52 protein-coding genes (1 of these 52 only partly in view) are annotated in these 56944 nt (G+C 57.4%); 29 read left to right on the top strand and 23 right to left on the bottom strand.

The window, feature by feature from the left end; all coding sequences use genetic code 11:
* Positions 1-98 precede the first annotated feature (98 nt).
* The 4 genes from AC0V6M_RS06570 to AC0V6M_RS06555 all read left to right on the top strand — a co-directional run bounded on the left by AC0V6M_RS06570 (position 99) and on the right by AC0V6M_RS06555 (position 4265).
* Entirely contained in the window at positions 99-1739 is a 1641-nt protein-coding gene (locus AC0V6M_RS06570; RefSeq protein WP_486138034.1) for a pentapeptide repeat-containing protein, read from the top strand.
* A 121-nt stretch (positions 1740-1860) separates the two neighbouring features.
* A complete protein-coding gene (locus AC0V6M_RS06565; RefSeq protein ID WP_486138033.1) occupies positions 1861-2826 on the top strand; it encodes a Tle-like phospholipase domain-containing protein in 966 nt (321 codons plus the stop codon).
* A gap of 171 nt (positions 2827-2997) precedes the next feature.
* Positions 2998-3675: an ankyrin repeat domain-containing protein gene (locus tag AC0V6M_RS06560; RefSeq protein WP_486138032.1), complete on the top strand. Its 678-nt coding sequence runs from the start codon at positions 2998-3000 to the stop codon at positions 3673-3675.
* 128 nt (positions 3676-3803) lie between these two features.
* Positions 3804-4265: a hypothetical protein gene (locus AC0V6M_RS06555; protein WP_486138031.1), complete on the top strand. Its 462-nt coding sequence runs from the start codon at positions 3804-3806 to the stop codon at positions 4263-4265.
* On the opposite strand, the gene AC0V6M_RS06550 is transcribed toward AC0V6M_RS06555, so the two are convergent.
* Genes AC0V6M_RS06550 through AC0V6M_RS06495 form a run of 12 tightly spaced genes read right to left on the bottom strand, consistent with a single transcriptional unit; the run spans position 4226 to position 14899 of the window.
* Positions 4226-4909, bottom strand: a complete 684-nt coding sequence (locus AC0V6M_RS06550; RefSeq protein ID WP_486138030.1) for a hypothetical protein — start codon at positions 4907-4909, stop codon at positions 4226-4228. The two genes, AC0V6M_RS06555 and AC0V6M_RS06550, sit on opposite strands and share 40 nt — an antisense overlap.
* On the bottom strand, positions 4906-5340 hold the full coding sequence (locus AC0V6M_RS06545; RefSeq protein ID WP_486138029.1) for a hypothetical protein: 435 nt from the start codon (positions 5338-5340) through the stop codon (positions 4906-4908). The genes AC0V6M_RS06550 and AC0V6M_RS06545 overlap by 4 nt, the downstream gene beginning before the upstream one ends.
* A complete protein-coding gene (locus tag AC0V6M_RS06540; RefSeq protein WP_486138028.1) occupies positions 5337-6653 on the bottom strand; it encodes a FliI/YscN family ATPase in 1317 nt (438 codons plus the stop codon). Before AC0V6M_RS06540 ends, AC0V6M_RS06545 begins: the two co-directional genes overlap by 4 nt.
* Positions 6646-7242: a FliH/SctL family protein gene (locus AC0V6M_RS06535; protein WP_486138027.1), complete on the bottom strand. Its 597-nt coding sequence runs from the start codon at positions 7240-7242 to the stop codon at positions 6646-6648. The genes AC0V6M_RS06540 and AC0V6M_RS06535 overlap by 8 nt, the downstream gene beginning before the upstream one ends.
* The gene (locus tag AC0V6M_RS06530) at positions 7239-7688 is read right to left on the bottom strand and encodes a hypothetical protein (protein WP_486138026.1); all 450 of its coding nucleotides are present in this window, start codon (positions 7686-7688) and stop codon (positions 7239-7241) included. Before AC0V6M_RS06530 ends, AC0V6M_RS06535 begins: the two co-directional genes overlap by 4 nt.
* A complete protein-coding gene (gene sctJ, locus AC0V6M_RS06525) occupies positions 7678-8472 on the bottom strand; it encodes a type III secretion system inner membrane ring lipoprotein SctJ (RefSeq protein WP_486138025.1) in 795 nt (264 codons plus the stop codon). The genes AC0V6M_RS06530 and sctJ overlap by 11 nt, the downstream gene beginning before the upstream one ends.
* A gap of 7 nt (positions 8473-8479) precedes the next feature.
* The gene (locus AC0V6M_RS06520) at positions 8480-8899 is read right to left on the bottom strand and encodes a hypothetical protein (protein WP_486138024.1); all 420 of its coding nucleotides are present in this window, start codon (positions 8897-8899) and stop codon (positions 8480-8482) included.
* Positions 8900-8902: 3 nt separating this feature from the next.
* A complete protein-coding gene (locus AC0V6M_RS06515) occupies positions 8903-9205 on the bottom strand; it encodes a hypothetical protein (protein WP_486138023.1) in 303 nt (100 codons plus the stop codon).
* Positions 9206-9241: 36 nt separating this feature from the next.
* The gene (locus tag AC0V6M_RS06510) at positions 9242-10414 is read right to left on the bottom strand and encodes a SctD/MshK family protein (protein WP_486138022.1); all 1173 of its coding nucleotides are present in this window, start codon (positions 10412-10414) and stop codon (positions 9242-9244) included.
* Positions 10411-12162 carry a secretin N-terminal domain-containing protein gene (locus AC0V6M_RS06505; protein ID WP_486138021.1) on the bottom strand — a complete coding sequence of 584 codons (1752 nt, stop codon included), beginning with the start codon at positions 12160-12162 and terminating at the stop codon, positions 10411-10413. The genes AC0V6M_RS06510 and AC0V6M_RS06505 overlap by 4 nt, the downstream gene beginning before the upstream one ends.
* Before the next feature lie 56 nt (positions 12163-12218).
* Positions 12219-14198 carry an FHIPEP family type III secretion protein gene (locus AC0V6M_RS06500; protein ID WP_486138020.1) on the bottom strand — a complete coding sequence of 660 codons (1980 nt, stop codon included), beginning with the start codon at positions 14196-14198 and terminating at the stop codon, positions 12219-12221.
* Complete coding sequence (locus AC0V6M_RS06495) at positions 14198-14899, bottom strand: lytic transglycosylase domain-containing protein (protein ID WP_486138019.1); 702 nt, start codon at positions 14897-14899, stop codon at positions 14198-14200. Before AC0V6M_RS06495 ends, AC0V6M_RS06500 begins: the two co-directional genes overlap by 1 nt.
* Positions 14900-15688: 789 nt before the next feature.
* On the opposite strand from AC0V6M_RS06495, the gene AC0V6M_RS06490 reads away from it, so the two are divergent.
* From AC0V6M_RS06490 to groL, 12 genes are all read left to right on the top strand, one after another.
* Positions 15689-16876 carry an EscU/YscU/HrcU family type III secretion system export apparatus switch protein gene (locus AC0V6M_RS06490; RefSeq protein ID WP_486138018.1) on the top strand — a complete coding sequence of 396 codons (1188 nt, stop codon included), beginning with the start codon at positions 15689-15691 and terminating at the stop codon, positions 16874-16876.
* A complete protein-coding gene (gene fliO, locus AC0V6M_RS06485) occupies positions 16873-17268 on the top strand; it encodes a flagellar biosynthetic protein FliO (protein ID WP_486138017.1) in 396 nt (131 codons plus the stop codon). Before AC0V6M_RS06490 ends, fliO begins: the two co-directional genes overlap by 4 nt.
* Positions 17265-18248: a FliM/FliN family flagellar motor switch protein gene (locus tag AC0V6M_RS06480; protein WP_486138016.1), complete on the top strand. Its 984-nt coding sequence runs from the start codon at positions 17265-17267 to the stop codon at positions 18246-18248. Before fliO ends, AC0V6M_RS06480 begins: the two co-directional genes overlap by 4 nt.
* On the top strand, positions 18245-18946 hold the full coding sequence (sctR, locus tag AC0V6M_RS06475) for a type III secretion system export apparatus subunit SctR (RefSeq protein WP_486138015.1): 702 nt from the start codon (positions 18245-18247) through the stop codon (positions 18944-18946). Before AC0V6M_RS06480 ends, sctR begins: the two co-directional genes overlap by 4 nt.
* An 18-nt stretch (positions 18947-18964) precedes the next feature.
* A complete protein-coding gene (sctS, locus tag AC0V6M_RS06470; protein WP_472640431.1) occupies positions 18965-19225 on the top strand; it encodes a type III secretion system export apparatus subunit SctS in 261 nt (86 codons plus the stop codon).
* A complete protein-coding gene (gene sctT, locus AC0V6M_RS06465; protein ID WP_486138014.1) occupies positions 19222-20043 on the top strand; it encodes a type III secretion system export apparatus subunit SctT in 822 nt (273 codons plus the stop codon). The genes sctS and sctT overlap by 4 nt, the downstream gene beginning before the upstream one ends.
* Positions 20040-20459, top strand: coding sequence for a helix-turn-helix transcriptional regulator (locus AC0V6M_RS06460; protein WP_486138013.1), 420 nt, complete (start codon positions 20040-20042; stop codon positions 20457-20459). The genes sctT and AC0V6M_RS06460 overlap by 4 nt, the downstream gene beginning before the upstream one ends.
* A 108-nt stretch (positions 20460-20567) precedes the next feature.
* Positions 20568-22154, top strand: a complete 1587-nt coding sequence (locus AC0V6M_RS06455; RefSeq protein ID WP_486138012.1) for a DNA/RNA non-specific endonuclease — start codon at positions 20568-20570, stop codon at positions 22152-22154.
* On the top strand, positions 22093-22569 hold the full coding sequence (locus AC0V6M_RS06450; protein WP_486138011.1) for a hypothetical protein: 477 nt from the start codon (positions 22093-22095) through the stop codon (positions 22567-22569). The genes AC0V6M_RS06455 and AC0V6M_RS06450 overlap by 62 nt, the downstream gene beginning before the upstream one ends.
* A gap of 108 nt (positions 22570-22677) precedes the next feature.
* Positions 22678-24069, top strand: coding sequence for an MATE family efflux transporter (locus AC0V6M_RS06445; RefSeq protein ID WP_486138010.1), 1392 nt, complete (start codon positions 22678-22680; stop codon positions 24067-24069).
* Positions 24070-24206: 137 nt separating this feature from the next.
* Positions 24207-24494 (top strand): co-chaperone GroES, encoded by a 288-nt coding sequence (gene groES, locus AC0V6M_RS06440; protein ID WP_472643550.1) that lies wholly within the window; start codon positions 24207-24209, stop codon positions 24492-24494.
* Between the two features lie 54 nt (positions 24495-24548).
* A complete protein-coding gene (gene groL, locus AC0V6M_RS06435) occupies positions 24549-26204 on the top strand; it encodes a chaperonin GroEL (protein ID WP_486138009.1) in 1656 nt (551 codons plus the stop codon).
* An 84-nt stretch (positions 26205-26288) separates the two neighbouring features.
* Here the strand turns inward: groL and AC0V6M_RS06430 are convergent, their stop codons facing one another.
* Positions 26289-28643 (bottom strand): putative bifunctional diguanylate cyclase/phosphodiesterase, encoded by a 2355-nt coding sequence (locus tag AC0V6M_RS06430; protein ID WP_486138008.1) that lies wholly within the window; start codon positions 28641-28643, stop codon positions 26289-26291.
* Positions 28644-28842: 199 nt separating this feature from the next.
* Positions 28843-31116 carry a DUF305 domain-containing protein gene (locus AC0V6M_RS06425; RefSeq protein WP_486138007.1) on the bottom strand — a complete coding sequence of 758 codons (2274 nt, stop codon included), beginning with the start codon at positions 31114-31116 and terminating at the stop codon, positions 28843-28845.
* A gap of 269 nt (positions 31117-31385) precedes the next feature.
* On the opposite strand from AC0V6M_RS06425, the gene AC0V6M_RS06420 reads away from it, so the two are divergent.
* Positions 31386-32405, top strand: coding sequence for a serine hydrolase (locus AC0V6M_RS06420; protein WP_486138006.1), 1020 nt, complete (start codon positions 31386-31388; stop codon positions 32403-32405).
* A gap of 107 nt (positions 32406-32512) precedes the next feature.
* Here the strand turns inward: AC0V6M_RS06420 and AC0V6M_RS06415 are convergent, their stop codons facing one another.
* The gene (locus tag AC0V6M_RS06415) at positions 32513-32812 is read right to left on the bottom strand and encodes a hypothetical protein (RefSeq protein WP_486138005.1); all 300 of its coding nucleotides are present in this window, start codon (positions 32810-32812) and stop codon (positions 32513-32515) included.
* Between the two features lie 259 nt (positions 32813-33071).
* Between AC0V6M_RS06415 and polA the strand changes: the two genes are divergently transcribed.
* Positions 33072-35906: a DNA polymerase I gene (polA, locus tag AC0V6M_RS06410; RefSeq protein WP_486138004.1), complete on the top strand. Its 2835-nt coding sequence runs from the start codon at positions 33072-33074 to the stop codon at positions 35904-35906.
* Positions 35907-35990: 84 nt separating this feature from the next.
* A complete protein-coding gene (locus AC0V6M_RS06405) occupies positions 35991-37070 on the top strand; it encodes a mechanosensitive ion channel family protein (protein WP_486138003.1) in 1080 nt (359 codons plus the stop codon).
* Between the two features lie 21 nt (positions 37071-37091).
* Here AC0V6M_RS06405 and AC0V6M_RS06400 read toward each other — a convergent pair whose 3' ends face one another.
* Positions 37092-39398: a CDC48 family AAA ATPase gene (locus AC0V6M_RS06400; protein WP_486138002.1), complete on the bottom strand. Its 2307-nt coding sequence runs from the start codon at positions 39396-39398 to the stop codon at positions 37092-37094.
* Positions 39399-39995: 597 nt separating this feature from the next.
* Between AC0V6M_RS06400 and AC0V6M_RS06395 the strand changes: the two genes are divergently transcribed.
* Genes AC0V6M_RS06395 through AC0V6M_RS06380 form a run of 4 tightly spaced genes read left to right on the top strand, consistent with a single transcriptional unit; the run spans position 39996 to position 43444 of the window.
* A complete protein-coding gene (locus tag AC0V6M_RS06395; protein WP_486138001.1) occupies positions 39996-40703 on the top strand; it encodes a CoA transferase subunit A in 708 nt (235 codons plus the stop codon).
* A 30-nt stretch (positions 40704-40733) separates the two neighbouring features.
* Positions 40734-41582: a hypothetical protein gene (locus AC0V6M_RS06390; RefSeq protein ID WP_486138000.1), complete on the top strand. Its 849-nt coding sequence runs from the start codon at positions 40734-40736 to the stop codon at positions 41580-41582.
* An 11-nt stretch (positions 41583-41593) separates the two neighbouring features.
* The gene (locus tag AC0V6M_RS06385) at positions 41594-42253 is read left to right on the top strand and encodes a CoA transferase subunit B (protein WP_486137999.1); all 660 of its coding nucleotides are present in this window, start codon (positions 41594-41596) and stop codon (positions 42251-42253) included.
* Between the two features lie 12 nt (positions 42254-42265).
* The gene (locus AC0V6M_RS06380; RefSeq protein ID WP_486137998.1) at positions 42266-43444 is read left to right on the top strand and encodes a CaiB/BaiF CoA transferase family protein; all 1179 of its coding nucleotides are present in this window, start codon (positions 42266-42268) and stop codon (positions 43442-43444) included.
* Here the strand turns inward: AC0V6M_RS06380 and metK are convergent.
* From metK to hisS, 6 genes are all read right to left on the bottom strand, one after another.
* Positions 43441-44658: a methionine adenosyltransferase gene (metK, locus tag AC0V6M_RS06375; protein ID WP_486137997.1), complete on the bottom strand. Its 1218-nt coding sequence runs from the start codon at positions 44656-44658 to the stop codon at positions 43441-43443. The genes AC0V6M_RS06380 and metK overlap by 4 nt on opposite strands.
* Positions 44659-44713: 55 nt before the next feature.
* On the bottom strand, positions 44714-46324 hold the full coding sequence (gene lnt / locus AC0V6M_RS06370) for an apolipoprotein N-acyltransferase (protein ID WP_486137996.1): 1611 nt from the start codon (positions 46322-46324) through the stop codon (positions 44714-44716).
* Positions 46325-46366: 42 nt separating this feature from the next.
* A complete protein-coding gene (locus tag AC0V6M_RS06365; protein WP_486137995.1) occupies positions 46367-47005 on the bottom strand; it encodes a DUF4167 domain-containing protein in 639 nt (212 codons plus the stop codon).
* Between the two features lie 261 nt (positions 47006-47266).
* Complete coding sequence (prmC, locus tag AC0V6M_RS06360) at positions 47267-48085, bottom strand: peptide chain release factor N(5)-glutamine methyltransferase (RefSeq protein ID WP_486137994.1); 819 nt, start codon at positions 48083-48085, stop codon at positions 47267-47269.
* A complete protein-coding gene (gene prfA / locus AC0V6M_RS06355; protein WP_486137993.1) occupies positions 48082-49149 on the bottom strand; it encodes a peptide chain release factor 1 in 1068 nt (355 codons plus the stop codon). Before prfA ends, prmC begins: the two co-directional genes overlap by 4 nt.
* 102 nt (positions 49150-49251) lie before the next feature.
* Positions 49252-50616: a histidine--tRNA ligase gene (gene hisS, locus AC0V6M_RS06350; protein WP_486137992.1), complete on the bottom strand. Its 1365-nt coding sequence runs from the start codon at positions 50614-50616 to the stop codon at positions 49252-49254.
* A 105-nt stretch (positions 50617-50721) separates the two neighbouring features.
* Between hisS and ppa the strand changes: the two genes are divergently transcribed.
* A complete protein-coding gene (gene ppa / locus AC0V6M_RS06345) occupies positions 50722-51249 on the top strand; it encodes an inorganic diphosphatase (RefSeq protein ID WP_486137991.1) in 528 nt (175 codons plus the stop codon).
* Positions 51250-51256: 7 nt separating this feature from the next.
* On the opposite strand, the gene AC0V6M_RS06340 is transcribed toward ppa, so the two are convergent.
* Positions 51257-51652, bottom strand: a complete 396-nt coding sequence (locus AC0V6M_RS06340; protein WP_486137990.1) for a hypothetical protein — start codon at positions 51650-51652, stop codon at positions 51257-51259.
* 177 nt (positions 51653-51829) lie between these two features.
* Between AC0V6M_RS06340 and lptB the strand changes: the two genes are divergently transcribed.
* The 5 genes from lptB to AC0V6M_RS06315 form a co-directional block, all read left to right on the top strand.
* Positions 51830-52621 carry an LPS export ABC transporter ATP-binding protein gene (lptB, locus tag AC0V6M_RS06335; RefSeq protein ID WP_486137989.1) on the top strand — a complete coding sequence of 264 codons (792 nt, stop codon included), beginning with the start codon at positions 51830-51832 and terminating at the stop codon, positions 52619-52621.
* A gap of 20 nt (positions 52622-52641) precedes the next feature.
* Positions 52642-54144: an RNA polymerase factor sigma-54 gene (gene rpoN / locus AC0V6M_RS06330; RefSeq protein ID WP_486137988.1), complete on the top strand. Its 1503-nt coding sequence runs from the start codon at positions 52642-52644 to the stop codon at positions 54142-54144.
* Positions 54145-54370: 226 nt separating this feature from the next.
* Positions 54371-55066, top strand: a complete 696-nt coding sequence (gene ctrA, locus AC0V6M_RS06325; RefSeq protein ID WP_472640405.1) for a response regulator transcription factor CtrA — start codon at positions 54371-54373, stop codon at positions 55064-55066.
* A 179-nt stretch (positions 55067-55245) separates the two neighbouring features.
* A complete protein-coding gene (locus AC0V6M_RS06320; protein WP_486137987.1) occupies positions 55246-56631 on the top strand; it encodes a LysM peptidoglycan-binding domain-containing protein in 1386 nt (461 codons plus the stop codon).
* A 9-nt stretch (positions 56632-56640) separates the two neighbouring features.
* Positions 56641-56944 carry the 5' portion of a hypothetical protein gene (locus AC0V6M_RS06315; RefSeq protein WP_486137986.1) on the top strand. 245 nt of this gene lie beyond the right edge of the window, so 304 of the gene's 549 nt are visible here — the first part of the coding sequence; the start codon lies at positions 56641-56643; its stop codon lies beyond the right edge, outside the window.

The following is a 56944-nucleotide window of genomic DNA, read 5'->3' as shown; positions in this document are numbered from 1 at the left end:
TGGTCGCCATGTGCTTGTCATTCATCGTCAGATATCGGCCAATCACGTTTGACTAGTCGAATGATAATTCAGGCAAAATCGTCAAATCGGGGGTAAATATGGGCAAGCTGCTGAGCGCGATCACTGGACTGACCTTTGCAATCAGCCTCTCGGGGCCATTTGGTATGAGCGCCGCGCTGGCCCAATCTTCCGAAACCGAGGTGGAGGAGAGCATTCTTGGCGATGATTTTGCGCGCGACACCGGCGCGATCATCGTCACTGGGAAGCGGCTTGGCGACAATCTGTTTGAACAAGTCGATGTGCCGGAGGATTCCTGCCTGGCCAATGCGCCGCCAATTGGCACCAACGAGCCAGGCTTCGCGATTGACGCAACCGGTATGAAGCGGGTCAGGGACCTCACCAGAATTCGCAAGAAAACGCGCGCAGGCACAATTTACATCAAAGGCGGCTCGTTCGTCGGCGCCAAGATGCGAAAGGCGCGGCTCTATAATATGTGCTTTTTCGGCACGGATTTCAGTCAGACCGATTGGACTGGCTTTTCCGGGTCAGGTCTCGGCTTTGTGAATGTAGACCTTTCAGGTGCGATGATGGCCGGGGCAAAGTTGCCCTATGTCTTGATGCGCGATGCCAAACTGGCTCAAGTCGACGCACGGCAGGCCGATTGGAAAAATGGCCGTCTTGATGGCGGCTGGACCGGGTCGATGCGTAATCTCGACCTATCAGGTGCAAACCTCACCAATTTCCGTATCGCTTGCGGCAGCGGCGCGGCAGATGGCTGTCCAACTGAGCGAGAGGGCATATCACTCAAGAACGCTAATCTACGCCGAGCCAGTTTCTACGGCTTCTTTTGGCCGGACATCGATCTTAGCGGCGCACAAATCGATCAGACTGAGCTAGCACTGGATCACCTTCCAAGCTTGAAGGGCGCGCGTCTGGTTGGCCCAGTGGTCCTGCGCTCGCCGCGCCGGGCAATCATGCTATTTCCTGGTGAAGTCGATCAATTGGTCAAAGGCTCCAGCGAAGAGGCCAGCCAGACTGATCCATGCGGCAATGCTCGGCTTGTTCCCGCCCTGCAATTGGCATGCGACGTTCCGGGCAGCAGCACGCGTGCATTGCTCAGCTCTGTGATGCGGCTGGAGCGCCAAAGCACCTCCCAGAAGGGTTATGCATCGCGCCGAGCGGCCTGGGCGTCGGGCCGAGACGGCTGCATCAATCTCGAAACAGAGGATCAAAAAATCGGCTGTGTCATCGCCGCTTACGAGGCGCGGCAGGCTGATCTGCGCTCCAGCACTGGTGCACCCTCTTGGGTGTCTGGCTCCGGCTATCGGTTGTTTGTTTCGCGCGAGGCGGCCTATCCAACGGCTGAGGGTCAGCCAGGCCTTTATGGCCGGATCTTGCCGATCCTGCTCGACTCAGCGGTCGCGGCTGTGATTGTAAAAACGGACGGGTCTGGTTGGGCTAGCGCGAAGGGCGTGGCCGTTGGCGGTTGCTATTTCGAAGTCGATGGACTGGCCTATGACGATGCGGACGGCACCTTAAACTTCGCCCGCAAATCGCGCCGCCGCAGGGCCGCACCGATTATGCAGGAACCGCTGCTTAGCTTCGCCGGACAAAGCACCGAAGTACGCGAAGAAGGCGCAGCCAGGATTGAGGGTTGCTCAGCCAGCGGCGACTTCCCGCGACTCGAGGCGCTCGATTTGAACGACAATCTGCTCGAGTCCATGTGGGAGCGGTTCTAGACTAGAGCCACGCACGCCGCCCCCAGCGCCGTCTATACGAAACGTATAGTGACGCTCGCCGCCATATTTGGCATTAGATCTGAAATATGCAGGAGCGCCATAAGGCGAGACGGAGCGGGCAATGGAAACCAATCGCGTAAATGATTTTGCTGCGGACAGACGCAGTGAGATCGGCGTTGGTGTCCAAACCTCCCCGCTAGCAGCCGCCAGCGACGCGCGGATTGAAGCGGCTCGCAATACAATAACAGTCGGCGGGCCAAGCAATGCGGTGCAGTTTAACCGCACACAGTCCGTACCGGATCAGATTGCGGTGGGTCAGGCCGGACCAGCGGACACCGTCGCAACCGGCGCTCCGCCGCCGCCAATCACCCGTGAACTCGCCGCGATGGCAACCGACGTCTACACTTCAGGGGCAGCGCCGCCCGCTGGCTGGGATTTAGCTTCCGGCGCGCAGCTTGCTGAGATCGGGCTAAGCGAGTCGATGCTCTCCTCACCCACGACCGACTTCCAGGCGGAGGTTTACACCCGTGAAATCGCCGGACAGACGAGCTATGTCGTCGCCTTTAGAGGTACCCAGAGCGCAGCTGACTGGCGCGGTAACTTTGGCCAAGGACTGGGCCTGCGGACCGATTACTACAACCGCGCCTTGGAAATCGGTGAGCGGCTGACCGTGCCAGAGGGAGCAAGAGTGACCCTCACCGGCCATTCGCTCGGCGGCGGACTCGCCTCAGCAGCAGCAACCGCGGCGGAACTCGATGCGACCACGTTCAACGCCGCTGGCCTTTCGGAACCCACTCTGACCCAGGCGCGCAGCATAGCGGCAGCCGACGGACGCTTGGATGTCCCAGACATCAGCGCCTTCTACGTGCGCGGTGAGATCCTATCGACCTTGCAGGATGGCGGTGACCGCATGATTGGGGCAATCCTGGGCGGCGCGCTGGGCGCTGACGTTGTCGACATGCCAGAGGCGATCGGCACGCGCATTGAACTCGATCCGGTCCGCCCTGAAGGCATGAAGTGGTATCAAGACCACGCGGTGAACCGCCACTTCATGAGCTATGTGAATGCCAGTCTGCCGGGAGGCTGACTTGGCGCGCGACCTTAGCTTGCCTATAGTCTGGTATCTACGATGCGCTATGCGCTAGCCTTATTACCTGTTATTCTGGCACTCGCTGGTCTTTCTGGGAGCTGCTCTGCATTGAGCGAAACCTCATCCTGTTACACACGGTCGCAGCCTAAGCTTCCTGATCGTCAAAAAGTGCGCGCCCACCTCAGCAATGGGGAAGAGGGCCGACAGCTGTTCGACGCGGTGATGGACAGTGATATTGGCCGCGTGGAAGAAATGGTGCGCGCCAATCCGCGGCTGCTTTCCACCCACCGGGTGCTGCGCGAAAATGAACGCGCGGCCAGCGGCAATAGCGGCGGCCTGCTCAGCTTTGCGATTGCCAATTGCGATCCCCGTATGCTTGGCGCTTTGCTAGAGCTTGGGGCCGATCCAGATGGCGTTCCGGCGGGCCTGGCGCTCACTTATGCGCTGCTTGCTGATGATCCATTGATGGCGACAATGCTGCTGCAAGCTGGCGCATCGCCCGATGCTCAGACGCCGGGCCGATCGACACCGCTGAAGGAAATCCTTTATTTTGAGCGGCCCGATGCGGTTGATCTGCTGCTACGCGCCGGAGCAGACGCAAACCGTCCCGACGAGCTGGGTGCGAGCCCGCTTGAGCTGGCCTTGATGTTTCAGGATTTTCGATCAGCGGAAGTTCTACTGAAAGCGGGCGCCAATCCGTGGCAGGTTGGCAATAAGGGCGCTCTACCAGCGGCCATGCTGACCAAGTCAGCCGAACAAAGCAGCCACGAGCCGCACCGGCTAAAGCTGCTCGAAATGGTGCAAGCTCGCAGCCCGATTTGGCCGCCCCCGCCCCGGCAGAAGTGATCAAGGGGTTCCTCCACGGTGGTTGGCCCAATGCGACTATGAAAGAGGCCGGATTTGTCGCAACCGAGCAGGCGATGGCATCCATGCGACTGGCCGACCGCGCGCGGAAATAGGGAGGGCGAGAGATAGTGAATTCAATCCGCCCAACCGGCGTAAGCGCGGTGTCAGCCGTATCTGCGGGCTCTGGCAAAAACGGCGGGCGTACTGGCGGCGCGTTGCGGAAATTGGCCAAGCAAATTGCAGGCCGCGTCGTCCGAGAATTTCGGATGTCTGAGGATGAACGCGATTATCAAGAAGAAGCGCCGCTGCGCGATGGCGAAGACCTTTACGAAATCCGCGCCGTTGCCCGCGAACTTGCCAGTGACTTGCAGGCCAGACCCACTGACGAAGGGCGATTGGCCCGCAGCCTCGGAGCATTTGCGGCGGAAAGCGCGTCTCTGCTCGCGGCGCGGCCAGAAGCGGCTTCACTCGACACGATAGCGCGCGTGATTGCCGCGCATGAACAGCCTGCTGATGGTGAAACGATTGAGCGCGCGTTCAATCAGATTGATCAGACAGCCCTTGGCATATCAGAGAGCCGTCCCGGCTGAGCGTCACCGGCACTCTTGCTGGCGCGCTCAAACTGCAAAGACGCAATATTCAAGCGCCGCCTGCCTAGGCCATGCAGCAAAGCCAATTGTGCATATCCCGCCCGCAGCGCATTCAATTTGGGATCAAGTCCTGCAATGCGAATGGCGATGCCGCCATCTGCCTGCATTTGCAAATGCGCGCCTTGCGCCAAAAAGCCGGGCGGAAACTCAATCTCCGCAGATGGCTGAGCCGCGCTTGGCCAGCTTTCAGCGATCTGCGCCGCCATCCGTTCGAAAACGGCCTTATCAGCAGGCGATAGCGCAGACTGAGCGGCAATCGCCTGCGGGTCTTTGCCAGCAAGAATGCGGGTCATATCCGCGCGCGCAAATTCGCCTTCGCTCTGATGCCCGCTCTCGCCTGACATGCTGTCGAAGTCGCCTGAGCGCGAGCGCGCGGACGAGTTCTGCCCTGCTCGCTCTGCACTCTGCTCGGATGAGCGGCCTGTGTCATCACCCGCTCTTTCGACTTTGGCTGAGAACCGCTCGCTCAGCGTTTTGACCTCTGCTTGTCGGCGCGGGGGTTCATTGGTCTTGGATACCTCCGGCGCATGTCCCGGCGCGCGCGAGGCACTGGGATCATTTGCTGCTCGGGGCGCCTGCGTCATTGGCGACATTCCTCGGCTGCTTCATCGGCAATGGTCTCGCGCCGCAGAGCTTCCGCCTTTCGCTCTGCCATAGCTTTTTCAGTGATCAGGTCCGCCCGTTCTGCCGCCCGTTCATGCTGCGTGCGGGCGGCCAGCAAATGCTCGCGTGCTTCGCGCAGCGCATCATAAGCATCGGCGCGCTGCATGCTCGCGCTTTCGCATTTTTGATCGGTGACTTGGCGCCACAGCAAGGCCTGAGGATCAGCGGGATTTGAGCGCAACATAAACTCCGCGTTTTCGCGCTGCTCGCGCTCCAGTTTATAGACATCATGCGCATGCTGCGCGGCGGCGGCGCTTTTGAGCTCAGCGGCCTTGGCCTCGCGCCGAACGCGCTGAGCGCGCCGTTCTCTCAGCTGAGCAATCCGGTTTGCCTGCTGCAATTGCTGGGTCATAGGATCGCCTCTCCAATGGCCCGAAGCCGGGCAAGCGTGGTTGCTTGATCGCAGGCATCTTCGGAGCGCTGGCATAAGAACGCCTCAATCGCATCACGCTGTTCCAGGGCCACATCGGCAAGCGGATCCTGCCCAGATTGATACTCGCCCATTTGCAGCAGCAGTTCGATCTCGGACAATTTAGCAAGCATTGCTCTCACCGCTTCTGCCGAGGCAATTTGGCCCGGACCAGACAGCTTGCGGAACAGCCGAGACTGGCTGGTGGCGATATCGATTGCGGGGAAATGACCACGCGCTGCAAGCTTGCGCGACAAATGAATATGACCATCGAGCAAGGAACGGACTTCTTCGCCCACCGGATCTTCCTCCTCACCCTCAGTAAGCACGGTATAAAGCGCGGTGATCGCGCCCTCGCCATCCGTCCCCGCGCGCTCAAACAGTCGCGGCAGCTCAGCAAACACCGAGGGCGGCAGGCCGCGCCGGACAGCCGGTTCACCAGCAGCAAGGCCAATTTCCCTTAGCGCTCGGGCATAGCGGGTAACGCTATCCATCAGCAGCAAGACATGCTTACCCTGCGCTCGGAAGCCCTCCGCAATGGCAGTTGCCGCGCGCGCAGCCCGAACGCGCTCCATTGCCGGACGATCCGAGGTCGCAACCACAACGACGGAGCGCGCAAGTCCTTCCTCGCCAAGCGTATCGGCGATAAACTCGCGCACTTCGCGGCCGCGTTCCCCGATTAGACCGATTACAATCGCATCGGCTTTCGCCCGGCGAGCGAGCATTGCGAGCAGGGTCGATTTCCCGCCGCCGGCTGCCGCAAAAATTCCCATGCGCTGCCCGATGCCGAGCGTGAGCAAGCCGTCTACAGCGCGAACTCCGCTCTCCAGCGGCATATCGATCGGAGGGCGCTCCATCGGCGCTGGCGGAGACGCGACCAGAGGCCGGTCAGGTGTGGGAGCGATTGGACCAGCGCCATCGATTGGCGCGCCTTGCGCGTCCAGAACCCTACCCAGCAGGCTGTCATTGGCCGGTACCCGGTCGGCCATTTCGCGCAAAATGACCTCAGCATCAGCGTATAACCCGCGCAACTCGCCAAGCGGCGTTAGCAGCATGATATCGCCATCAAATCCCACGATCTCGGCGCGCAAAGCCTCCTCGCCCTCAGTGGTGGCGATCTCCATGACATCGCCGATGCGACCGCGCGCACCTCTCACTCGAAGTGTGGTTCCCACCGCTCCGACCAGCCGCCCGCGCTGCTCGTAGAGCGGCGAGCGCAGGCTATCGAGCAGAGAGGAGACGTCAGAATTAGCCATTAAGGTCGGCTGAGCCAACGTCCCAGCGCGCGCGCAGGGCTTCCATCTGCGTCTCAAGATCAGCGATAATCCGCCCGCCCCCGGCTTCTATCCGGCATCCCATATCGTGCAATTCGGGATCCCCTTCGACCAAACGCGCACTGCTCTCTGGCAGCCCGCTCCGGACTGCCTCCACCCATTGCTCAGCGACAATAATGCGCGATGCCTTTGCGCCGGAGCGATTGAGAGTTTGCTCGACCAACCCCGTAACGACGGATGCATCATCGCGCGCTCCAATCAAATGCTCAACTGCTTCCATCGCCGCAATCGCCGCAGCGCGTTCACGCCGCGTATCTTCGCGAGCCATGTCTTCTTGCAATTTCGTCGTGCACTCAGCGAGCGCATCTCGCATTTCTGCGAGCGCTTCTTCGCGGCCCGCAGCATAACCTTCCGCGCGCGCAGCGGCAGCGTCTGCCTGCGCTTGATCCGCTATGGCTTTCGCCTCGGCAAGCAGAGCGGCACTCTCCCGGAAATCACCCACATGCTCGCTCGCAATCCGAGAGGATGACGGACGCACCAAGACATCGCCGCACATCACGAATTCACTCATTCAGCCGGCTCCATTTCAGGTGTTTGTGTGTGCGCCAAAATTTCCGCTGCCAGCTCGGCCAATGGTGCGAATTCGCGGTGCCGCTGTGCCTTTTCGACCAGCTCCTCGCCCTGCTCCACCAGCTCAACCGGAGACGGCAAATCGTTTGTAAAAAAGGCGGCGCTGAGCTGGCCAATTTCCGCATCGCAGACCGCATCGAAGAGGTCTTCACCAACAAAGGTCGCCAAGGCAGCGAGCCTGCCGCCGTTGAGCTCTGCATCGATTGCGGGCCGCGCGTGGAGCAGGCCAACAATCGCCACCAGCTCGCTATGGCGGTCTTGGTCTGCAATGCTCCATTCGGGCGGATTGGCCAAATCGCTAAATGTCGGCAGGCTCTCGCCGCGCAGTCTCGCGGCAAACCTTTGCACACGCGCCGACAGACCCTCGCTTTGCGCCTCAGCCGCCATGGCTCATCCCTATGGGCTGTTCGACCGCTCTTGATTTTGACCGGCGGCGGCGTCCTCTCCACAATTGCAATCCGCATAGCCCGAGTAGGCCGACGCCCATAATCGCCGCGAGCGTGACCAGAATTTCACTCAACTGATAAGTTGGCGCATTTGTCGTCACTGTAGGCAGCGGCTTAGCCTCTGTCATGGCGACGCTGACCTTTTCATACTCAAGGCCTTCGATACTGTTAGTAACCAGCGCTTTGATCGCGGCAGTCTGCGCTCTGAGGTCAAAGCCTTCGCGGTATTTCACAAAGACCGATGCCGACGGCGGATTTGCAACGCCCGTCATCACATCTGCTTCGGGCAAAGCAAGGTGGACGCGGGCTTCAACGACGCCGTCAAATTCGCTGATCGTATGAGACAGCTCTTGGCTGAGGCCGTAAACCAGCCGGGCGCGTTCCGCCAAAGAGGACGAAGTGAAGCCCTCTTTTTTGAACACTGTGCCAAGCGATTCGTATTGATCGCGCGGCAGACCATTTTGGCGCAGAACCTCGACCGAGCGGGCGAAGTCGCCTTGAGCAACAGTGACGGTGAACACGCCCTTCTCGCCCGGGCTCTTGCCGCTTTCAATGCCCGCTCGCTCAAGCACGGCGACCATCTCATTCGCTTCGCGCTCGGCCACATCGCGGTACAATTCTTGCCCGCTGCAGGCCGCAACAGCGACCATCAGAACCAGCGCGGATAAGCCCCGCAATCGCCGGTGCAGACCTGAGCCAATTGATTCACTTTGTCCGCTGCCCATAGTCGCCTTACCCCTGTTGCCGGAACAATTGTTGCAGACCGTCTGCGCTGCGATTGGCGATGTTCGAGGTCAGTTGACACTGGAACATGAACTCCTGGCATTTCATCGTCGGCTGTACGATTTCGCCCGGTGTCAGCTCTCCATTGCTGGCCTGCGCTGATTGGGCGAAATCCGTCACTGAGCGCGCTTGCACATCGATCCCGTCAAGCGCGCGCAGCATATTACCGAGCGGCGCGGGCAGATCGGCTCGATTGACGCCGCTGGCGTTGGAGGCTTTGTCGATCGCTTGCGCAAAACGCGCAGCTTCCGTGCCTTGCGCCCCTGAGGCGGCGGTCGACGGACCGAGCGAAATGGTGCGGTCTGCTCCTCCGCTAGGCTGCTGCGCGCCGCCAGGGAGCATGGCTGCTGTGAGTAGCTCGATAGTCATGGATCAGTTCTTCCGGGCCATGGTCTCCAGCGCTTTGGAAACGCTGTCGAGCGAGGTGTGGCTGCTCTGCGCCATGAAGCTCATACGCATAGATTCGGCGGTTAGCTTGGTGATTTCAGACGGGCTGTCAGCCCCTTCATCACCGCTGATGACTGTCGCTTGCTGCTCGATCTTGGAGGCCTGATTATCGAGGGCAGAACCCCAAGCCCCAGCAAAGGCTTCAAACCAATTGCGGTTGCGGCTGCTGGTAAACATCGATGGGCTGGAGCTCAGATTCGCCAATACCCGTCCGCTAATATCCGTCATGTCACTTCCTTTCGTGTTCGGTTCAATTCTGGCATTTCACATCACTAAAGTGTCGCGCATCCCTTCGCGTTCAACAGTTACTTGGCCTTCGCCAATCTCTACGATTTTGTGCCCGGTCGGCAGGCTGGCACCTACAAACCAGCGGGTCCCGTCTTCGGTCACCAAATAGCCAGGGTCACCGGCCACAAAGCTCGCCGCGCCATATCCGGGCGCATTGAAGAAATAGGCGAGATCACTGCCGCCGCGATTGGGGTCCGCACGAAACTCGACAGAGCGGACATGCGGCAGGTCTTTCTGGACCAAAGTGGTCAATTCACCTTGCTTGTCCTTGGGCAGAAACGGCCCTTCGATAATCAAACCACTCGCACCGGCTGGCAGAGCGCGCGCGTCGATTTTTTGTGCTGAAAGCAGGTCAGTTGCGGTTTCCGCCGCTTCCGACAGTGTCTCAACCCCAACGAACAATGACGGGTGCTCCGCCGCTGCCCATTCGCGCAATTGCAGCAAAGCGCTCTCATTGGGGACTAGACCGGTTACCGCCAGCGCGCCCGTGTCCGCGGCGCGTCCAACCTCAAGGCCCCGAAACCCTTGATCAACCAGCGCCAGCTCAATGGCGGTCGGATCATCAGCATCGGGACTAAGCGCGGTGTTTCCGAAGAACGCACCGCCCGCAATCACCAGCAACGCAGCTCCAATCAGGCCCAACTTTCCAGCGGTCCATTCGATCCCGGCAATCTTGGTGCGGGCTGGCTGAGAACGCAGCGCCAAGCGCTCGCCCATATCTGTCGCGGGCAAAGCGTCTGCCTCTTGCAAAGCGACTACCATGGTCTCATTGGCGGCTTCGCTCGCATCCGACCAGCGTTCTTCATCATCGCCGCCAATTGCAAATTGCAGATCGCCAATCTGGACCGGAAGATAGGGCTCAAGCACCAGCTTCTCGCCGGGCCCCATATCACGGCCCAACACCACCGCCTCGCCAGACACAATCTCAAGCATCGGTCGCTTTCCGCAGGTCGCAAGCCTTAGCGTGCAGCCTTTCGTCGAGCGATCGCGCAGAACGATATCATTTTCGAAACTGTGACCAATTGCCAGCGAACGACCGGGCGGCAAACGATGCTCAGCCCCTTGTGAACGCCCATTCAGCACCCGCAGCGTCAGCGATATGCTTTCGCCAAGCTCCTGCACCTCGGCAACGGAAGAATGCGCATTCATCGGCGGCGCCTCGGAGTGACAGGCTCTTCGCCGCGCAGCCGCTCCATAGACAGAGGCTCGACCTCATTGGCCGACAATTGAGCCGTGCCAAGATTGCTGATCCTAGGCGTCAGCAGGAAGAGGCGTTCGTAATGATCCTCGCCTTTCTTGCGCTTGCGAAACAGCTGACCAAGGCCCGGAATATCGCCGAGCAGCGGTGTCTTACGCTTCCGGTCATATGTCGTCGTCCGGGTCATACCGCCCAGCATTACGCTCTCGCCCTGACGCACGATCATATGCGTGGCCAGATTGGCCCCGCCGGTCACAGGCACACCATCGACTACCATGCCGTTGAGCTGTGTGTCATCGATCTCGATCTGCATGCGGATCCGCATATCGCCGCCATCTTCGATGGCAGATGGCCGCACCCGCATTGTCAGGCCATAATCAACGGTGACCGCATCAACTTCGCGTTCCCCTTCCAGCTTGATGACCTGCTGAGTGCTGTCACCGAAAGAGGCGACTTCATTGTTCAATGACGTGAGCAATTGCCGCGTTGTCACGCGAACAGCGCCGCGCTCTTCCAGCGCTTTCGCACGGGCCAAGAACACACTTCCATCTCCGCTCAGATAGCCGCCCGTAATACCCCCCGGCCCGAAATTTGGCCCGCCACCGAAGAGCAGGCCCAGACTCTCGATCCCGAACCCGAAATCAAGGCCCAGCTCTTTGAGCTTCGTGACGTTAAGCTCCAGGATCGTAACCTGCGTCTCAATACTCAACGGCTCGATATCCAGATTGGCAATCAGCTTTTCATAGACACCCATGGTTTCGGGGCGATCCCGCACGATTACAGCGTTTACAGTTGAATCGGCTGAAATCCGCGGTCCGTCCAAATCGCGTTCAATTTCTCGCCGCTCGCCATCTTCTCGGCGGCTGAATTCACGGTCGCGGTCGCTAAATGATCGGTCACGCAAACTGCGCAGCCCAGTGGTGGTGTACTCATTGGTAGAGTTGGATGTGACACTGCCAACTTGGCGGCCATCACCCATCTGTTCCTGAAGGACTGTCGCAACCCCTGGGATGATCGTCAGCAGGTCAGCATTGCGTACCGGGCGGTCGGCGGCGTTGCGATATTTCAGATAGAAAATCCGCACTTCAAACGGGCTGCGAAGACCCGCATGGCGGATCACTTCCGAGCGTACGCTGGCGCGTGCTAGCGGTGCACGGAGCAGAGGTGAGGCGACAAGAGCAGGCGTTTTCTTGGCTGGGGCGACTTGCGCAGGAGCCGACAAGGCCTGAGCCTGCAATTGACCAGTCATGTGCTCGACCTTGTCGAGGAAAGACGGAACGCCCGTGGCCAACACCATCCCATTCCTGGTCTGTACCGTGTTGACCTGATCCGTAAGGCCCATGCTTTCGACTTGAGCACGGACTTTCTCGCCATTGTACGTCGGTATGGATCGGCTGGAAATTTCATTGTTGCTATAGATCCGAGCAACTGCGCCATCCCAGTAAACGACAAGGCCATATGCGCGTGAAATTGTGCCCCAAATGGTTGAAGGATCGTCCTTAAAGACGCCCTGAACTTTACCTTTGACGCCAGTGCTAACTTTGGCCCGAAGACCCGCTTCACTGAACAGATCAGCCACAAAGTCTCGTACATCCTGACCGCGCGCACTGATCGATATTGGGTCCTCCTGAAACGGAACCTCACCAGCGCTCACCGCCACCGGTGACAGCATGGCCGCCAAACCGAGACCAGCGATCATTGGCCGACGCATGGCTCTTTTCAAAACAGGGAAAATCGAACGGGTGTTAAGGGGGTTCACTCCGCAGCCTCCGCATAAATTTCGTCCGGCTCGGCTGCATGAGCAACCAAATCCGGAGCGATGTCGAGTTGCCGCACCACATCAAGCGGAACGGCGGGGTTCAATTCGTTGAAGCTCAAAACTGGCACATCAAAAAGATCGGCAGCGCACACGAGGCGCAAAGGCCGGCGCAAGTCTTGCGCTGTCAGGATAGCGCGGGCGTCGCCGGTTTCGACTTCTTGTCCAATCAGTTTGACGAGATCGCGCATGCGCAAGGGATCAACGGCGAGGCGCGGCTGACCATCAATGCTCGTCAATGTCGCCCGGATCGCATCTTCTGCGCGCGGGCCGATCATCATGACCTTGAGGCGCCCGTCCTCGCACAGCGGCGCGACAATATTGCGCCGCAAAGCAATACGGACCCGCGCGGCGATCATATGCGCCTCGCGTTCGGTCTGCCCAGCCTCGCTGATCGCAGCGATGCAATCGCGCATATTGCGCAGCGACACCTGCTCATCAGCCAATATCCGCAGGACTTCGACGATGGTCTGGATCGGCACAGCGCGAACCGCTTCTTTCACCACTTCTGGGTGGCTCTCGCCCAGCACGTCGAGCTGGTCAGTGACCTCTTGCAGACCAAGGAACAGGGTCAGATTGCGGCGCAGGAGCTCACGCATAAACGCCGGCACGCGCTCCTGGATTTGCTCCGGCTTCTCGCGCGCTGCACCCAGCGGAGCATCATAGGCCAGCAGCTCCCAGCTTCCCTCCGGCTCATTATCCTGCATCCGCTGGACCCTCAGCGCGGGAAGAGCCACACCGGAAACCATTTGCAGATCGTCTTTGGCCGCCTCAAGCTCGCTGGTCAGCAGCGCCATCTTGCTCGCATTCATCGTGCCCCACTGGAGCGACAGGACCAGTGGCTCAACCTGCGGCGCAGGGCGCGCTTTCAGGATGATCTCTTCGGCAGCAGGCGCCTCATCAGTTTGGCCGCGCGCCGCGAATTCGCGCATCTTGCCGCCAACAACGGGATCGCGCCAAGCGCCGACCAACATCAGCGTCAGCCCGAGCGCACAGAACACAGCCCAAGGGAAACCCGGTATCAAACCAAGCGCCAGAGCAATCGCGCCCGCGGCAACCAGCGTTCCGGGACGCGCACCGATTTCAGAGAAGATCGCTGGAGCCAGATCAGGCTTCGTGCTTGGATCATTGCTGCGTGTCACCAGCAATCCAGCAGCGAGCGCACACAGAAACGCAGGGATTTGCGCGACCAGCCCGTCGCCAACCGTCAGAATCGAGAAGGTAGACGCAGCCTCACCCAGTGAGAGGCCAAAGGTGAGCATCCCAACCGCAATGCCGCCAATGAGATTGATGACCACGATCACGATTGTCGCAATCGCATCACCTTTCACGAATTTCATCGCGCCATCGAGGCTGCCGTAGAGGCGGCTTTCCTGCTCGAGCTCGCTGCGCTTTTTGCGCGCCTCGTCCTTGGTCAGCATTCCAGACCGCAGATCACTGTCGATCGAAAGCTGCTTGCCCGGCATCGCGTCGAGGCTGAAGCGCGCGCAGACCTCAGCGACACGCTCTGAGCCTTTCGAGATCACAATGAACTGAACCACTGTGATGATCAGGAAGACTACAAGACCAACGATGATGTTGCCGCCGGCGGCCGTTTCACCAAATTCGGTGATGATTTGGCCGCCGTCCATTTCGGTCAGGATCATCCGCGTCGTCGCGATACTGATCGCCAGCCGCGCGACCGTTGTGAACAGCAGGATCGACGGGAAGGTGGAGAATTCGAGCGGGTGGCGGGCGCCAATCACCGCAATAAGCAGCAATGCCGCAGCAGTTAAATTGAAGGCAATGAACACATCCAGCATCACTGGAGGTATTGGCAAAATGAGCATTGCGAAGATTGCGACCAGCCCGCCGATAACAATCGGCTGGGCCGTGGGCACTGCCGATGCAGCGTTTTTGAGCTTCGCGCTGAGCGCCATCAGAAGTTCACCGCAATCCCGTTCTCGCCAGCGAGTGAGACGTAATTCGCCTTCACTTTGGCAACATAATCTTGAGTTTCACGATAGGGCGGGATCTTCATACCGTACTTGCGAACGGCGCCTTCACCTGCATTGTACGCAGCAAGAACGAGCTCCAGATCCCCATCGAACGTCTGCCACAAACGGCTGAGCAGTTTCGCACCCGCATTGATATTGGTGGTGGGGTCGAACAAATGCTGCGGATTTCTCACCCCCAAATCGCGGCCTGTACCCGGCATCACCTGCATCAGCCCCCTAGCGCCGGCATGGCTGACCGCGCGGTCGCGGTAGCGGGACTCTTGCTTGATGACGGCGTGGAGAAGCAGAGGATCGACACGGTGGACCCGCGCTGCTTGCTCGATGATCGCGTCGAAGCGTGTGCCGTAACTTTGCGGACTGAGCGCCAAAACCGCTTCAACATCCTGATCGCCGACCAATCCCTGTCCGCCTAAGCCATCAACCTCGATCGGGCGGCGCGCGCTTTCAGGAGGGATGATTGCGACAATAGACCCATCGCCCAGCTTGAAAGTTTCAGCCTCCAAGCTCAGTTCTGTATTCGCTTTCTCGGATCTCTTACCTTGGCTTTTCGCGTCCGTCTCGGCCGCCAAAATAAACCTCGGATCGTCGGTGGCCTCGTCATTGTAATCGGGGCCGCGTGGCATTGCCTCCGTCTCTTCGGAGATCGTCGTACTGCGCACATTGTCGCGCGGGCGGTTAGCTCTGAAAGCTGGCGATTCGATTACAGTGGTTTCAGGACAGTGGCCCAGCAAACCTTCAAAATGTCTAAGCGAATCAACGCTCGCCACACGAATGGGCGCATCGACCTGACATTCACCTGGATTTGCGATTGGGTCCGGATCCCGCTCCTTAGCTGCGACGCTCGCACCGCCAAGCGCAATTAAACCGGCACCGATTAAAGTAAGCCTCGCACTACAAGACTTCGCATTACGAAGAATTGAGACGCAACTATTCTTTATTTTACTTGACACGCGACCTCCTGTTCAGAACTCAGTTCTAAACCAATCAAGTAACCTAGCTAATTGCTAACGGGTCGGGAATCCTGCCTTTGGCCCCACCAAGCCAGCAACCATGATGGTAAAGGATATTTGGTAAGTTTGAAGGCCCCACGTAAACCTTGGGAAAACTTGCTCAATTGCCCGGAATTGCGTGCGTTGTGCGACGAATTGAGTGCTTTTCGCTTTTTCAGTTCACCGTAAAATTGGAGCGATTCGTCTGTGACACATTTGTGAAGCGATTACTGCATCCGACTCGAGTCGCCAAAAGTTTCACTGGTAACGACTTCAAAGCCCGTTGACTTTACTAACAAGGGTGCAAATAACGTGATTTCCGGGCCTGCCATCCGGAGTCGCGTGGGGCGAAAAATCGTCTCTAGCGCGCACATCAAAAGCCCGTTTCTGACAGGCGTCTTATTGAGGTGAGTGGCAGGCCAAATGGCGGATGAAGATAAAGGCGGCGACAAGACAGAGCTGCCGACCCCCAAAAAGCTACGAGATGCCCGCGAAAAGGGTGACATCGCCAAAGCTCAGGACATTACGTCCATGCTCGGCACTTTTGGGGCAATTCTATTATTGATGGTGGCAGGCGCGTGGATCGCGCGCAGCATCGCAGATTTTGGGGACCGGGTTGTGACCCAGGCGGCCAGCGGCGATTTCAATTTGGCATTCGATGGCTTGGCGGGAGAGGGAGCCTTGCTGCTTCTGATGCTGAGCGCGGTGGTACTCATTCCACTTTCTGCGCTCGGCGGTTTGTCGGAAGCGTTCCAAACTCGCGGTCTGTTCGCGCCAAAGCGGCTTGAGCCGAAATTCGAGAACATCAATCCGGTCAAAGGATTGAAGCGGCTGTTCGGTAAGGACGGATTGGTCCAATTGGTCAAAACACTAGCGAAAGTGCTCGCCGTGCTCGCTGTCGTTTGGCTCGTCGCTTACGGGCATATTGAGAAAATGGGCTCCATGCTGCTGCCCGCCTCAGAGGCCGTTTGGCGAGACGGGCTTGGCGCACAGGCAGGATCGCGTGATGCCGCCCTGACCTACAGTATAACGCTTGAGATCCTTGCTTGGGTCGGCGGGCTATTCGTTGGAATCGCGCTCATCGATAACGTCTGGACCAAGCAGCGCTTCCTCAAAAAAATGATGATGAGCCGGCGCGACATCAAACAAGAGGTGAAGCAGGACGAAGGTGATCCGCATGTGAAGGACCACCGCCGGCGGCTGGGTCAAGAATGGGCGCAATCAGGCGCTATCTCAGCCACGCATGACGCATCCGCGCTGCTCGTCAATCCAACACACCTCGCCATCGCGCTCGATTATGATCCTGATCGCGCCCCGGTCCCCGTGATTTTGGCACGCGGCGATGGTGAAATCGCGCAGGCTATGCGGGAGGCAGCGATCGACGCAGAAGTCCCGATAATCCGCCACATCCCAACGGCGCGCAAACTGTGGGCGCGCGGCGAGGTTGGCGAGATGGTTCCCGAGGAATTGTTCGATGCGATCGCCGAGGTGATCTTGTGGGCGAAGCGTGCCCGGGCCGGAAAGGCTCCAATGGAGTGTGAGCTCGACCATAGCCGCGCGCCGCACAGCGAACCAAATGATACAGAACCAATGGAGTTAGAACCGTCATGACCATCGGAACGGTGCTTTCGTCCCTGCTCGCGATCATTTTGTCTCTGGCCTTCGTTATCGCTCTCGCATGGGGCGGGCTTTACCTTATGCGGCGGTTTCAGGACGGGAGCTTTGGGAGGCTCGGCGGCCAGCAAGACACGCGGAATTTGCGCTTCATCCGGGCCCTGCCAATTGGACCGCGCGAACGCCTGGTTCTGATCGAAATTGAGGGTGAAGAGATGCTGCTGGGTGTGACCGCGCATTCTATATCTCGGCTGAGAGAATGGCCCGCTCCTGGTTCAGCCGAAACGGCCACGGACGCTGCGGATTACGATGCCCATGAAACACCAAGCGATGCCGCAAAAGAGCGGCCACGTTTTCGCCTGCGTATGTCTGATGAGGGACAATTATGAGCGCTCGGCAGGATCAGCCCGAGGGCGTAGCCAGCCGTCTGCCCAACTTGAACGCCGATCAATGCGCCTGGGCGCATCATGCGGCCCGATTACTAGCCCGTCGTGGTATGGCGACTTCGGTTGTGCCGGCTCAGTCTTCACAAGCGGACTGGTACAAAGGGGATGGTCTTGCGTTTCGCCCTCCGCCAGAGACGCGCGCGCCGCTAGGCGCAGCGGCTGACGCATTGGTGGACGCCTTGGCTTTGCACAATTCGTCGCTCAATGAGATTGAGCAGGCAACCGGCATTGCTGCAGAGTTCAACAATCATGGCGAGCTCGGCAATGATCTTGCCTGCGTCCGCCTCACTCGCGCCGGTGAGCCTTTGGGCGAGATCGCGCCGCTTGCACCCCCGCCCATACCCTGTCCCGCAGCCACTCCGGTGCCGGTGCCGCTGTCTCTCGCTGCGACGCGGCTCACTCTGGATGAGGCTGAGGCATTGGGAGGGGGCGATCTGCTGCTGCTCTCTGGATCGCCTTGGCCCGTTATCGAGAACGCGGCCAGTCCAGTGGGCGGCGGCGTAGTTTTCGATCCGCAAACAGGGCGGCTGATTGCCGCGCTTACGAACACCCCTAACAACTTTGAGGCAGCTCCGATGAGTGACCCATCAGACACCAGTCAAATGACCGTGCCAGTGGCTCTGCAATTGCCCGATGCAATCCTATCGCAAGAGGATCTGGCCGCCCTTGCAAATGCCGGATCGATTGACCTCGGCCCCGTGACGGAGGGCCTCCAAGTCACTATCAGCGTCGGCGGATTGCCGGTTGGCAAAGGCGAGATTGTCCGCGTGGGCGATCGGTTCGCGGTGCTGGTCGAGAGCCCCTCACCAGCCGCAAACCAGCCCGGCGATCAAAGCGCCGACACGGCCGCGCCCGCCGCTGAAGAAGCATCGCCCGGTGATCCGTTGAGCGATACTGGCGAGCTGGCGGCAGAAACAGAATGATGGAACTCGGGACATTCACCCCCGGCTCCGCGCTGATCACAGTATTGCTGATCGCGCTGGCTCCGTTCCTAGCTGTAATGGTCACCAGCTTCACCAAAATCGTGGTTGTCCTGGCCATCGTGCGCAGCGCGCTTGGCCTGCAGCAAACCCCGCCGAACATCGTTCTCAATGGACTGGCGCTGATCCTGTCCGTCTATGTCATGTACCCGACCCTGCAAGACATGTCGGCTGCCGCTGGAATGGGGACAGAAACCGAGGCCACAATGCCGGGCGATAGCCCTGCCGGCCCGTCCCAACTTGGCGATACCCAAGAGATCATATCAACCGCCGACAAAGCCAAAGAGCCGCTGCGCAAGTTCCTGATCGCTAATACGGATGCGGAAGACCGAGCCTTCTTCTTGGCGACACAGCGGCAGATCAGCGGGCCGGAACGCGCGGCACAAATTAGCGACAGCGATTTTGTCATCATCGTCCCGGCGTTCGCGGTGCGCGAGCTGACAACAGCCTTTCAGATTGGGTTTCTCATATTCCTACCGTTTCTGATCATTGATCTGGTGATCTCGAATATTTTGCTCGCGCTCAACATGATGATGCTCAGCCCGGTCACGATCTCACTGCCGTTCAAGATCTTACTGTTTGTGGTCATCGATGGGTGGGCCAAACTCAGCCATGGATTGGTGCTGTCCTATGCGATGTAGCAAGGCGGGGCTTTGGCCATGAACCTGACCGACATCACGCTTGAGGCATTGTGGCTGGTGCTGCTGCTGTCAGCTCCACCGATTATCGCCGCGTCGGTGGTCGGCCTGATGGTGGCTGTGGTGCAAGCAGCCACACAGATCCAAGAGCAGACGCTCCAGTTTACCCTGAAGTTCTTCGCAATCGTGCTGACCCTGTTCATCACCGCCAGCCTGATGGTTGGCAGCTTGTTCGCCTTTAGCGACAAGATTTTTAGCAATCTCAATGGGCTGGTTGGATGAGCGTTGGGGGCGCACTTGGCCAATCGCTGATTTCAGCTGCCCCTTGGACTGAGCAAGCGCTGCTGGTCGGTGCCGCATCTGCTCGGTTTGCCATGGCCTTTATTATGCTGCCGTTATTTTCGCCGCAACTGATCCCGCCGCTCGTGCGCAATTCCCTGATCATCGCCTTTGGCTTGGTCGCTCTATCACTGCCGGTCTCCTTCTCGCCCAGCACCCTGACCGCAGCACAGTGGCTGGCGCTGTTCGGACGCGAAGCGGCGGCAGGCGTTGTAATTGGCCTGTTCTACGCGACATTCCTCTGGGCCATGGCCTCAGCAGGCGAGATCATCGACAGCAAAACAGGCGCCACCATTGCGCAAGTCGTCGATCCTATTTCCGGGAACACGCAATCACTTTCCGCGACCCTGCTGGGCAGGTTTGCGCAAGTCACCTTCGTGACCGCCGGCGGCCTGACGCTCCTCATTGGAACCTTGATGATGAGCTATGCTCTTTGGCCAATGGGGTCGGGCGGGGTTGACCTCGACATGGCATCAGTGATCCTGTTCGAGGGAGAGTTTGGCCGGTACTTTATGATTGCCTTCATTCTCGCCACCCCTGCGCTTATGGTCTTGTTTATGATCGACCTTGGTATGGGATTGCTCAATCGCTTTGCGCAGAACTTCAACGTGTTCATGCTGTCGCTATCGATCAAAGCGACCGCTGCGATCTTTGTGCTTGTCTTGATCTTGCCTTTACTCGGCAATCTGGTCGTGAACGATCTGATGTCGCGCGATGCCGTTGCCCAAGGCATGCTTGACCGCACAGGAACACCGCAGTGACACAGCGTCCCAACCATCCTGCGGCCGAGGGCCTTGCCACTCGGGCCAGCTTGCAAGGCAACCCGCGTAGCGGCTCCGAGGTCGATTCCGAATTGCTCGCGCTGATCGAGGAGATGCGGAGCGCCGCTAAACGTGATCCCTCGCGCAAGCGTGAGGTCACCGTAGGCGAGTTCCTGGTCGATGGAGCGCGGGTTCCACTGTCTCTGGTTGATCCATTGCAGCAACTGACCCGTACCGAAGCCGCCGCCCTGAGGTTCGCAGGATGGGGACGCTCCAACGCGGATATTGCGACCTTGCTGGCGATTAGTGAGGGCACCGCCCGCACGCACCTAAACAGCGCGGTGCGCAAACTGGAGCTTGATGGGATGCGCGGGCTGGTCGCGCTCGCAGGCTTGCTGTTCCACCCGCTGGACTAGCGCCGAGATGCGGCGAACTGCGCCGATCTATACGATCTGCAGATACTTCGGAACTTGATAACCGGGTACCGCTGACGTCGAATGATCAATTCGGCGAAGGTGTTTGCTATGAATGGGATTACCAGCTCTGCACAGGGTTCGAATAGCACCTTTGCAGACAGTCTTGCGCCAAGCAGTTTTGAAACGCTTGACCGACTAGATGATGGATTTGTCGCACCTCCGCCGGAGATGACCCGAAGCCAATGGCTCGAACAGGCGCGCAATAGCACCAATCCCGCAACGCAGGCGTATTTGAATGAGCTCATCACTTTGGCCGGTGGTCGCACGGATGACGCAGCCCTCAATCAGGTGATCGATCGCTTCCAGGCGCTACAAGTGGCGAGCACTGCTAGCGAATTGGCAGCAGCACAGCGCGGTTTCATCGATCAAATTGGCACAGCTCTGCAACGGTTAGACCCGCTTAACAATTTGCTGAACCTGGTCCAACCGCAGATCGCCGATTTGGCTCGAACCGCAGGGCTTGAGCAGACTGAATGGGGAGCCTCGCTTCAAGGTGTACTCGATAATCCCGGCACGCTCAGCGCATTTAACAATGGCTTGCGGCAAGGCATGTTGAACGGCGCAAAAGACTTGGTGGTAGGCACACTCGAGCTGGCCAGTAAAACGCTGCAATATGGCGCCGACAGCGGGGTCTTGGGTGATGCAGGTGACTGGCTGCGCGATAATGTTGGCGGCTTAGGTGGCGGCGCATTCGATGCCATTATACCATCGGCCGCGCGCGGAGAGGCGACCACCGCGACGCTTGACCGCATGGGATCAGTGATCGGCGACTATGCAAGCGCCGTGGCCGCTAATCCTCGCCGCTTAAAAACAGATATCGCCAACGCTCTGGATGCACAGTGGAGCAGTCTAAAAGATGCCCACGCCGCCGCCGCTGCGCTTGGACCGGAGGCGGAGGCGCAATGGTTTGGCGAAGCCATTGGCCGCGTCACCTTCGAGGTGGCTAGCACTTTCATACCGGTTGCAGGACAAGCGGGTAAAGCAAGCAGGGCCGCGAATGTCGCAGCAGATGTCGGCGATGCTACAGTTGATGCAGCGCGGCTCGCAGAGCGCGCTGACAATGTGCTGGACGCTGCGCGGGCCGCACGTGCAGGTCGGAGCATTGACCATGCATTTGGTTCAAACTCAGTAAAGTATACTTACGATTCCCAAGGACGATTGGCATCGGCGAAGGCTGAGCTAAGCGAAGTGTTCAGCGGGCTAGATCGGAGCAATGCAGAAACAGCCGCGCAGCGCGATGTTGCGCGCTTGGGTCAAACCGGCGACCACGGCGGCCATGCCGCTGGACATAGATTTTTGGGGGATCAAGGTGAACGGGCAATGTTCCCGCAAAACGGCACTCCGCGCGATGTTGTGATCGACGGACAGAATGTTCGTTTGAAAAACCTCAACAGCGGCGCATTTGCGAGATTAGAAAATGAAATCGCCGACTGGATTAACGCTGGCGGCAAGGTCGACTATGAGATTAATTTCTCTGACTTCGACGGTGTACGTCCGGGGCGGATCGAAGTAAGGTATAGCGTCCGCGACGCCGATGGAGACGTGATCTTTGAAAATAGCAAGGCATTCCGTAATGAAGCCGGTCAAAGTTTTGACCGCATTTCTGCTGCCGATATGCCTCAATATTTCGAGTGATCAAGAAGGAATTGAAGCGATGAATATTGAGGATTCGCAACTCGACCAATCGAATACTTATGTGAACGAAATTGCGCGTCTGTTGCTGCAAACTGAGCGTTTGAGCGATGATTGGGAAGCGGTTGCCTTGAGCGTCATTCTTGATGGCGAATCATACGATAGTTCAGGTTTCAAATATAGAGCGAATGGCAAAATTGTTCCGATTGCTCCCAATGAGTGGGAGTTCTACGAAAAGCTGATTGCTTACCGTGATTTTCAGGCCAAGCAGTCGGGCGATCCGGTGTGGAAGAGCTGCCTCATCCAAATTGATCGCGCATCCAACTCTTTTGAAATCCACGTTGAATATGACGATCCAATGCGTTGGAAAATCACACCCAAAAATCTCGCCCAGATGCGAAATTCTCTGAGGCCTTAGGGACCGCATCGACCTGTGGCCAACAGGACATAGCGCGCTCCCTAAATTGTCAAAGGTTTGCTCGTTCGATTGAGGCACTGAAGCCATGCGCCTATCCGGGCCGGCTGTATGAGCGAGATTGCAACTCATAAATCGCCCACATGGGGCAAGGAACTGCGAGCAACCTTGCTGCTCGCGGGGCCACTTGCGACTGCCAATCTCTTGCAGATGCTGACCTATGCTGTCGATGTAATCTTCATTGCCCGGCTCGGCGATGAACAGCTTGCGGCATCGGCGCTCGCCGTTTCATTGTTCGGGCTGGTGCTCTGGGCCATGACAGCTCTTACCGGCGCCGTTGCCCCGCTTATTGCCGAGGCCATTGGCGCACGCTCGCCATCTTTTCGGCCAGTCAGGCGTTCCACAAGAATGGCCCTCTGGCTTGCGCTAATAACCGGCGCATTGGGCATGGGTATCTGCTTGCTGCTCGAGCCATTGATGCGGGTTACCGGCCAGCAATCGTCAATAATCGCGCTCGCACGTGAGTATAATATCGTGATCATCTTTTCGATGATCCCAATGCTATTGGCCGGCGTTTTGCGCTCCTATGTTTCGGCGCTTGGCCGTCCAATCTTTGCGACAGCAATTACCGGGCTTGGGGTTTTTGTGAACGCCGCTGCGAATTACGCCTTTATCTTCGGCAATTTCGGCGCCCCGGAGATGGGCCTGACAGGTGCGGCTGTCGCGACGATCATCACGTCACTCTTCACGCTTGCCATCTACGTCATCGTAATCATCGGCGATCCCGCGCTTGCCAAGTTTCGGATATTCTACCGTTTTTGGAAACCAGATTGGCAACGGTTCTGGCAGATCATTCGGGTCGGTACACCTATCGCGTTTACGGTCACTGCGGAGGCCGGGATCTTTGGTGCGGCAGCATTCATGATGGGCCGCTTTGGAGCGGCAGAGCTTGCCGGTCATACGGTCGCCCTACAATTAGCCGCACTCGCTTTCCAGATACCGTTCGGGGTGGGGCAAGCGGTCACAATTCGCGTGGGCTATTTCTACGGCGCCCGCGACCCGCTGGGGGTGAAACGGGCGGGCTGGGTCGCACTCGCAATCGGCACAGGCTTTATGGCGCTCACTGCCAGCGCGATGGTCTTCGCGCCGTATCTGCTGCTTTCTATCTATGTTGACCCATACGCTGCAAAGAATGCCGCTCTTGTCGGGTTTGCGCTCCAATATCTTGTACTAGCCGCCGCGTTTCGGCTGGTAGACGGGGTGCAAGCCGTGGCGGCAGGCGCGCTACGCGGATTGCAGGATACACGCGTGCCGATGTGGATCGCGATTTTCAGCTATTGGGTGCCCGGCATCGGGCTTTCTATCTGGCTGGGTTTCTTCACGCCGTTGGAGGGCGTCGGTGTCTGGATTGGACTTGCCGTCGGCTTGGCTTGCGCGGCGGTTCTTCTCACATGGCGCTGGATGCTGCGTGAAAAATTGAGCCTTACCCGGCACCCGATCTAATCTGGCGCGAGTTTCCGAAAAAAATATCGCGGGCAGAGTGTTGACTCATGCAGGCGCCACAACCACATGCTCCTCGCTGGCACTCTCAAGCGGAGAGTGCCAATCTATTTATCAACCTAAGAAGAAAGGTCATCATTATGGCATTTCGTCCGCTGCACGACCGCGTTGTCGTGCGCCGCATCGAAGCCGACCAGAAAACCGCTGGCGGCATCATCATCCCTGATAGCGCGCAAGAAAAGCCAAGCGAAGGCGAAGTCGTCTCCGTTGGTGAAGGTGCACGCGACGACAGCGGTGCGCGTATCGCGCTCGACGTCAAAGCTGGCGACCGCGTTCTGTTCGGCAAATGGTCCGGCACCGAAGTCAAGATCGACGGTGAAGACCTGCTAATCATGAAGGAAAGCGACATCATGGGCGTGATCGGCTGAGCCGAGCGATCCCAATAGCTTTTCAATCAATCCAATTTTTCAGGAGAAACAATCATGGCTGCTAAGGACGTAAAGTTCGGCCGCGATGCCCGTGAAGGCATCCTCAAGGGCGTAGACACGCTTGCAAACGCCGTAAAAGTGACGCTCGGCCCGAAAGGTCGCAATGTTGTCATCGACAAGAGCTTTGGCGCACCGCGCATCACCAAGGACGGCGTTACCGTCGCCAAGGAAATCGAACTTTCTGACAAGTTTGAAAACATGGGCGCGCAAATGCTCAAGGAAGTTGCGTCGAAGACCAACGACCTGGCCGGTGACGGCACCACCACTGCCACCGTATTGGGCCAGGCCATCATCCGTGAAGGCATGACCGCAGTTGCAGCCGGCATGAACCCGATGGATCTAAAGCGCGGTATCGACACTGCGACAACGAAGGTTGTCGAAAACCTCAAAGGCCGTTCGAAAGAAGTCGCTGGCTCATCTGAAGTTGCGCAAGTTGGCGTGATCTCTGCCAATGGCGACAAGGAAGTTGGCGAGAAAATTGCCGAAGCCATGGAAAAGGTCGGCAAAGAAGGCGTCATTACGGTTGAAGAAGCCAAGGGCCTCGAATTCGAGCTCGACGTGGTTGAAGGCATGCAGTTCGATCGCGGCTATTTATCGCCGTACTTCATCACCAACCCGGACAAGATGACGGTTGAACTCGAAAACCCGTACATCCTGATCCACGAAGCCAAACTGTCGAACCTGCAAGCTATGCTGCCAGTGCTCGAAGCGGCTGTTCAAAGCGGCCGGCCGCTGCTGATCATCGCTGAAGACATCGAAGGCGAAGCGCTCGCGACCCTCGTGGTCAACAAACTGCGCGGCGGCCTCAAGGTTGCTGCGGTTAAGGCACCTGGTTTTGGCGATCGCCGCAAGGCAATGCTGCAAGACATCTCGATCCTTACCAAGGGCGAAATGGTCAGCGAAGATCTCGGCATCAAGCTTGAGAACGTCACGCTCGGCATGCTGGGTGAGGCCAAGCGCGTCACCATCGACAAGGACAACACCACGATCGCCGACGGCGCTGGCGCCGAAGAAGACATCAAAGCCCGCGTCGGTGAGATCAAGGCTCAGATGGAAGCTACAACCAGCGACTATGACCGCGAGAAACTGCAAGAGCGTCTGGCGAAACTCGCTGGCGGTGTTGCTGTGATCAAGGTTGGCGGCGCTTCAGAAGTCGAAGTGAAGGAACGCAAGGACCGTGTTGATGACGCGCTCCACGCGACCCGCGCAGCCGCCGAAGAAGGCATCGTCCCTGGCGGCGGTACTGCACTGCTCTACGCCTCGAAGGTTCTCGAAGGCCTCAAGGGTGAAAACGACGACCAGACCCGCGGTATCGACATCGTTCGCCGTGCGATCCTGGCGCCGGTTCGTCAGATTGCTGCAAACGCTGGCCATGATGGTGCAGTTGTTTCAGGCAACCTGCTGCGTGAAGGCGATGAGACCCAAGGTTTCAACGCTGCGACCGACACCTATGAAAACCTCGTCGAAGCTGGCGTGATCGACCCGACCAAGGTTGTTCGCACCGCGTTGCAAGACGCAGCTTCGGTTGCTGGACTGCTGATCACCACGGAAGCGGCGATCACCGACACTCCAGAAAAAGAAGGCGCTGGCGCCCCTGCAATGCCCGATATGGGCGGCATGGGCGGTATGGGAGGCATGGGCGGCTTCTAAGACCTCATCCCCTTCTAAAGCTTACAAAAAGGCCCCGGTGGAGCGATCCGCCGGGGGTTTTTTATCGATTCCGGTGGCGCGAACTTAGGCGCGGCGAGCGATGCGGTCTTCTGTTCTTCCAGCACCCCTGCCAAACATTTCCAAAACTTCATCACCACGCATCGGCATACCCAATCCGTACCCTTGAAGGATATCGCATCCCAGCTTCGTGAGCTTCTTGCTTTGGGATGGGTTCTCAACGCCTTCGGCCACAACCGAAATATCGAGTGCGCGTGCAATGTTTACAATCGATGCGATCAGGCTGTGCATCGCGGGATCTTTCCCGACATCACGTGTGAGAGAGGCGTCGATCTTCAACCGGGCTGGGCGCACATTCACAAGGCTAAGAATTGACGCGTACCCACTGCCGAAATCATCGATCTCAATTTCAACATTGAGCTGGTGCAGGCGCTCAAGAACCCTTTTTACCTCTTCATTTGTGTCATCGAGGAAAGTGGACTCAAGCAATTCGAACGACAGTAAGGACGTGCGCTCGCCAAGCTGTTCGACGCATTCTAAAAGATTGGGATCGACGAGGCGATCGCTGGAAACATTCAAAGACAATCGCTTTGCATCAAAGTCGGCATGGGCCCAAACTTCAGAATACTCGACTGCACGATTGAGGATTTGGCGGTCGATTTCTGTCAACTTATCCATTTCTGCTGCGTAACCAAGGAAGTCGCCCGGCATCAGCAAACCTCTGGTTGGATGCTGCCATCTGGCTAGCACTTCAAAGCCGACAGGCTCATGAGTTTTAGCGCAAAACTGAGGCTGGAAGTACGGAATGATCTGATCCTGTTGATCAAGCGCAACTCTTAGGTCTTCTTTCGTGGTGCGTGCAAAAGCGGCGCGCACTCGCATATCATGCTCAAAAACCATATGCTGTTTGCGACCACTTTTCTTAGCTTCATAGAGCGCGAGATCAGCATCGCTCAAAAGGCTCCAAACATCTTTTTGCTCCCCCTTCTCGACGGCAATCCCAACGCTCGCGCCGATCTCAAAAACGCAATCATCAATCTGGAAAGCATCACTCAAAAGATGGCTCAGCTTTTCGCTAAATTGAATGGCGCGCCGTGCTTCTACTTCGTCAAAAAGAATGGCCATGAATTCATCACCCCCGATCCGGGCGACAAATTCTTCTTCGTTCGTGAGGCTCATGAGGTATCCGGCAATACGCTTTAACGCAGCGTCACCCATCGCGTGGCCATAGCGGTCATTCACATCTTTAAAATAATCTAGATCAATGTGAAGAACAGACAAACAGGCCTCTTTCTGCTTGGCGATGTCGAGCATTCCATCATAGATTTTTACAAGATAGCGACGATTGGGCAGTTCTGTCAGGGCATCATGCAAAGCGCTTGCTTCGATTTCCATTTTAGCGGCAAGCAGTTCCTTGTTACGCTGTTTCAGTTCAAGCTGAGCTGAAAACAGGTCGGTCACATCAGAATTGGTGCCGACAACACGAATCGGTTTCCCAGCCTCATTACGGACAACTGCCGCGCGTGATCGCCACCATCGCCAACTCCCGTCCTTGTGGAGGATACGATAGGTTTCGTTATAGGGCCCTTTGTCGGCGATATGGTCGTTTAGGGCCTTAATTACACGATCTTTATCGTCTTTGTGTACGCGCTGTTGCCAATAAATGAAGGCTGCCGTCCCTTCAGCACTGGTAAGACCTAGCAGCTCGAAATTCTGTTCAGAGGACACCACAGTATCCGTTATGAGATCATGGTCCCAAATACCGTCAAATGATGCTTTTAGAGCAAGGTCGAACCGTTCATTTGCTTGTTCTGCCTTGCTCACCGCTTCGGCCAGCTGGGCGTTTGTTTGCTGGAGTTTGTCGTAAATCTCAGATCGATCTTCGCGGTCCATGAAGAACCCGATCAGTTCAGCAAGCGAGGCGGCGTAGGCCGCTTCATCCGGGGACCATTCGCGATATTCGTCAACAGTTTCCAAGCAAATTACGCCGCGCGCACCGCCAGCGGAGCGGATTTGCGTATCCAACATCGAAAACACCCGATTGGGTTTGAGATAAACTTCGGTGAATTCTGAAGTGCGCAGGTCCGTTCTGGCATCAGAGGCAGTGATCACCCGTTCCGTTATGACAGCATCGAAATACTTCGGAAAATCAGATGCATACAATATAGCGCCTGATGAATGACGGCCGCTCAAGCTTTCATAAAGGTCAATGCATTCAATCTGCGACTGATGCTCATCCAGCACCCAAGCACTCGCGCGTTGGACCTGTAGTTGCAAACTGGCTTCTTGGGTTAAAACTCCAATGAACTGAACACTGCTGAGGGCACCCTCAGTGTACAGCCGCATCAAGCGGTCCAACGAATTGTTGAATTTTCGGACGCGCTCCAACACGGTCTCGTCCGGAAATAGCGGAATGCCCATTACAACTCTGCCACGTACATGAAACTTCGCAGTGAATGACAAAAGTGGGCTAATTTTCCCGTGTCAGCAGGCCTAGTGAAACTCCTGAATAGACGAGTGTTTTGCACCCCGATGAGAATATTCTCGGCAAAAGAAAAGGCTCAGTTGGCGCAAACCAGCCGAGCCTCTTTTCTTTGAACTTGCGCTGAGCGCGCTAGAATTACCCGCCTTTGCGGCTGTTCACTGCAGCTTCGATCACATCTGCATCCCAAGTGACTTCGGTTTGAGTCTGCGGGTTAAACCGGGTGTTGGCATAGCTTGCGGCTTCTGCTGCAGCAATTTCCTCTGCGGTGAGAAACTCGCTTGGCTCAAGCGCGAAAACGTCGATGCCGCGGGTGATCTCGGTTCCGTAAATTCGGCCGTTGTACCAATAGGACGACCAGTAACCGCCGACGACCAATTGCTCGGCATCAATCGGACCGCGATCAAAATAGGCGATCTCAACCGGGTTCGAGCTGTCGGTGAAATCCATCACGCTGATCCCGCCCTGATACCAGGATTGCACGAACAAATCTCGACCCGGCACAGGAACGATCGAGCCGTTGTGCGCAACGCAGTTTTCCTTGTCGCCTTGAGGTGCAGGCATTTTGTAGTGGCTGCGGAATTCTAGCTTGCCATCGGCGATATCGTAGATCGCATTCGCGCCCCACGTCATTGGGTCGGACGCACGGCAACGCGCGCGGCCACCGCCGCCCCATTCATCGGTGAAGATCACTTTCGTGCCATCATTGTTGAACGTTGCAGAATGCCAATAGGCAAAGCCTTTATCGAACACGGCATCGATCCGCACCGGGTTCATCGGATCGGAAATATCGAACAAAATGCCATTGCCTGAACACGCACCAGCCGCGATATTCTTACTCGGGAAGACCGTGATATCGTGGCATTCGTCGGTTGGACGCGTGTCCTGCGTGCCCTCACCGCTGTCACCGCCGGTCCAAAGGCCTGCGATGCTGCCGGTTTCTGGGTCAGCAAAGACGCGCGGCGACTTTACAATGCGCGACTGAGACGGGTCGGAGAGTGGAATTTCGATTACGTCGATGCTGAACAGGGCTGTTCGCGTGTCGCCGGCAATATCGCCTACGCAGCCCGCCAGCTCATCCTCTTCCCGAATGCTGGACGTGCCAGAGTTGTAGACGATGATTTTCGTGTCATCTGCGCTGACTATAGAGTGCGTGTGGCTGCCCCGGCAGGTCTGCACGCCGCCGACTTGGCGCGGGCGGGTCAGGTCTGAAATGTCGAAAATGCGAAGGCCGCGGAAACGATCCTCACTCACATCTTCAGCCACGCCCTGCAGACCGCAATCGACGCGGCCCCGGGTTTGCTCGACGCTCATGACCAAGATGTCGCCGACAACCGAGACATCCCCTTGGCCACCCGGACAGACGACCGAGCTCATCAGATTCGGTGCGCCATCGTCGCTCAGCTTGTAGATGTTGAAACCGTGGTAGCTGCCAGCGACCATGATGTCGTCGAAGAAGGCCATGTCCGTGTTAGCGAAATCGAGCAGCGGTGAGCGCTCAGCAAACTTGGTGAGGTCTTCTTCCTCTTCGCGAAGCGGCGTGTCCTCCGCTGGCTCAGCGTCTTCTGCGGGCTCAGCTGCCTCCACTGTCTCGTCCGCTTTGTCTTCTTCCTCATCAGGAATGGCAGGCCGCAAATCGGCAGGGTTGGCCGGATCAAAGAAGCCGGCTGGTTTGGAAAGGCTCGCGACTTTGCGCAGGTTGAGAATTGCTTCTCCGGCGTCGGCAAAGCCCGCTTTCAACGTTGCGCGCGGATCAGCGGAAAGGCTGGCCAAAACGGTGTTCATCTTGTCGATTTCGCTGGTCTGGTCGGCGTCCACATCGCCTGCGAATTTGAACAAGACCGGATCAGCCGCACTGCCCGGCTGGCCGAGCAATTCTTCGACCATGTCGATTGCGCCGTCGTGGTGAGCAATCATCAGTGTCAGGAACAGGCGATCAAATTCAACGCCAGAAGCCGCCGCTAATGCAGCCATTTGTTCCGGGCTAGCCATGCCAGCCATCATATGGTGCATGTGGGCCGCATGGCCTGCATGGCCCGGCATCTGAGTTGCTTCACCGCGATCTTTCAGCCAGCCTTCCATGAATTCAATTTCATCGGCCTGGCTCGCTTCAATCCGGCCAGCGAGTGCCACCACTTCTTCGCGGTTCGTCCGGTCTTTCACCAAGACCGCCATATCGACCGCCTGTTGGTGGTGCACAATCATGCCCTGCATGAAGGCAACATCGGCTGGGGAATGCGTAGTTGCGGCAATCTGGGTTGCCTCATCAGCGCTAAGAACGCGGCCTTCTTGGCCTGGTGCGCCAGGCTGCACAATCGGGGCGTTTTGCGCGAGCGCGAGGCTGGAAGTCCCAAGCAAAAGCCCGGTAATCGCGAAGCTTGAGGTTTTTACGATCTGTTTGGTTCGAATCATTAGAAATTTACCCTATTCCAAAGCTTGACGATCACCCTGCCGGGGCGCTCGCTACAGTCAAGATCAATCAGCGCCCTGCCGAGCTCAAATGCGACAAGCCGTAGCGCTATATTACTCCATGGCTTGATAACCTGCATGGGCTGCGCTGGTGTCCAGCGAATCCGGTCGCTTGCGACACACCGTTCATCGCGAGCGATGAAACTAAAGCTTGCCGCGGCGAATCGCTCATTGTTAAGCCTCCGATAACCCTAGTTGAGTACATTCGCTTCATGTTCAAACGTCGTCTCGCACCATTTTTCGCAGGCTTAGCGGCCACCCTACTAATCTCCAGTCCAGCATCCGCGCAAGGCAATGAGCTGCTTGCCAGCTTTGACAATGCGCTGGGTACGGATGTTCGCGACCCGCAAAGTTTTGAGGCCGTCTATGCCTCTGGCTTTGAGCAACGGATTGCCGAACTCGCTGATGGCGACAAGGGCCGCATCGGCGTCGCCGCGGTTGATCTCACGACAGGTGATCAGCTTTATGTTTTGGGTGACCAGTTGTTCCCGATGGCATCGACCAGCAAGATTGCGGTTGCCGGCGCCTATCTTGAGATGGTGGAGCAAGGACGCTATTCGCTCACAAGCGAGTTCCCGCTCCTTATTCCGATCCGTTCGGCCAAATATTCAAGCGCCGCTGCCCCCGTGCGGAAAGGCAATTACATGCAGGCGATCGATCTCATCGAGATCATGATCACGCGCTCCAGCAATCCAGCAACCGATGCTTTGCTTGCCGCAGTTGGCGGACCAGAGCGGGTCAACGACTGGGTGCGCCGCCAAGGTATCGAGAATTTCAGCATTGACCGCGATATCGCGACCTTAGTCCGCGATGACGGGGAATATGATCCTGCCGCATGGATTGATCCGAGGGATTCGGCCACACCCAAGGCAATGATCCAATTGCTCCAAGGTCTCTACCGCAGTGACTTCTTGTCCGCGCAGAGCCGCCGCGTCCTGCTGGGCGCGATGAGCCGCACTCGCACGGGCAAGCGCCGCATTGTCGCGAATATGCCAGCGGATGCACGGGTCAGCCACAAGACAGGCTCGCTTAACAACACATCCAGCGATATTGGAATTATCGAGGCACCCGATGGCCGGGCAATTGCGGTCGCCATCTACGTCACGGGGCAAGGATCACGTTTGGCTCGCGAACGCCGGATCGCCGCAATTGCGCGCGCGCTCTATGATGGCTTCGGAGCCAAAGCGCGCAATCAGCCCAATTGGACAAACGCGCCCCACAGCGGTGGCTGAGCCAAGAACGCTAAGCGCTTCGCCATTAGAAAACACGGCGCATAGAAAAAGGGCGGCACCAATATGGCACCGCCCTCAATCTGATTAGCTAAAGCTAAAAGGCTGAATTACTCAGCAGCTTCGCCGGTCATTGCTTCTTCAGCAGCTTCGGCAGCGCCTTCAGCAGCTTCAGTTACTTCAGCAGCAGCGCCTTCGGCAGCTTCGCCGGTTGCTTCAACAGCACCTTCAGCAGCTTCGGCAGTCGCATCAGCAGCGCCTTCAACAGCTTCCGCGCCATCTTCAACAACAGAAGTTGCGTCAGCGGCCATCGCGTCAACGGTTTCACCAGCTTGTTCAGCGGTTTCAGAGCATGCAGCAAGGCCAAGAGCCGAGCCAGCAACAGCGGCAGCAAGAATCATTTTACGCATAGGATTCAATTCCTTATCCAGCGAGTGTGTTAAGCACATCCGGTCCCCCCGGAGAATGCCAAAGCCAAGTCTAAATGCCCAGCTTCGAGTTTGTAAATAGTGGCAGCTTTGTGGCAATGCAAGGCCAAATCACCTTTTCTGCCATTTTTCCGCCTTATTTATCGCTCCTGCCGTCTATGCTCGCTATTGCGTGGGGATAGCCGCGAAGCCTTGGCCAAATCGGCTTATCACCTGCTCTACGCGGTGCTAGCACCGGATCATGGCCGAGCAACAACACCTCTATCTCGTCGATGGTTCATCCTATATTTTTCGGGCGTATCACCGGTTGCCCCCGCTGACTGATCCTGAGGGTACGCCCGTCGGCGCGGTATATGGCTACACCACCATGCTGTGGAAGCTGGCCGAGGACCTCGATCAAGCCGATGGCCCAACGCATATGGCGGTCATTCTGGATGCCTCGTCCAAGTCGTTCCGCAACGACATTTACCCAGAATATAAGGCGAACCGCCCTCCTCCACCGGAAGATTTGGTGCCGCAATTCCCGCTGATCCGGGATGCGACGAAGGCGTTTAGCCTGCCGTGTATCGAACAAATGGGTCTGGAGGCCGACGATTTGATCGCCTCTTATGCCCGCGCTGCACAAGCGCAGGGCTGGAATGTGACCATTGTCTCGTCTGACAAGGATCTGATGCAATTGGTGGGTGAGCGCAGCGGCGGGCGGGTCGACATGCTCGACACGATGAAGAACCAGCGCATCTATATTCCCGAGGTCGAGGAGAAGTTCGGCGTGGTGCCTGAGCTGGTCGGTGATGTTCTCGCTTTGATGGGCGACAGCGTCGACAATATTCCCGGCATTTATGGTGTTGGTCCAAAGACAGCGAGCAAGCTGATTGCGGAACACGGCTCGCTCGGCGCCGCTCTCGACTCCGCGCCAGACATGAAAAAGTCAAAACTCCAGGAGCGTTTGCTTGGCGGGCGCGAAGAAGCCGAGCTGAGCCGCGTTCTGGTGGCGCTAAAAGAAGATGCCGACCTGCCGCAGCCGCTTGAAGACTTTAAGCTTGAAAGTGTCCCTGCCGAACCGCTCGCGGCGTTCCTTCAAAAACATGGCTTTACCAGCCTACTGAAACGCCTTGGAGCAGGCAGTGGCAGCCCTGAACGCGCGACCAACCTGAACCCAGCCAAAGCTGAGACGGCAGGTGATGCCGGCACGCAAGAGGGCAGCAGCCAAGCGCTTCCCGAGATGCCGGCCGTGGATCGCAGCGCTTATGAAACGGTGCAGACCATGGAGCGGCTTGAGGACTGGATCGCCCGCGCCTTTGCCGCGCGCAAGGTGGCGGTCGACACCGAAACATCCTCGCTTGATGCGATGCAGGCTGAGCTGGTCGGCATCAGCCTAGCGCTGGGTCCGAACGATGCCTGCTATATCCCGCTCGAGCATGGCGGCGTGGACCTGCTTTCTGAAAAGCCAGAGCAAGTGAACCGCGATGCTGCAATTGCCGCTCTGAAACCCCTGCTTGAAGATGATGCGGTTCTGAAAATCTTTCAGAACGGCAAGTATGACCTCAACGTGCTGGCGCAACACGGCCTGACCGTTAGCCCAATTGAGGACACAATGGTCATGAGCTTCGCGCTCGACGCAGGGCGCGGTGAACAAGGCCTCGGCGGCGGACATGGGATGGACGACCTTTCCGTGCGTCACCTCGGCCACACACCATTGTCGTTCAAAGAAGTCTGCGGAACCGGCAAGAAGCAAATCCCGTTTGGCGAGGTTCCGCTCGATCGGGCGACTGAATATGCCGCCGAAGATGCCGATGTAACATGGCGGCTCTATCAGCATCTCAAACCGCGCCTCTCGTCGGAAGGCGGCTCGCAAATTTACGAGCGCGTTGACCGGCCATTGATCCCGGTTGTCGCAGCGATTGAGCGCGAGGGCATCAAGGTCGACCGTGCGCGTCTGGCAAAACTGTCCGAAGAATTCGCAATCGAAATAGCCTCTCTTGAAAAGCAAATTCATGCGGACGCGGGGCAAGAATTCACGGTCGGCAGTCCTAAGCAGCTGGGCGAAATTCTGTTTGACAAGCTCGGCTACAAAGGTGGGCGTAAGGGCAAAAGCGGGCAATACTCAACCGATCACAGCACGCTGGAGAAACTGGCTGACGAAGGCGCAGAGATCGCCAATAAAGTGCTCGAATGGCGCCAGCTAGCAAAGCTCAAGTCAACCTACACCGACGCTTTGCAAGAGGCGATCAATCCCAAGACGGACCGTGTGCACACGAGCTACAGCCTGGTCGGCGCACAAACCGGCCGCCTCTCTTCCACCGATCCAAACCTTCAGAACATCCCAATCAGAACCGCGATTGGTCGCCAGATCCGCGAGGCTTTTGTGCCCGAGTCCGGTAATGTCTTGCTCGCCGCTGACTACTCGCAAATCGAATTGCGACTGGCCGCACATATGGCCGATGTTGGCACCCTCAAAGAAGCCTTTGCCTCAGGCGAAGACATCCACTCGCGCACAGCGAATGAGATGTTTGGCGAAGTCACCAGAGATACGCGCGCGCAGGCGAAGACAATCAACTTTGCCATTCTATACGGCATATCGCGTTGGGGGCTGGCAGGCCGGTTGGAAGTAGAGGCGGATGAAGCTCAGGCTATGATCGACACCTATTTCAAACGCTTTCCCGGCATCCAGCGATACATCATGGAAACGCTAGAGACAGTGCGCGAGCGCGGTTATTCAGAGACCCTGTTCGGGCGAAAGACTTGGTTCCCCCGGATCGAGTCGAAGAACCAGGCCGAACGTCAGGGCTCTGAACGCGCAGCCATCAATGCCCCGATCCAAGGCACCAGCGCCGACATCATCAAACGGGCGATGGTGCGCATGCTGCCAGCTTTAGAAGAAGCGGGCCTGCCCAATGTTCGCATGCTTTTGCAGGTCCACGATGAATTGGTGTTCGAGCTCCCAGAAGACGACGTGGCGAAGGCCAGCCCGATTATCGAGCGCGTGATGGAAGAAGCAGCGCTGCCTACGGTCACGCTCGATGTGCCATTACAGATCGAAATTGGGACCGGGCCAAGCTGGGATGCGGCGCACTAATTGACTGCACGGAAACCTCAGCGCAGCGAGCACACGGGCAGATCCAAGGTTGTATTCGCACGCTCGGCTGCATAGGTGCGCAGCATGCTTGATCAATTCAATCCCGCCAATCTCACCATCGACTGGTTCGCTTGGGGTGTCGCGGGCCTCGCCCTACTGCTGGCGATCGGGATCGCATATCTAATCTATCGTCTTGTCTACGGTGCGGTCGGCAAGCTGACCAAAATGTCAGAAACGACGGCTGACGAGATGATCGTTGAGCGTGTTCGGCTTCCAATCAAATGGTCTTTCATCGCCATTGGCATAACGATTGCGGCACAGATGAATGCCGAGCTAAAATCGATCTGGGAGCCGCTAGCCAAATTCCTGCGCCCCGCTTTGCTTGGTTGGATCGCCTACACTTTGGTCAAGGGCTTCACCGCCGCGCTCGAACTCAGGCTGGAAGCATCGAACGATCCAGTGGCGATGCGCAGCCGCAAAACCCGGATTGCGATTTTAGGCCGGACGGCGACGTTCACGATCATTTTTATCACGATCGGCCTGATGCTGCTCGGTATCCCTGCCGTCCGGGACATTGGCACGACACTGCTGGCGTCTGCTGGCCTCGCTGCTTTGGCGGTTGGTGCCGCCGCTCAGCCTGCACTCAAATCTTTGATCGCAGGTCTTCAGGTCGCTTTGACCGAGCCGATGCGGCTGGGCGATATGGTCAAGATCGACGGCGAAGTCGGCCGCGTCGAAGAAATTCATATGAGCTTCGTCAAAGTTCGCACCTGGGATGAAAGAGCACTGATCGTCCCGACAACCCGCTTCCTCGACAACAGCTTTGAAAATTGGTCGCGCCGGAGCGAAATGCTAACAGGTCCGGTATTCCTGCACCTCGATCCAGCCGCTGAGGTCCCGCCGATCCGCGAGGAGTTTGAGCGTTTCGTGGGCTCGCACGAGCTGTTTGACGGGCGCACCTGCGCCATGTTGATGACGGAAGCCTACCCAGAAAGCATGGAACTGCGCCTTTCGATGAGCGCAGCAACTATTGGCGATCTGTGGAACCTGCGCTGTGAGACGCGCGAGCACATGATTTCCTGGCTTCGAAGCAACCAGCCGGATGCATTGATCAGGCACCGTCTCGAAGTGCAAGCCGCCAATGAGCGCGTCCAAGGAGACTAACGGTCTCTTTGAACTGGCGCATCACTCGTGCTTTTTGGCGCGGGTCGGCTCCAATTTCTCTGGTTGTAAAAAGCCGATCGGATTGACTTCAGCAGCGCGCTTTTTGAGCTCACCGCGCATCTTGCGATATTCGGCTTCCATCTTGCTGGTAACCGTCGCGCGCGAATCCTCCAGCGCCTCTTCGAAGTCCTGTGCCGTCACCTCTTCAACGTCATTGCCCATGCGGTGAAGCGCGTTGAGGCCAGCTCTGCGCACAACATCTTCCAGGTCCGCTCCAGTGAAGCGTTCGGTCTTGCCAGCCACCACAGATAGGTCGACGTCGCTCGCCAATGGCATCTTCGACGTGTGAATCCGCAAGATGTGCTCGCGGCCTTCAGGATCAGGTGTACCAACATACACAAGCTCGTCGAAACGGCCCGGGCGAAGCAGTGCGGGATCGACCAAGGTTGGACGGTTGGTCGCCCCGATCACAACGACCGATTGCAAGTCTTCCATGCCGTCCATCTCAGCCAGAATGGTGTTCACCACGCGGCCGGTCACTTGTGGCTCGCCTTGACCCGATCCGCGTGCTGGCACCAGGCTATCAATCTCGTCAATAAAGATGACGCACGGGGCAACCGCACGAGCACGCGCGAACATGCGCGTGATTTGTTGTTCGCTCTCGCCATACCATTTGGACAGTAGGTCAGAGCTCTTCATCGAAATGAAGTTCGCCTCGGCCTCTTTGGCGACGGCTTTCGCGAGCAAGGTCTTACCCGTCCCCGGTGGTCCATAGAGTAAGAAGCCTTTAGCCGGGCGGATGCCCAAACGCCGGAATGCATCCGGCTTCTTCAGCGGCAGCTCGATACCTTCTTTAAGCTTCTCGATGGCATCGCCGACGCCGCCGATGTCATCCCATTTGACATTGGGCACTTGCACCATGACCTCGCGCATCGCGCTCGGCTGAATCCGCTTCAGCGCGCCCAGGAAGTCCTCTCGGGTCACACAAAGCTCTTCAAGAACCTCTGCCGGGACCGTGCGCGCATCAAGGTCCAGCTTCGGCATGATCCGGCGAACCGCATCAATCGCGGCCTCGCGCGCCAAAGCGGCGAGATCTGCGCCTACAAACCCGTGGGTGACGCGGGACAATTCATCGAGGTCAACGGCGCTCTCCAGAGGCATCCCGCGAGTATGAATTGAGAGGATTTCGCGCCGTCCCCCTTGATCGGGAACACCGATAACAATTTCCCGGTCGAACCGGCCAGGACGCCGCAAGGCCTCATCAATCGCATCCGGCCGGTTAGTCGCCGCGATCACCACGAGGTTCGCGCGCGCTTCCAGCCCATCCATCAGTGTCAGCAATTGCGCAACCAGGCGCTTCTCGGCCTCGCCGGGAACATTCTGGCGCTTTGGCGCAATCGAGTCGATCTCGTCGATAAAGACGATCGCTGGCGCAGCGCGGGTCGCTTCTTCAAATACCTCGCGCAGGCGCTTTTCGCTCTCACCATAGCCAGAGCCCATGATTTCGGGGCCATTGATGGTGAAAAATTCGGCATCGGATTCGTTGGCAACAGCCTGGGCCAGCCGCGTCTTGCCCGTGCCGGGAGGGCCATGCAGAAGGACGCCTTTGGGCGGATCAACCCCAAGGCGGGTGAACAGCTCTGGATAGCGCAGTGGCAATTCAACCATTTCGCGCAGAGCCTGGATCGTATCAGACATGCCGCCGACATCGTCATAATTCACCGTTGCGCGAGCATCACGCGGCTCTTCAAATTCCGTCCGCAATTCGACTTCAGTGTTTTCGTCGATATGCACGATGCCCTTGGGCACGGTGGCGAAAACAGACAGGCGAATTTGTGTCAGCGCATAGGCAGGCGCGCGCAGCATTTGGCGCACGTCCGATGGCATGTTCTGGACCGGCTGTTGGCCGGTGGTTGCGACCAAATCGCCTGCCACCAATGGACGGCGGAAGAAGTTTCGCTTCAGGGCCTGCGTCGGCCCTTGCAGGCGCATTTCACGCTGGGCCGGCGCAAAAACAACCCGTGTCGCTGGGCGCGATTCAGCCGCACTGATTTCGACCTTCTCTCCTGAGCCCGCCTCTGCATTGCCGCGTTGCAAGCCGTCGAGCCGCACCACATCGAGCGTGTCATCCTCGGCGTATGCGGCCATGGCAATCGCAGCGGTTGTACGTTTGCCAGCGATCTCAACGATGTCGCCTTCAGTTATGCCGAGCGCCTGGAATGCTGAGCGCGGCATGCGCGCAATGCCCTGGCCCGATTCTTCCTGCCGGGCTGGCGCCACTTGCAGCCTTGTTGTTCGGGTTGGCGGCGCAGCTTCGGCATTAGCCATTCATCACTTCCTCTTCGGGCGGTTTTCTAATTACTGGCCCTTGTAGCTAGGAAGACTGGCATGGGAATGCAAATGCGCACGCACGGCGCAGCGTCTACTTGTGGGTTTAGCGTAAGGTGAAGTGCAGGACGTCACTTAAACCTGAAGGGAAAAGTGCGGCCAAAAAGAAAAAGCCCGGTCCGAAGACCGGGCTTAAAAGTTTGGGAGAGGATGCCCGTTGGGCACGCAGGACATATGCGGAGATAAGGAATTTTGTGCAAGTGCGAAACGCGCATTTTAAATTGCAAAAAATGCAATGTGCGTGATGTTAAATTTTGTTAAATTGTTGATTATAATTATTTTCTGAGTTGCAATTGCCGCAAACTCTTGATGTTTTAACGCCGGTTTTTATGCTTCGAACCAGCCAAAATGTTGCAGCGCACTATCCGCATACGTATGCGACAATTGATGCAAATAGCCGTCAAGCAATCACATCGTCTCGATCTCTAGCTTAGGCTGAAACGACTCACCAAAGCAGACGGTGAGGTGGTGACAGCCAATCCTCAAACGACTAATCGACAGACCAATATTCAACCTCAGCCAAGGTTAGCCCCATCCATGAACAAGCTTTTCCCAAATGCAGCGACCGCTCTTGAAGGTGTGATCGCTGATGACATGCTGATCGCCGCTGGCGGATTTGGCCTATGCGGCATTCCAGAACGCCTCCTCGATGCGATCCGTGACAGCGGCGTCACTGGACTGACCTTTGCCAGCAACAATGCCGGGATTGATAACGAAGGCATCGGCAAATTGCTGCGGACCAAGCAGGTCGCCAAAATGATCAGCTCTTATGTCGGCGAAAACAAGGAGTTCGAACGGCAATTTCTCGCTGGTGAGCTAGAGGTGGAATTCTGCCCGCAAGGCACGCTGGCGGAGCGTATGCGAGCTGGGGGCGCGGGCATTCCGGGATTCTACACTAAAACCGGCGTGGGAACCGAAGTCGCCAAAGGCAAAGAGCACAAAGACTTCGGTGGTGAGACCTACATCCTCGAACACGGGATCTTCGCCGATCTGGCAATCGTAAAGGCATGGAAAGCCGATGAGACCGGTAATCTCGTGTTCCGCAAGACAGCGCGCAATTTCAACCAGCCAGCGGCGACTTGCGGTAAGGTCTGCATCGCCGAGGTCGAGGAAATCGTGCCTGTCGGGGAGCTAAACCCCGATGAAATCCACTTACCCGGCGTATTCGTCCAACGCCTTGTCTTAGGCGCGCCCTACGACAAGCAAATTGAGTTCCGCACCACGCGCGAACGCGTTACTGCCTGAATAGCGGAAGTTGAATTTAAAGGCTGACACATGCTCCCCCACCGCTCGCCATTGATAGCCGGAGTGCTTGTCGCAGCATTTGCGCTTAATGGATGCGTTGCGGGTTTTATTCCCGTGGTTGCTGGCGGAGCGCTTGCCGGAGCCGACATTAGCCGTGAGAGGCGGGAAGCTAAAGACCTGACAACCAGCGCCGAGTTGGATGCGAGCCAAGGTGAAGTCGCAGCAAACCAAACTGGATTAGCCACCACAGCAAGCCAAGTGCCTGCGCCCATACGCGAGGGTGCGCTTTTTGCTCCGATTTCAAATCAGGGCGAATTCACAGATTTACTCACTTATGCGCGCGAGCAAGCAGGGCAGATTTTGTTGCAAACTGGGGAGAATGCTCCGCCAGCCAGCACTGCCGTGCTCACCAATCCAGCAGCACTGGATGGCAAGCGCGATGAGTGCGGAGAACGCACGCCCACGGTGCTGATCGACTTAGACCCAGGCGATGACCCATTTACGCCGCCAAGCACTCCGACCGCTCAGCCAATTCTCGCTGAAGGGTTAGTGAACCTTCGAGCGCTGGGCCTTGAGATTACCTGGCTCTCCGCCAATTCGGCAGCCGACGCTGGGAAAGTAAGGCGCGCACTGCATGCCTCTGGCCTTGATCCAGAGAAATCGGACAATCTGCTGCTGATGCGGTATCAAGCCGACCGCAAACAAACGCGGCGCGGCGAATTGTCTGAGACTCATTGCATCGTTGCAATTGCAGGCGACACGCGCAGCGACTTTGATGAACTCTACGATTACCTTTTGAAACCCGAGGCCGCCTTTGCCCTCGAGCCGATAATCGGCAATGGCTGGTTCCTTATTCCCCCAGTGCTTGGCCAAAATTGAAAGCAACACACATGTCAGATGAAAAAACCGGATGGTCTCGCGACGAAATGGCAGCCCGCGCTGCTCAGGAATTGCAGGATGGCTATTACGTCAATCTTGGCATTGGCATTCCGACACTGGTCGCTAATCACATTCCAGAGGGCATGCATGTGACCCTGCAAAGCGAGAACGGCATGCTTGGAATTGGGCCTTTCCCCTATGATGATGAAGTCGATCCCGACCTGATCAACGCGGGCAAGCAAACGATCAGCGAACTGCCGCACTCAGCCTATTTCGACAGCGCCACCAGCTTTTCGATGATCCGTGGCGGTCACATTGACCTGACGGTGCTCGGCGCAATGGAAGTGGCTGAGAACGGCGACATCGCCAATTGGATGATCCCGGGGAAGATGATCAAGGGCATGGGCGGCGCAATGGATCTGGTCGCGGGCGTCAAAAAGATAATCGTAGTCATGGACCACAACAGCAAGGCGGGCGATCCGAAGCTCATCCCCGAATGCACATTACCGCTAACGGGCAAGAACGTGGTCGATATGGTCATCACGAATTTGGGCGTATTTCACCGCGAGAATCATGACAGCCCGTTCCGACTTATTGAGCTGGCTCGAGACGTCACCGAAGCGGACATCGCCGCCAAGACCAGCGCTAAGTACGAAGTGGCTCTAGCCTGAGGCCCAAAGGCAATGTGGCTCGAAAACCTGCGCAATCCGAACGCTCCGCTGGCCGGCGTGCGAGTGGTGGAGCTCGCACGCGTCTTGGCTGGGCCATGGGCGGGGCAAATTCTCGCTGATCTGGGCGCTGATGTCATCAAGATTGAGAGTCCTCAAGGGGATGGTACCCGGCTGTGGGGTCCACCCTGGATTGAGCGAGAAGGCCGGGACGGCGCGACTGAGCGCGAGGCCGCTTACTACCACGCCTGCAACCGCGGCAAGCGCTCAGTGAAAGCCGATTTTACCATCGAGCAAGATCGGCAATTTGTCCGCAATCTTTGCAACGAAGCGGATGTGGTCCTGGAAAATTTCAAACCGGGCACGCTCACAAAATTCGAATTGGATTATGGGAGTATCGCGCAATCCAATTCTAGAGTCGCATATTGCTCCATCAGCGGTTTTGGCCAAGATGGGCCAAGGCGCGATGAGCCCGGTTACGACTTCGTTATTCAAGCGATGAGCGGTTTCATGTCGCTCACCGGTGAGCCCGGTGGCGAGCCCATGAAGCATGGGGTGTCTATCTCCGACCTTGCCTGCGGCCTCTATGCCGCCAACGCGATTCAAGCCGCGCTGCTGATGCGAGAACGCACTGGCAAAGGGCAATGGATCGATATGAGCCTGCTCGATTGCTCAGTCGCCTTGCTCGCCAATCAAGCCACAAGCTATTTTGCCACGGATCAAATCCCGCCTCGCATGGGCAATGCGCATGCTCAGGTGAGCGCCTATGGCGTCTTCCCTACGCGCGATGGTCCAGTCGTTCTTGCACCTGCAAACGATGGCCTCTTCCGCAAGCTGCTGAACGTGCTCAAGCGTGAAGACCTGCTGAGTGATGAGAGGTTTGCGACCAATGAGGCACGGATCGCCAGCCGAGATCTGGTCGACGGCATGATCGCACAAGAAACCACGAATTGGGCGCGCGAGGACTTGCTAAAAGCCTGCGCAGCCGCCGGTGTACCGGCTGGCCCGATCAATGATCTTGAACAGGTGTTTGCCGACCCGCAAGTGCAAGCCCGCAGCCTGAAGGTCGAGCTAGACGGGCAACCGAGTGTACGCAGCCCATTTGCATTCTCTGACGCAGAGCTGGCGCTGGATCGCCCATCACCAAGGCTGGGTGAGGACACCCCAGCTTCCGCGGACAACTCGGCCGATTAGGTGAGCGCTGCCTTCAGCGTATCGACCAGATCCGTGCGTTCCCATGGAAAGAAATCGCCTTTGGCCTGGCGGCCGAAATGGCCATAGGCTGCACTTCTAAGGTAGATAGGCTTGTTCAAGCCCAAGTGCGTACGGATGCCGCGCGGCGTCAATCCGCCAAGGCTTTCGATGCCGAGGATAGCTTCTTCAATACGGTCATCGCCTACCGTGCCCGTACCGAAGGTGTCGACATAGAGCGACAATGGCTTTGACACACCGATGGCATAGGCAAGCTGAATTGTGCAGCGTTTTGCCAATCCGGCGGCAACGATATTCTTCGCCAAATAGCGGGTGATATAGGCCGCGCTGCGATCAACCTTCGTCGGATCTTTGCCGCTAAAGGCACCGCCGCCATGCGGGCTAGCGCCGCCATAGGTGTCGACAATGATCTTGCGCCCGGTCAGGCCAGCGTCCCCATCTGGGCCGCCAATCTCAAAGGCACCTGTCGGGTTGATATGCCAGACCGTCTCGTCACTGATGAAGCCGTCTGGCAAGACATCACCAACCGCGCCTTTGACATAGGCCTTGAGTTCCGCCTCTTTCTCACATTCGTGATAGCCTGGTGCGTGCTGGGTTGAAACCACAATCGCTGTGCAAGCCACTGGCTTCCCATCGCGATAACGCAAGGTCACCTGGCTTTTCGCATCCGGCTCAAGGAACGGAGCCACGCCCGATTTGCGGTCACGCGCGAGGCGCTGCAAAATCTTATGGCTGTAGTCCAGCGTCGCTGGCATCAGATCCGGCGTCTCATCGCACGCAAAGCCAAACATAATGCCTTGGTCGCCAGCGCCTTCGTCTTTGTTCGAGCCTTCTGAACCCGCATCCACGCCCATAGCAATTTCGGCGGACTGGCCATGCAGATGGTTCTCAAAGGTCAGCGTCTCATGATGGAAGCCGGGTTGAGCGTAACCAATCTCTTTCACGGTGTTGCGAACGGTGCGCTCGATCTCGTCCAGCGCGCCCTCGGCCCACTCGCCGTTCTCGTAAATACCCTTCGCGCGAATTTCGCCCGCGAGCACAACGCGCTGCGTCGTGGTCAGGGTTTCGCAGGCCACCCGGGCTTCCGGATCTTTCGACAGAAACAGATCGACAATGGCATCGGAAATTTGGTCAGAGACCTTATCCGGATGACCCTCAGAGACACTTTCTGATGTGAACAAATATTCGCTACGCATGGTACCTCTGCGTTAGAGCCACAGGATATAAGGAAATCTTTATGTCTAGTAAGCCCTAACTCGCAGCGCGGCGTTGCGCAACCAGTCTGGACACGGCCAGCGCCAGTAAGCTCAAGAACGCAGCCCAGATGAGCGGGAGGGCATTGCCCAAACGCGCAAATAGGGTCGGCGGCTTGGCGATTGGCACAAAGCCATCGAGCCTATCCGCATTGCCGGTCGCAATGCTCTGCCGCACAATCCCATTAGCATCGATCACCGCGCTGATCCCGGTTGTGGTCGAGCGAAGGACGGGCAAGCCTTCTTCGATGGCGCGCAGTCTCGCCTGAGCCAAATGCTGCGGCGGGCCCCAAGCACCAAACCATCCATCATTCGACGGATTGAAAAGGTAATCAGGACGATTGGCGGTATCGACCACTTGGCCGGAAAAGACGATCTCATAGCAAATTTGGACGCCCACTTTGCCAAACGCCCCCGTATTGAGCGTGCGCGGACCCGGGCCGGGCAGATAATCAATCGAGCCTGCTACCAAGCGACTGAGGCCCAGCGGTTCTAACAGGCCGCGCATCGGCAAATACTCGCCATATGGCACCAAGTGTGCCTTGGCATATTGCTGCGTAATATCGCCTGCGCCGTCCAAAGCTATGACAGAGTTTCTCGCGCTGACCGCGCGGATGAAGCCATTCTTCTCGGCAAGGTCGAGGTTTACCACACCGGATAGCAGCAGCGATTCTGAGCCAATGACCGAGGCTATTCGATTGCGCGCAAACTCTGGATCGCCCGCCGCTGTCATTCGGTCATAATATCGCTGCGGATAGCCATCCTCGAGATAGTCGGGCACCCCGCTTTCCGGCCATAACACCAGCCGAGGCTGCTCACGACCCGGCAAAGTCGGCTGAGTGATACGCGCGAATTGTTCTTCAAACTTACTCGGGTCGTTGATCTCTGGTTGCGGGATCAGAGGCTGGATCAGCGCATAAGGCACTGCGCTGTCTTTACGCTCAAGAACGCTCGACAAAGGAAAGAGCATTCCGATTGAGATCGAAGCAACCAATATGATGAGGCCGATCCGTGCCTTGTTAAGCGCGAGATAGGCAAGACCTGTAGCGAGTAAAATCACCAGTCCCGAAAGCGCATAGGTGCCAAGCCATGGCAGCAATATCGCCAGCCCTGGCCGCTCCCAAGATCCCAGCAAAGATAGGCCGAGTGGAGGCCACGGATAACCTGTAAAGACCCAGCCGCGCAGCCACTCCGTCACAATCCAAGCAGCGGCAAGCACCATTCCGAACGCGGGCAATCCCGCGCGTCTTGCGGCAATATGGGCGATAACGGCGGCTAACGCTGGATAGAGTGCCAGATAGATGCACAGCAATGGCACCGCGAACCAGCCCAGGAACTGCGGCATCTCGGCTTGATATGTGAACGCCGTAGCAATCCAATTGTTGGCCAAGGTCAGGTGCGACCACCCGAACAACCAGCCAAGCAAAGCGGCCCTGCGCCAATTGTCGGCATGACTTAGCAAAACGACGAAGGCCGAAACAGCAGCCAAAGTCACTGGCCACCACCCAAGCGGAGGGAAACCGAGCGCGGCCAGTGCGCCCAGCAATAATGTCGTCCAATTGGGATGCGCGCGGGCAGTGCCGATCCAGCGATCAAAGATTGCCCGCATATTGGCTGCCTATCCCGCGATCATCCCTGCCCTTAAGCGCTGTTAATCTACTGTTTCCAGATTGTCGCCGCTGTCATCTTGGCTCGGTGCGTCCCCGCCAATCGCTGGCGGCAGAACGGAAGCGTCGATTTCATCAGCAACCTTGTTGTCGCTCTTAGGTTTGCGCGGCGCACGAGGCTTCCGGCGCGTGGTGCGTTCTTCCGACTGGCCTTCACCGCGCGGCTTGCGCGCACGGCGCTTGGGCTCTTCTTCGCCTGCATCATCCGAACTTGAATCACTGGCATCCGCTTCGGCGCCGTTGTCGCTGTCAGCTTGCTGGTCATTGGCCTGTTCGTCGCGGCGTGAGCGTGGCCGGCGCGAACGGCGACGGTTTTCACCGTCTTCATCCTCATCGCCCTCTTCACCTGATTGGCCGCGTTCTTCCTGGCGCTTGGCCCGCGCTTCGTCTTGGCGGGCCTTATTATCGGCGATTACGCGCAGATAGTGGTCGGCAAACTGCAAATAATACTCAGCCTGGACCCGGTCACCGTGATGCTGAGCATCCTGTGCAAGCTTCTTGTATTTATCGAGCAATTGTGGCGCGTTGCCGCGCGCCCTGCTGTCGATCCGGTTTAGCTGATTGCCGCCGCCTTGATTGCGATTACCGCGACCGCGGCGACGATTGTTACGATTGTTATTCAAGGAAATTCATCCTCATTTACGGCCTTCGGACAATTCTCATTGCACCATGACCAGTAGACCCCTCGTCCAAACGCCAGTCTAATATTGGCGCGCGCTCCGCGCTGTACGAGCCGGGGGTATCCACGCGGCAGATCCATGCTTTCATACGGAGCTAGACCAATTGATTTGCAGCCCGTGCCGATCAATTGCCTGATTCGGGGTTAGCGAGGCTGGCCGCGTTTGCCAAGCCCTGTCGAAATTTCGTCAACCCCGAATCGCTTATCATGTGAGGATCAATGCTCGGTCGCGGCCTGCGAGATCGCGAGTAGTCTCCACGTTAAAGCCTTCATTCTCAGCGATTGAGCTAACAGCGGACGCTTGTTCCGCCCCTATTTCGAGCACTGCGATACCATCCGGCGTCAACAGGCCTCGCAATTGTGGGATGATGCGGCGGTAGTCATCGAGCCCTTCTTCCCCCGCAAACAGAGCGCTCGCAGGCTCAAAATCGCGCACATCCGGGTCTAGCGCCGCGGCGCTCTCCACATAGGGCGGATTGGAAATGATCAGATCATAAAGGCCGAGGCTCTCGCTCCAGCCGGGCACGTTCCAGTCTGCGACGCGAAACTGCGCTCTGTCGGCAGCGCCCAACTTTTCCGCATTGGCCTTTGCCACATCAATTGCTGAAGACGATTGGTCGATGCCCAAGCCGGACGCTTCGCTTTCAGCTAGCAAAGTGAGCAGGAGGGCACCGCTTCCCGTGCCGAGGTCGAGAATCTGGGTGGGGTTTGGAGCTCTCGAAAGCGCCGCTTCCACCACGCTTTCGCTGTCACCGCGCGGGATCAAGACATCAGGCGTGACGCGAAATTCACGCCCGTAGAACTCTTGCACGCCGGTTATGTAGGCCACTGGCTCACGCCCTATGCGGCGATTAAGCAAGGCCTTAAAGCCCCCTGGCGCCTCGTCCTTCATATGCCTCAGCAGCATGTCAGATCGGCTTTTGCCAAGAGCATGAGCCATCAGAATTTCGGCATCGAGACGCGCGGTGTCACTGGTGCTCGAGAGCTTCTGAGCCGCCTCGCGCAAAACTTCGGCAATGGTCATTCGCTCAGCGCAGCCAGCCGCTTGCCTTCATCTTCTGCCGTCAATGCATCGACCAATTCATTAAGGCCTGGGCCTGCGAGCACATCTTCAAGCTTGTGCAAGGTCAGCCCTATACGGTGGTCCGTCACCCGGCCCTGGGGGAAATTATAAGTCCGGATCCGTTCGGAACGGTCGCCTGATCCCACCATAGCCTTGCGCGCTTCCGCCTCGGCGCCTTGCGCTTCATCACGCGTTTTCTCAAACAGCCGCGCGCGCAGAACCTGCATCGCTTTCTCGCGATTCTTATGCTGGCTGCGTCCATCTTGGCAGGTGACCACCAGGCCGCTCGGCTCGTGGGTTATGCGGATCGCGCTGTCGGTTGTGTTGACGTGCTGCCCCCCGGCACCACTCGCCCGGTACGTGTCTATTTTGAGATCACCGGGATCGATCCGGATATCCACCTCATCCGGCTCTGGCAGCACCGCAACAGTGGCTGCAGATGTATGGATACGCCCGCCGCTCTCGGTTTCAGGAACGCGCTGGACCCGGTGAACACCGCTTTCAAACTTGAGCTTCGCAAACACATCGGCCCCGCGCACGTTCGCAACGATTTCCTTAAAGCCTCCAACTTCTGATGCGTTCATGCTGACGGGTTCGACCTTCCACCCCTGCTCAGAGGCAAAGCGTTCATACATGCGGTAAAGATCGCCAGCGAACAAAGCCGCTTCGTCCCCGCCGGTCCCTGCGCGGATTTCCAGCATGGCTGGCTTGCTGTCGGCGGCGTCACGGGGCAGCAAGGCTATCGCAAGCTGGCGCTCTGCCAACGGCAATTGCTCGCGCAGTTCACCCAGCTCTTCCTCAGCCATCGCCTTCATTTCAGGATCAGCCAGCATGTCTTCGAGACCAGCAATTTCCTCCCGCATCGCCTTTACCTGCAGCGATAGCTTTGCAACCGGCTCAAGCTCTGAATAGTCACGCGAAGCGCGTACGAACTCGTCACCCTCCAGCGTGCCAGATGCCATGCGGGCTTCCAGCTCAGCGAAGCGGTGGGCGATCTGATCAAGGCGTTCTGCGGGGATTTGCATGTGAAACTTCTCTTATCGTCATTCCCGCGAAAGCGGGAATCCAGCTTACAGTAGGCAGTGGCTCTGCCGTGGATCCCGGATCAAGTCCGGGATGACGAAAGGCTAAACCTCCTTCTTGCGGCGGCGAGCGACCATTTCATCCCAACTTTCACGAACTAAAAGTTCGTTCTCAAAGCCATCTTCTATTTTACAGATATCAGAGAGAAGCGCACGAATCCGCTGAGGATCAGGCTTCCAACTCGCATACTTTGCTACATTCCGAGCTTTGATTATTGGCTCCCCCGCCTCATCATCGGTGACCCAAACCAAGAAGTTGTTCTCATCAGTCATCATTTTTGAAAAGCGCTTTTTGGGCGACCCAGCTGTTCGTAATTCGACACTAAAGCCAGCATTTCGAAGACGGACCGCAACTTCTATGGCTTTCCCATCTCCGAGTTTGGATTCGGAGAAAACGCCAAAGTTGGATCTCATCTTGGGTCGATCATCATCGCCAAAGTCAACCAACATAGCCAACCGTTCAATTCCGGCCGCCCAGCCAACGGCTGGCGTCGCTGGTCCGCCCAGGCTTTCCATCAAGCCGTCATAGCGACCACCGCCCAGCACTGTGCTTTGTGCACCCAGAGCGTCTGCCGCTGCGGAACCCTCGTCCGGAATGAATTCAAAGGCAGTGTGGCGATAATAATCGAGTCCGCGCACAAGCGCCTCTGCCCGCACCCATTTGACGCCTGCTGCGTCCAGGCCGTCAGTCACGGCTTTAAAAAACCCCCGCGCCTCATCAGACAGAAAATCATCGATTTTCGGCGCGTCGGCCAGGAAAGGTTTGTCTCGGCGATCCTTGCTGTCGAGAATGCGTAGCGGGTTTTTCTCCAGCCGTTCCTGCGAATCTTCCGACAGCTGATCTTTCACCGCGCTGAAATAGTCGATCAACGCCGCCCGCCAAGCCTCCCGGCTTGCCCCATCGCCCAAGGTGTTGAGATGCAAAGTCACCCCTTCGATACCCAGCTCTTTCAAAAGCTGGTCGGCCATGCACAGCAACTCAACATCGGCCTGCGGTTCTGCCGCCCCGATAATCTCAGCATCGATCTGGTGAAACTGCCGGTAGCGCCCCTTTTGCGGGCGCTCATAGCGGAACAGCGGGCCGTGCGTTGCCGCCTTTAGCGGCGCGTGCTGCTGCCAGCCATTGGTCAGATACGCACGGGCAATGCCAGCGGTGAACTCTGGCCTAAGCGTGAGCGAATCCCCGCCACGATCCTCGAACGAGTACATTTCTTTGGAGACAACATCCGTCGTCTCGCCAAGCGAGCGCGCAAACACTTCCGTCTTCTCAAACACCGGCATTTCAATGCGGCGAAATCGGTAAAGCCGCCGCACGCGCTCGAAGGTTTCGACCACGAACGAAAAGGCTTCAGCATCAGCGCCAAAGATATCTTGCGTCCCACGAATGGCTTTTGGAGTGTTTTTCGACATTACACCTGAGCGATTAGGGGCAAGATCATCTTGCCGCAATAGAGCCGCACAGCTAGGGGGCACTCAAGCTCAGGAAGAGGGCTTTGACACTAGTAGGATAGCAGCATGCGTATCGACAAAATCCCGACCGGAAATAATCCACCTGAAGACCTCAATGTGATCATTGAAGTGCCCACTGGCGGCGAGCCGGTGAAGTATGAATTTGACAAGGAAAGCGGCGCATTGTTCGTCGACCGCATCCTGCACACGCCAATGCGTTACCCGGCAAACTACGGCTTTGTGCCGCACACACTCAGTCCTGATGGCGATCCATTGGATGCTTTGGTCATTGCGCGCACGCCGTTTATGGCTGGCTGCGTTGTGCATGCTCGCCCGATTGGCGTTTTAAACTTAGAAGATGAGCACGGCGGCGATGAAAAACTGATCTGCGTGCCGGTTGACACAACTTTCCCGTACTATTCAGATGTGGGTGAGACCAAAGATTTGCCGTCGATCATTTTTCAACAAATCGAGCATTTCTTCACACACTACAAAGATCTTGAAGCGGAAAAGTGGGTCCGTATCGGGAAATGGGGTGACCGCGCGGAAGCTCAGCGCATTGTTGTTGAAGCGATTGAGCGCGCTAACGCCTAATCGCTGATCAGGCCCACAAAAGCGAAGAGACGCCTTTAAAACAAAAAGTCAGCACGAACGGCAGGCCAATCGCCATCACCCAAAGGCCAGCAAGATCGCGCCGGAAAGCCGGACGATACGCTTGGTCTGCCGCTTCGCTGTCTGACAGGCTAGTCCAGCGCTTCTCGAACCAGCGACACGCCGGAATAATGGCCGCGACCAAGACCACGAGTGCAATGTACGGCAGGATGGATGCGCTGCCGGTGTTGAGCGCCTTAATCGTCACGAATATCTGAAGGCCCGTGTAGACGAGCAGCGCATAGGCAACGTGATCGCTCATCGATTTACGCCAATCGAGAGCATAGCCATCAGATTTTCTGTCAGCTTGCTCGTTTGCGTCATAGCGATGCGCGATATTTTTCATTGTGCCGCTCTCCAACGGATTCGTTCCCCAAGCGTGGAGTATTTCAAATTGCGGCATATCTTGCAAGCTCGCTAACCAATCCGCAATTTTGTTGCAGGAATCGCGACACGCAAAAATCCTGCCAAATTGGGCAATACCGCCCTTTTATGTCTGGAATGCGGTGCTAAGGGTGGTCCGATGAGTAAGACAAACGCCCTAGCCGAGACGCTTGAAAGCGGCACCGCCGATGCTACAGCGCCGCTGCCTGGCGGCGGCCTCGAAGTCATTTCTATTGCCAAAAGCTATGACAAGCGCTCGGTCCTAAGTGACATTTCCTTGACTGTCGGCAAAGGCGAGGTGCTGGGCCTGCTTGGCCCCAATGGCGCAGGCAAGACGACGTGCTTCTATTCGATAATGGGTCTTGTTCGCCCGGATTCCGGCCGGATCCTGATGGACGGCGAAGATGTCACCAAACTGCCGATGTATCGCCGCGCGATCTTAGGGCTTGGCTACCTGCCTCAGGAAACCAGTATTTTTCGCGGCATGACCGTTGAGCAGAATATCAATTGCGTGCTCGAGATGGTCGAGCCGGACAGTGATACGCGCGCTCAAGAACTGGAACGCCTGCTCGGTGAGTTTGGCCTTACAGAACTGCGCAGTTCGCCAGCCATGGCCTTGTCAGGCGGTGAGCGGCGGCGGTGCGAGATTGCCCGGGCGCTGGCCGCAAAGCCCTCCATCATGCTGCTCGATGAACCGTTTGCCGGCATCGACCCGCTGTCGATCAGCGATATTCGCGATCTTGTAAAAGACCTCAAAGGGCGCGGCATTGGCGTGCTGATTACTGATCACAACGTTCGAGAAACGCTCGATATCGTTGATCGCGCATGCATTATATACGGCGGGCAAGTGCTCTTCGCCGGAACGCCTCAGGCGCTTGTCGCAGACGAGAACGTCAAACGGCTCTATCTCGGTGAAGGCTTCACTTTGTGACGAGACGGCGGAACTAAATCATGGCGCTTGGCCCAAGGCTAGACCTACGCCAGTCACAGTCTTTGGTGATGACGCCGCAATTGCAGCAGGCGATCAAACTGCTGGCGGCATCAAACCTCGAAATCGAAACCTTCATCTCCGACGCTTTGGAAGCCAATCCACTGCTCGAGGCCGGGGCGCTGTCCAGTGAAGATAGCGGGCCCAGCGGGGAAAGTGATGACATCCCGCGCGAAGAATTCACCGCCGACCAACTGATCGGCCAAGCGCAAGGCGAGAGCGAGGCTCCGCTCGATTTGGACACGGGCGCGCTCGACCGCGACCGAGACACCGGCGATGGGGCAAACGGTCCTGCGGCAGGCGATGCAGAGTGGGGAGCGGCCGCGAGCAGTGGCGGCGGTTCAGATATGCTGCCCGACCTTGAGCAAACAAGCGCGGCGCAAATCACGCTTGCGGAACATCTTGGCGAGCAAATTGGCGCGGCAGCCAAAGACGAACGCGAGGCTTTCATTGCGCGTCACTTGATCGGATTGCTCGACGAGGCGGGCTATCTCTCATTTGATTTGCGCGATGTTGCCTACGATCTTGGGGTGGAACTACCTGATGCTGAAAGCGCCCTAAAGGCAGTGCAAACGCTCGACCCTAGCGGAGTTGGCGCGCGCAGCCTGTCTGAATGCCTGGCGATCCAAGCGCGCGAAGCGGACCGCTATGACCCGTGCATGGCGCAATTGATTGACCATCTGGAGTGGGTCGCACGCGGCGAAATCGCCAGGCTGAAGCGCGTGTGCGGAGTGGATGAAGAAGACTTTGCCGACATGCTCGCCGAACTGCGCGGCTATGATCCGAAACCAGGGCTGGCCTATGGTGCAAGCACTGCGAGCGCGGTTGTGCCGGACATTCTGCTAACTGATAATGGTGAGGGCGGCTGGGATGTGGCGTTGAATGAGGAGACCTTGCCGCGCCTTATCGTCAACCGATCTTACTTTGTCGAACTGCGCGATGGCGCGCCGGATCCCGACGCGCAAAGCTGGTTGAAGGAAAAGCTGGCCGATGCCCATTGGCTCATCCGGGCGCTGGACCAGCGCCAAAAGACCATTCTGAAGACGGCAGCCGAGATCGTGAAGAAGCAGGAAGGCTTCTTTCGCAATGGCGTGTCGGAGCTTCGCCCTCTAACTTTGCGCGAGGTCGCCGAAGAAATCGACATGCACGAAAGCACGGTCAGCCGCGTGACCAGCAACAAGTTCTTGCACTGCGAGCGCGGCTGCTTTGAACTGAAATACTTCTTCACCAGCGGCGTTTCATCCAGCGATGGCGAAGGCGCATCGTCCGAAGCGATCAAAGCCCGCATTAAAGCTCTGACCGATGCTGAAGAGGCCAAAAAGATCTTATCCGACCAGAAACTCGCAGACCTTCTGAAAGACGAAGGCTTCGACCTAGCGCGCAGAACAGTTGCCAAATATCGTGAAGCTATCGGCATCGGCTCCAGCGCAGAACGGCGCCGGCAAAAGAAGCTCGCCAACCTTTAAGCCAGTGCCTTACAGCATCTAAGCGTACCTAAGCGTCTCATAAGCGGAGGGATTTAGGCCATCCGCCGTATAGGTATGAACCCCTGCGACTCGCCGATTTCTAATGCTTTACGGTAAATTAACCTTTTCCGTTCAGAACTTATGTGGTTAATACATGGCAACACCTCTTAGCGAGGAGTTACCGTGACACTTTGTTACGATGATCTGGGTATATAGGGGACCAGCAATGCGTGTGCTCTTGATTGAGGACGAGCCAACAACGGCCAAAGCAATTGAGCTTATGCTCACGACAGAGGGCTTCAATGTCTATTCGACCGACCTCGGCGAAGAAGGCTTGGATCTAGGTAAGCTGTATGATTACGATATCATCCTGCTCGACCTGAACCTCCCAGACATGCACGGATATGACGTGCTGAAGAAACTGCGTGTCGCTAAAGTGCAGACACCGGTTTTGATCCTTTCAGGCATTGCCGAAATGGACAGCAAGATCCGCAGCTTTGGATTTGGCGCTGATGACTATGTCACCAAGCCATTCCACCGTGAAGAGCTGGTTGCTCGCATCCATGCTGTTGTGCGCCGCTCTAAGGGCCACAGCCAATCAATCATCCGCACTGGCAAGCTTGCCGTGAACCTCGATGCGAAGACTGTTGAAGTCGACAGTGCCCGCGTTCACCTGACCGGTAAAGAATACGCCATGCTTGAGCTGCTCAGCCTGCGCAAAGGCACGACGCTCACCAAGGAAATGTTCCTCAACCACCTTTACGGCGGAATGGACGAACCTGAACTCAAAATCATCGATGTTTTCATCTGTAAGCTGCGTAAGAAATTGAGCCACGCTTGCGGCGGTGAAAACTACATCGAAACGGTCTGGGGCCGCGGCTATGTGCTGCGCGATCCAGACGCAGAAGCAGAGGCCGCTTAAGCGGCCAAACGAATTCTCCAGTCTTCTGGGACGGGAACGAGAAACGCCCGGGGCAGCAATGCTCCGGGCGTTTTGCTGTTTTCGCCTCGCGGTAAACTCGTCCTGCCGCAGTCTCTACGAAACGTATAGATACAACAGGTGCCCTCTGTGAGACCATGCTGAGCGATGGAGGTATGGGCATGGTAAACGCAGCCGCACAGAATATTTCTAACGAAACCAGCCGTATCGCCGCTGCAATGCAGAGCTCGAGCGCTCAAAGCAGCTATACGATACGCAGTGGTGACACACTCAGCAGCATTGCGCAGAGGTTTGGAACCGACGTGGCGACCCTGGCGAGAGCCAATGGGATTTCCAACCCTAACCGCATATATGCTGGCGACAGTCTAAATGTGCCGGGCGCAGGAACAAGCACGCACACTGTTGTGAGGGGTGATACCTTAGGCGTTATTGCGCGAAGCGCGGGCCTATCCTTGCAAGCTGTGCTGAATGCTAATCCTCAAATTCGCAACGCCAACCTTATTTACCCGGGGCAAGAGATTACTCTTCCAGCGACAAGAGCGGCCGCGCCGTCATCACCGCAAATTGGGGTCGAAGCCTCTGACAGTGGGACACCGGCTGTCACCGGGCCAAGCGATGTTGCGCCTGTTGGTTCGACGACCTTCAACGGCGAGACCCTCAGCCTGTCTCAGGCGGACGTCAATAATTTGAAGCGCGTCCTACAGACCGAATGGGTGCAGTCGGCTGGAGAAGCTCAGGCACATGGGATCATCGACACTCTGCTCAATCGCACTGCATCAGGGCGCTGGGGTGATACAGTCGCCGATGTAGCGAACGCGCCATATCAATTCTCAGACATCAACGGCCCTGTGTCTTGGCCAGACGGGCGTACCTCCGTCGAACAAATCCCAATGGCTCAGGTGAGCGCGCGCGTTGATCAATTGGTGGACAGCTATCTTGCCGAGCGCGCTCAGGGCAGAGAGTCCTCAATCGGATCACACCTGAATTATGCCAATCCGAACTATTCTGATTCCGTCAATCTGGGGTGGATCAATGCCCTTGATGGACCTGTGCTAGGACGAGGCGACGCCATTCACCGTCATGGCACGACGCCGGATCTTGAGCGCTATCGCCCGGGCGAATTCAGAGTGGGCCTGCCAGGTTCAGCCAGCGTAGCGCAGCCCACATCTGAGCCAGCGACCGGTTCGTTCGACGGTAGAGTGCTTGCCGCAGAAGTGGGCGTTGCCATCAAGAGTAGCAGTGTGAACCTTTCTCAGCTGCACTCATCCATGGACCCCGCGATCCGTGCTGTGGCAGTAGCAGCGCAGCAGCTCGGCTTGCCTCAGCCTGTCATAACAAGCGGCAATGACGCGCGACATAGCGAGAACTCCCTCCACTATGAAAACAAAGCGCTGGATTTCCGAGGTAACAATCTGACCATTGCTCAAGGGAGGGCCTTGCGAGATGCCGTGAGCGAGGCTGTTGGGTCGGATTACGATGTACTGTTTGAGGTCTTCCCAAACAATCCGGCCAACAACCACCTTCATATCGAATTTGATCCAGACTAAGCTGAGGTAATGAAACGCCCAAAGAACTTTCGATATCTCCTGCTCGCCGCGCTGCCGTGGATTGTGGCTGCGTGCTCAGATGCTGGGGCTCTGACGAAGGACGAAGGCGCCAAGCAAGCCGCGTCGGCCGTTCCAGCGCCCTTGACCGAAACGTCATCGGACGAGCCAAGTTCAGCGGAAATCAAGCGGACAGGCTCCCCTGCTCTACCGCCGCAAGATAAAGCAAACGCACCAATCGCGAGCGAAGCCCGGATCATTTCTTTAGATGATGTGCAACGCGGGGAGCGCTCTGCCTGCCAGATCAATTTCACAT

The organism is Erythrobacter sp. JB3-1, assembly GCF_057364995.1.
The sequence above is the reverse complement of the archived record's forward strand: the minus strand, read 5'-3'. Positions and strand labels throughout refer to the sequence as shown.

What these genes read in the sequence shown, in the direction of transcription:
- AC0V6M_RS06570 (WP_486138034.1), top strand. Translation starts at nt 99, where the DNA reads ATGGGCAAGCTGCTGAGCGCGATCACTGGACTGACCTTTGCAATCAGC.
- AC0V6M_RS06565 (WP_486138033.1), top strand. Translation starts at nt 1,861, where the DNA reads ATGGAAACCAATCGCGTAAATGATTTTGCTGCGGACAGACGCAGTGAG.
- AC0V6M_RS06550 (WP_486138030.1), bottom strand. Translation starts at nt 4,909, where the DNA reads ATGACGCAGGCGCCCCGAGCAGCAAATGATCCCAGTGCCTCGCGCGCG.
- AC0V6M_RS06545 (WP_486138029.1), bottom strand. Translation starts at nt 5,340, where the DNA reads ATGACCCAGCAATTGCAGCAGGCAAACCGGATTGCTCAGCTGAGAGAA.
- AC0V6M_RS06540 (WP_486138028.1), bottom strand. Translation starts at nt 6,653, where the DNA reads ATGGCTAATTCTGACGTCTCCTCTCTGCTCGATAGCCTGCGCTCGCCG.
- AC0V6M_RS06535 (WP_486138027.1), bottom strand. Translation starts at nt 7,242, where the DNA reads ATGAGTGAATTCGTGATGTGCGGCGATGTCTTGGTGCGTCCGTCATCC.
- AC0V6M_RS06530 (WP_486138026.1), bottom strand. Translation starts at nt 7,688, where the DNA reads ATGGCGGCTGAGGCGCAAAGCGAGGGTCTGTCGGCGCGTGTGCAAAGG.
- sctJ (WP_486138025.1), bottom strand. Translation starts at nt 8,472, where the DNA reads ATGGGCAGCGGACAAAGTGAATCAATTGGCTCAGGTCTGCACCGGCGA.
- AC0V6M_RS06520 (WP_486138024.1), bottom strand. Translation starts at nt 8,899, where the DNA reads ATGACTATCGAGCTACTCACAGCAGCCATGCTCCCTGGCGGCGCGCAG.
- AC0V6M_RS06515 (WP_486138023.1), bottom strand. Translation starts at nt 9,205, where the DNA reads ATGACGGATATTAGCGGACGGGTATTGGCGAATCTGAGCTCCAGCCCA.
- AC0V6M_RS06510 (WP_486138022.1), bottom strand. Translation starts at nt 10,414, where the DNA reads ATGAATGCGCATTCTTCCGTTGCCGAGGTGCAGGAGCTTGGCGAAAGC.
- AC0V6M_RS06505 (WP_486138021.1), bottom strand. Translation starts at nt 12,162, where the DNA reads ATGATCGCTGGTCTCGGTTTGGCGGCCATGCTGTCACCGGTGGCGGTG.
- AC0V6M_RS06500 (WP_486138020.1), bottom strand. Translation starts at nt 14,198, where the DNA reads ATGGCGCTCAGCGCGAAGCTCAAAAACGCTGCATCGGCAGTGCCCACG.
- AC0V6M_RS06495 (WP_486138019.1), bottom strand. Translation starts at nt 14,899, where the DNA reads ATGCCACGCGGCCCCGATTACAATGACGAGGCCACCGACGATCCGAGG.
- AC0V6M_RS06490 (WP_486138018.1), top strand. Translation starts at nt 15,689, where the DNA reads ATGGCGGATGAAGATAAAGGCGGCGACAAGACAGAGCTGCCGACCCCC.
- fliO (WP_486138017.1), top strand. Translation starts at nt 16,873, where the DNA reads ATGACCATCGGAACGGTGCTTTCGTCCCTGCTCGCGATCATTTTGTCT.
- AC0V6M_RS06480 (WP_486138016.1), top strand. Translation starts at nt 17,265, where the DNA reads ATGAGCGCTCGGCAGGATCAGCCCGAGGGCGTAGCCAGCCGTCTGCCC.
- sctR (WP_486138015.1), top strand. Translation starts at nt 18,245, where the DNA reads ATGATGGAACTCGGGACATTCACCCCCGGCTCCGCGCTGATCACAGTA.
- sctS (WP_472640431.1), top strand. Translation starts at nt 18,965, where the DNA reads ATGAACCTGACCGACATCACGCTTGAGGCATTGTGGCTGGTGCTGCTG.
- sctT (WP_486138014.1), top strand. Translation starts at nt 19,222, where the DNA reads ATGAGCGTTGGGGGCGCACTTGGCCAATCGCTGATTTCAGCTGCCCCT.
- AC0V6M_RS06455 (WP_486138012.1), top strand. Translation starts at nt 20,568, where the DNA reads ATGAATGGGATTACCAGCTCTGCACAGGGTTCGAATAGCACCTTTGCA.
- AC0V6M_RS06450 (WP_486138011.1), top strand. Translation starts at nt 22,093, where the DNA reads ATGAAGCCGGTCAAAGTTTTGACCGCATTTCTGCTGCCGATATGCCTC.
- AC0V6M_RS06445 (WP_486138010.1), top strand. Translation starts at nt 22,678, where the DNA reads ATGAGCGAGATTGCAACTCATAAATCGCCCACATGGGGCAAGGAACTG.
- groES (WP_472643550.1), top strand. Translation starts at nt 24,207, where the DNA reads ATGGCATTTCGTCCGCTGCACGACCGCGTTGTCGTGCGCCGCATCGAA.
- groL (WP_486138009.1), top strand. Translation starts at nt 24,549, where the DNA reads ATGGCTGCTAAGGACGTAAAGTTCGGCCGCGATGCCCGTGAAGGCATC.
- AC0V6M_RS06430 (WP_486138008.1), bottom strand. Translation starts at nt 28,643, where the DNA reads ATGGGCATTCCGCTATTTCCGGACGAGACCGTGTTGGAGCGCGTCCGA.
- AC0V6M_RS06425 (WP_486138007.1), bottom strand. Translation starts at nt 31,116, where the DNA reads ATGATTCGAACCAAACAGATCGTAAAAACCTCAAGCTTCGCGATTACC.
- AC0V6M_RS06420 (WP_486138006.1), top strand. Translation starts at nt 31,386, where the DNA reads ATGTTCAAACGTCGTCTCGCACCATTTTTCGCAGGCTTAGCGGCCACC.
- AC0V6M_RS06415 (WP_486138005.1), bottom strand. Translation starts at nt 32,812, where the DNA reads ATGCGTAAAATGATTCTTGCTGCCGCTGTTGCTGGCTCGGCTCTTGGC.
- polA (WP_486138004.1), top strand. Translation starts at nt 33,072, where the DNA reads ATGGCCGAGCAACAACACCTCTATCTCGTCGATGGTTCATCCTATATT.
- AC0V6M_RS06405 (WP_486138003.1), top strand. Translation starts at nt 35,991, where the DNA reads ATGCTTGATCAATTCAATCCCGCCAATCTCACCATCGACTGGTTCGCT.
- AC0V6M_RS06400 (WP_486138002.1), bottom strand. Translation starts at nt 39,398, where the DNA reads ATGGCTAATGCCGAAGCTGCGCCGCCAACCCGAACAACAAGGCTGCAA.
- AC0V6M_RS06395 (WP_486138001.1), top strand. Translation starts at nt 39,996, where the DNA reads ATGAACAAGCTTTTCCCAAATGCAGCGACCGCTCTTGAAGGTGTGATC.
- AC0V6M_RS06390 (WP_486138000.1), top strand. Translation starts at nt 40,734, where the DNA reads ATGCTCCCCCACCGCTCGCCATTGATAGCCGGAGTGCTTGTCGCAGCA.
- AC0V6M_RS06385 (WP_486137999.1), top strand. Translation starts at nt 41,594, where the DNA reads ATGTCAGATGAAAAAACCGGATGGTCTCGCGACGAAATGGCAGCCCGC.
- AC0V6M_RS06380 (WP_486137998.1), top strand. Translation starts at nt 42,266, where the DNA reads ATGTGGCTCGAAAACCTGCGCAATCCGAACGCTCCGCTGGCCGGCGTG.
- metK (WP_486137997.1), bottom strand. Translation starts at nt 44,658, where the DNA reads ATGCGTAGCGAATATTTGTTCACATCAGAAAGTGTCTCTGAGGGTCAT.
- lnt (WP_486137996.1), bottom strand. Translation starts at nt 46,324, where the DNA reads ATGCGGGCAATCTTTGATCGCTGGATCGGCACTGCCCGCGCGCATCCC.
- prmC (WP_486137994.1), bottom strand. Translation starts at nt 48,085, where the DNA reads ATGACCATTGCCGAAGTTTTGCGCGAGGCGGCTCAGAAGCTCTCGAGC.
- prfA (WP_486137993.1), bottom strand. Translation starts at nt 49,149, where the DNA reads ATGCAAATCCCCGCAGAACGCCTTGATCAGATCGCCCACCGCTTCGCT.
- hisS (WP_486137992.1), bottom strand. Translation starts at nt 50,616, where the DNA reads ATGTCGAAAAACACTCCAAAAGCCATTCGTGGGACGCAAGATATCTTT.
- ppa (WP_486137991.1), top strand. Translation starts at nt 50,722, where the DNA reads ATGCGTATCGACAAAATCCCGACCGGAAATAATCCACCTGAAGACCTC.
- AC0V6M_RS06340 (WP_486137990.1), bottom strand. Translation starts at nt 51,652, where the DNA reads ATGAAAAATATCGCGCATCGCTATGACGCAAACGAGCAAGCTGACAGA.
- lptB (WP_486137989.1), top strand. Translation starts at nt 51,830, where the DNA reads ATGAGTAAGACAAACGCCCTAGCCGAGACGCTTGAAAGCGGCACCGCC.
- rpoN (WP_486137988.1), top strand. Translation starts at nt 52,642, where the DNA reads ATGGCGCTTGGCCCAAGGCTAGACCTACGCCAGTCACAGTCTTTGGTG.
- ctrA (WP_472640405.1), top strand. Translation starts at nt 54,371, where the DNA reads ATGCGTGTGCTCTTGATTGAGGACGAGCCAACAACGGCCAAAGCAATT.
- AC0V6M_RS06320 (WP_486137987.1), top strand. Translation starts at nt 55,246, where the DNA reads ATGGTAAACGCAGCCGCACAGAATATTTCTAACGAAACCAGCCGTATC.